Source organism: Aurantiacibacter xanthus, from assembly GCF_003584015.1.
Lineage (GTDB): Bacteria > Pseudomonadota > Alphaproteobacteria > Sphingomonadales > Sphingomonadaceae > Alteraurantiacibacter > Alteraurantiacibacter xanthus.
The window spans coordinates 1-57,671 of record NZ_QXFM01000095.1; the positions used below are offsets into that span (position 1 = coordinate 1).

At 65.6% G+C, this 57,671-nt stretch carries 46 protein-coding genes and 1 tRNA gene (1 of these 47 running past the window's edge); 28 read left to right on the forward strand and 19 right to left on the reverse strand.

What is annotated here, in order from left to right:
* The 4 genes from D2V17_RS10210 to D2V17_RS10225 all read left to right on the forward strand — a co-directional run.
* On the forward strand, positions 1-220 hold a 220-nt coding region (locus tag D2V17_RS10210; protein WP_147367346.1), incomplete at its 5' end, for an integrase core domain-containing protein.
* A 403-nt stretch (positions 221-623) separates the two neighbouring features.
* A complete protein-coding gene (locus tag D2V17_RS10215) occupies positions 624-1,634 on the forward strand; it encodes a helix-turn-helix transcriptional regulator (protein WP_220474100.1) in 1,011 nt (336 codons plus the stop codon).
* 102 nt (positions 1,635-1,736) lie between these two features.
* Positions 1,737-2,966: a serine hydrolase domain-containing protein gene (locus D2V17_RS10220; protein ID WP_119592878.1), complete on the forward strand. Its 1,230-nt coding sequence runs from the start codon at positions 1,737-1,739 to the stop codon at positions 2,964-2,966.
* A 185-nt stretch (positions 2,967-3,151) separates the two neighbouring features.
* Positions 3,152-5,437, forward strand: a complete 2,286-nt coding sequence (locus D2V17_RS10225) for a TonB-dependent receptor (RefSeq protein ID WP_119592879.1) — start codon at positions 3,152-3,154, stop codon at positions 5,435-5,437.
* A gap of 52 nt (positions 5,438-5,489) precedes the next feature.
* On the opposite strand, the gene hemA is transcribed toward D2V17_RS10225, so the two are convergent.
* Genes hemA through D2V17_RS10240 form a run of 3 tightly spaced genes read right to left on the reverse strand, consistent with a single transcriptional unit; the run spans position 5,490 to position 8,829 of the window.
* Positions 5,490-6,746: a 5-aminolevulinate synthase gene (gene hemA / locus D2V17_RS10230; RefSeq protein WP_119592880.1), complete on the reverse strand. Its 1,257-nt coding sequence runs from the start codon at positions 6,744-6,746 to the stop codon at positions 5,490-5,492.
* Complete coding sequence (pdxY, locus tag D2V17_RS10235) at positions 6,743-7,594, reverse strand: pyridoxal kinase (protein WP_119592881.1); 852 nt, start codon at positions 7,592-7,594, stop codon at positions 6,743-6,745. The genes hemA and pdxY overlap by 4 nt, the downstream gene beginning before the upstream one ends.
* Complete coding sequence (locus D2V17_RS10240) at positions 7,594-8,829, reverse strand: benzoate/H(+) symporter BenE family transporter (RefSeq protein ID WP_119592882.1); 1,236 nt, start codon at positions 8,827-8,829, stop codon at positions 7,594-7,596. Before D2V17_RS10240 ends, pdxY begins: the two co-directional genes overlap by 1 nt.
* A gap of 110 nt (positions 8,830-8,939) precedes the next feature.
* On the opposite strand from D2V17_RS10240, the gene pdxR (D2V17_RS10245) reads away from it, so the two are divergent.
* The 4 genes from pdxR (D2V17_RS10245) to D2V17_RS10260 all read left to right on the forward strand — a co-directional run bounded on the left by pdxR (D2V17_RS10245) (position 8,940) and on the right by D2V17_RS10260 (position 12,987).
* A complete protein-coding gene (gene pdxR / locus D2V17_RS10245) occupies positions 8,940-10,430 on the forward strand; it encodes a MocR-like pyridoxine biosynthesis transcription factor PdxR (protein WP_119592883.1) in 1,491 nt (496 codons plus the stop codon).
* Between the two features lie 147 nt (positions 10,431-10,577).
* Positions 10,578-11,882 (forward strand): serine hydroxymethyltransferase, encoded by a 1,305-nt coding sequence (gene glyA / locus D2V17_RS10250; RefSeq protein ID WP_119592884.1) that lies wholly within the window; start codon positions 10,578-10,580, stop codon positions 11,880-11,882.
* Positions 11,883-12,017: 135 nt separating this feature from the next.
* The gene (locus D2V17_RS10255; protein WP_191229150.1) at positions 12,018-12,254 is read left to right on the forward strand and encodes a thioredoxin family protein; all 237 of its coding nucleotides are present in this window, start codon (positions 12,018-12,020) and stop codon (positions 12,252-12,254) included.
* A 28-nt stretch (positions 12,255-12,282) separates the two neighbouring features.
* Complete coding sequence (locus tag D2V17_RS10260) at positions 12,283-12,987, forward strand: glutamine amidotransferase (RefSeq protein WP_119592885.1); 705 nt, start codon at positions 12,283-12,285, stop codon at positions 12,985-12,987.
* A 30-nt stretch (positions 12,988-13,017) separates the two neighbouring features.
* Here the strand turns inward: D2V17_RS10260 and D2V17_RS10265 are convergent, their stop codons facing one another.
* The 5 genes from D2V17_RS10265 to D2V17_RS10285 form a co-directional block, all read right to left on the reverse strand.
* The gene (locus D2V17_RS10265) at positions 13,018-13,716 is read right to left on the reverse strand and encodes a phosphatidylserine decarboxylase (RefSeq protein WP_119592886.1); all 699 of its coding nucleotides are present in this window, start codon (positions 13,714-13,716) and stop codon (positions 13,018-13,020) included.
* Positions 13,713-14,981, reverse strand: coding sequence for an aspartate aminotransferase family protein (locus D2V17_RS10270; RefSeq protein WP_119592887.1), 1,269 nt, complete (start codon positions 14,979-14,981; stop codon positions 13,713-13,715). Before D2V17_RS10270 ends, D2V17_RS10265 begins: the two co-directional genes overlap by 4 nt.
* A gap of 186 nt (positions 14,982-15,167) precedes the next feature.
* Complete coding sequence (gene pdxR, locus D2V17_RS10275) at positions 15,168-16,607, reverse strand: MocR-like pyridoxine biosynthesis transcription factor PdxR (protein WP_119592888.1); 1,440 nt, start codon at positions 16,605-16,607, stop codon at positions 15,168-15,170.
* A gap of 121 nt (positions 16,608-16,728) precedes the next feature.
* Positions 16,729-17,424 (reverse strand): MOSC domain-containing protein, encoded by a 696-nt coding sequence (locus tag D2V17_RS10280; RefSeq protein WP_119592889.1) that lies wholly within the window; start codon positions 17,422-17,424, stop codon positions 16,729-16,731.
* A 29-nt stretch (positions 17,425-17,453) separates the two neighbouring features.
* Positions 17,454-17,527: transfer RNA gene (locus tag D2V17_RS10285), tRNA-Cys, on the reverse strand.
* A gap of 182 nt (positions 17,528-17,709) precedes the next feature.
* Between D2V17_RS10285 and D2V17_RS10290 the strand changes: the two genes are divergently transcribed.
* The 6 genes from D2V17_RS10290 to cydX all read left to right on the forward strand — a co-directional run bounded on the left by D2V17_RS10290 (position 17,710) and on the right by cydX (position 25,343).
* Positions 17,710-18,900, forward strand: a complete 1,191-nt coding sequence (locus D2V17_RS10290; protein WP_220474101.1) for a phosphoserine transaminase — start codon at positions 17,710-17,712, stop codon at positions 18,898-18,900.
* Between the two features lie 152 nt (positions 18,901-19,052).
* The gene (gene cydD / locus D2V17_RS10295) at positions 19,053-20,744 is read left to right on the forward strand and encodes a thiol reductant ABC exporter subunit CydD (RefSeq protein WP_119592890.1); all 1,692 of its coding nucleotides are present in this window, start codon (positions 19,053-19,055) and stop codon (positions 20,742-20,744) included.
* Positions 20,741-22,429: an amino acid ABC transporter ATP-binding/permease protein gene (locus tag D2V17_RS10300; RefSeq protein WP_119592891.1), complete on the forward strand. Its 1,689-nt coding sequence runs from the start codon at positions 20,741-20,743 to the stop codon at positions 22,427-22,429. The genes cydD and D2V17_RS10300 overlap by 4 nt, the downstream gene beginning before the upstream one ends.
* 21 nt (positions 22,430-22,450) lie before the next feature.
* Entirely contained in the window at positions 22,451-24,028 is a 1,578-nt protein-coding gene (locus tag D2V17_RS10305; protein ID WP_119592892.1) for a cytochrome ubiquinol oxidase subunit I, read from the forward strand.
* 6 nt (positions 24,029-24,034) lie between these two features.
* The gene (gene cydB, locus D2V17_RS10310; RefSeq protein WP_119592893.1) at positions 24,035-25,189 is read left to right on the forward strand and encodes a cytochrome d ubiquinol oxidase subunit II; all 1,155 of its coding nucleotides are present in this window, start codon (positions 24,035-24,037) and stop codon (positions 25,187-25,189) included.
* A gap of 25 nt (positions 25,190-25,214) precedes the next feature.
* Complete coding sequence (gene cydX, locus D2V17_RS10315; RefSeq protein WP_119592894.1) at positions 25,215-25,343, forward strand: cytochrome bd-I oxidase subunit CydX; 129 nt, start codon at positions 25,215-25,217, stop codon at positions 25,341-25,343.
* A 70-nt stretch (positions 25,344-25,413) separates the two neighbouring features.
* Here the strand turns inward: cydX and D2V17_RS10320 are convergent, their stop codons facing one another.
* The 7 genes from D2V17_RS10320 to D2V17_RS10350 all read right to left on the reverse strand — a co-directional run bounded on the left by D2V17_RS10320 (position 25,414) and on the right by D2V17_RS10350 (position 34,026).
* On the reverse strand, positions 25,414-26,856 hold the full coding sequence (locus tag D2V17_RS10320) for an L-lactate permease (RefSeq protein ID WP_220474102.1): 1,443 nt from the start codon (positions 26,854-26,856) through the stop codon (positions 25,414-25,416).
* Between the two features lie 114 nt (positions 26,857-26,970).
* Positions 26,971-27,141 (reverse strand): hypothetical protein, encoded by a 171-nt coding sequence (locus D2V17_RS21350; RefSeq protein WP_191229151.1) that lies wholly within the window; start codon positions 27,139-27,141, stop codon positions 26,971-26,973.
* A 115-nt stretch (positions 27,142-27,256) separates the two neighbouring features.
* Positions 27,257-27,802 (reverse strand): GNAT family N-acetyltransferase, encoded by a 546-nt coding sequence (locus D2V17_RS10330; protein ID WP_119592896.1) that lies wholly within the window; start codon positions 27,800-27,802, stop codon positions 27,257-27,259.
* Between the two features lie 150 nt (positions 27,803-27,952).
* Positions 27,953-29,218, reverse strand: a complete 1,266-nt coding sequence (locus D2V17_RS10335) for a purple acid phosphatase family protein (RefSeq protein WP_119592936.1) — start codon at positions 29,216-29,218, stop codon at positions 27,953-27,955.
* Between the two features lie 11 nt (positions 29,219-29,229).
* Positions 29,230-32,457 (reverse strand): TonB-dependent receptor, encoded by a 3,228-nt coding sequence (locus D2V17_RS10340; RefSeq protein ID WP_119592897.1) that lies wholly within the window; start codon positions 32,455-32,457, stop codon positions 29,230-29,232.
* Positions 32,458-32,581: 124 nt separating this feature from the next.
* Positions 32,582-33,568: a FecR family protein gene (locus D2V17_RS10345; RefSeq protein WP_220474103.1), complete on the reverse strand. Its 987-nt coding sequence runs from the start codon at positions 33,566-33,568 to the stop codon at positions 32,582-32,584.
* Positions 33,565-34,026 (reverse strand): RNA polymerase sigma factor, encoded by a 462-nt coding sequence (locus D2V17_RS10350; protein ID WP_191229152.1) that lies wholly within the window; start codon positions 34,024-34,026, stop codon positions 33,565-33,567. Before D2V17_RS10350 ends, D2V17_RS10345 begins: the two co-directional genes overlap by 4 nt.
* A gap of 212 nt (positions 34,027-34,238) precedes the next feature.
* On the opposite strand from D2V17_RS10350, the gene D2V17_RS20965 reads away from it, so the two are divergent.
* The 7 genes from D2V17_RS20965 to D2V17_RS10385 all read left to right on the forward strand — a co-directional run bounded on the left by D2V17_RS20965 (position 34,239) and on the right by D2V17_RS10385 (position 43,419).
* On the forward strand, positions 34,239-34,508 hold the full coding sequence (locus D2V17_RS20965; RefSeq protein ID WP_147367349.1) for a hypothetical protein: 270 nt from the start codon (positions 34,239-34,241) through the stop codon (positions 34,506-34,508).
* A gap of 97 nt (positions 34,509-34,605) precedes the next feature.
* Positions 34,606-36,516 carry a TonB-dependent receptor plug domain-containing protein gene (locus D2V17_RS10360; RefSeq protein WP_119592901.1) on the forward strand — a complete coding sequence of 637 codons (1,911 nt, stop codon included), beginning with the start codon at positions 34,606-34,608 and terminating at the stop codon, positions 36,514-36,516.
* 17 nt (positions 36,517-36,533) lie between these two features.
* Complete coding sequence (locus D2V17_RS10365; RefSeq protein WP_119592902.1) at positions 36,534-37,724, forward strand: PepSY-associated TM helix domain-containing protein; 1,191 nt, start codon at positions 36,534-36,536, stop codon at positions 37,722-37,724.
* Positions 37,724-38,302 (forward strand): hypothetical protein, encoded by a 579-nt coding sequence (locus D2V17_RS10370; RefSeq protein ID WP_119592903.1) that lies wholly within the window; start codon positions 37,724-37,726, stop codon positions 38,300-38,302. Before D2V17_RS10365 ends, D2V17_RS10370 begins: the two co-directional genes overlap by 1 nt.
* Complete coding sequence (locus D2V17_RS10375; protein WP_147367351.1) at positions 38,299-38,919, forward strand: MotA/TolQ/ExbB proton channel family protein; 621 nt, start codon at positions 38,299-38,301, stop codon at positions 38,917-38,919. The genes D2V17_RS10370 and D2V17_RS10375 overlap by 4 nt, the downstream gene beginning before the upstream one ends.
* A complete protein-coding gene (locus tag D2V17_RS10380; protein WP_119592905.1) occupies positions 38,919-39,308 on the forward strand; it encodes a DUF2149 domain-containing protein in 390 nt (129 codons plus the stop codon). Before D2V17_RS10375 ends, D2V17_RS10380 begins: the two co-directional genes overlap by 1 nt.
* A complete protein-coding gene (locus D2V17_RS10385) occupies positions 39,292-43,419 on the forward strand; it encodes a cobaltochelatase subunit CobN (protein WP_119592906.1) in 4,128 nt (1,375 codons plus the stop codon). Before D2V17_RS10380 ends, D2V17_RS10385 begins: the two co-directional genes overlap by 17 nt.
* On the opposite strand, the gene D2V17_RS10390 is transcribed toward D2V17_RS10385, so the two are convergent.
* Positions 43,402-44,580 (reverse strand): hypothetical protein, encoded by a 1,179-nt coding sequence (locus D2V17_RS10390; protein ID WP_147367353.1) that lies wholly within the window; start codon positions 44,578-44,580, stop codon positions 43,402-43,404. The genes D2V17_RS10385 and D2V17_RS10390 overlap by 18 nt on opposite strands.
* A gap of 280 nt (positions 44,581-44,860) precedes the next feature.
* On the opposite strand from D2V17_RS10390, the gene D2V17_RS10395 reads away from it, so the two are divergent.
* Positions 44,861-46,438 (forward strand): tannase/feruloyl esterase family alpha/beta hydrolase, encoded by a 1,578-nt coding sequence (locus D2V17_RS10395; RefSeq protein ID WP_220474104.1) that lies wholly within the window; start codon positions 44,861-44,863, stop codon positions 46,436-46,438.
* A 66-nt stretch (positions 46,439-46,504) separates the two neighbouring features.
* Here the strand turns inward: D2V17_RS10395 and D2V17_RS10400 are convergent, their stop codons facing one another.
* Positions 46,505-47,407 carry an alpha/beta hydrolase gene (locus tag D2V17_RS10400; protein ID WP_245978665.1) on the reverse strand — a complete coding sequence of 301 codons (903 nt, stop codon included), beginning with the start codon at positions 47,405-47,407 and terminating at the stop codon, positions 46,505-46,507.
* Positions 47,408-47,443: 36 nt separating this feature from the next.
* Positions 47,444-48,742 (reverse strand): SGNH/GDSL hydrolase family protein, encoded by a 1,299-nt coding sequence (locus D2V17_RS10405; protein ID WP_119592909.1) that lies wholly within the window; start codon positions 48,740-48,742, stop codon positions 47,444-47,446.
* 107 nt (positions 48,743-48,849) lie between these two features.
* Between D2V17_RS10405 and D2V17_RS10410 the strand changes: the two genes are divergently transcribed.
* Entirely contained in the window at positions 48,850-49,764 is a 915-nt protein-coding gene (locus D2V17_RS10410; protein ID WP_191229154.1) for a GDSL-type esterase/lipase family protein, read from the forward strand.
* 4 nt (positions 49,765-49,768) lie between these two features.
* On the opposite strand, the gene D2V17_RS10415 is transcribed toward D2V17_RS10410, so the two are convergent.
* Positions 49,769-50,908 (reverse strand): LacI family DNA-binding transcriptional regulator, encoded by a 1,140-nt coding sequence (locus tag D2V17_RS10415; RefSeq protein ID WP_245978666.1) that lies wholly within the window; start codon positions 50,906-50,908, stop codon positions 49,769-49,771.
* A 57-nt stretch (positions 50,909-50,965) separates the two neighbouring features.
* Between D2V17_RS10415 and D2V17_RS10420 the strand changes: the two genes are divergently transcribed.
* The 5 genes from D2V17_RS10420 to D2V17_RS10440 all read left to right on the forward strand — a co-directional run.
* A complete protein-coding gene (locus D2V17_RS10420; RefSeq protein ID WP_220474105.1) occupies positions 50,966-52,348 on the forward strand; it encodes a neutral/alkaline non-lysosomal ceramidase N-terminal domain-containing protein in 1,383 nt (460 codons plus the stop codon).
* A complete protein-coding gene (locus D2V17_RS10425) occupies positions 52,345-53,427 on the forward strand; it encodes an alpha/beta hydrolase (RefSeq protein WP_119592912.1) in 1,083 nt (360 codons plus the stop codon). Before D2V17_RS10420 ends, D2V17_RS10425 begins: the two co-directional genes overlap by 4 nt.
* 3 nt (positions 53,428-53,430) lie before the next feature.
* Complete coding sequence (locus tag D2V17_RS10430) at positions 53,431-54,708, forward strand: MFS transporter (RefSeq protein ID WP_119592913.1); 1,278 nt, start codon at positions 53,431-53,433, stop codon at positions 54,706-54,708.
* On the forward strand, positions 54,705-55,868 hold the full coding sequence (locus D2V17_RS10435) for a glycoside hydrolase family 68 protein (RefSeq protein ID WP_245978667.1): 1,164 nt from the start codon (positions 54,705-54,707) through the stop codon (positions 55,866-55,868). The genes D2V17_RS10430 and D2V17_RS10435 overlap by 4 nt, the downstream gene beginning before the upstream one ends.
* A gap of 141 nt (positions 55,869-56,009) precedes the next feature.
* Positions 56,010-57,671, forward strand: the 5' portion of a protein-coding gene (locus tag D2V17_RS10440; protein ID WP_119592915.1) for a TonB-dependent receptor. 450 nt of this gene lie beyond the right edge of the window; 1,662 of the gene's 2,112 nt are visible here — the first part of the coding sequence; the start codon lies at positions 56,010-56,012; its stop codon lies beyond the right edge, outside the window.

The window sequence follows — 57,671 nt, forward strand, 5'->3', positions numbered from 1 at the left end:
CATCCTGCTGGAAAACTACTTCCTGCCCGGCGACCTCGAGGCCCGGATCGAGGCCTTCGTTGAGCACTACAACCACCAGCGTTACCACGAGAGCCTCAGCAACGTGACGCCCGCCGATGCCTACTTCGGCAGGGCACCGGCAATCATCAAACTGCGCGAAAGGATCAAGCGACAGACCATCGAACATCGGCGCTTGCAGCACCGCAAGTTCGCCGCCTAACATCAACCCCCTGACGAGGTCCGCACTCCGCTAATCTACGCCGCGAGTTGTGCCGAATGTTCTGACGACGGACATCATATTGAAGATATGTGATTAATCAAGTATATTGCAGCGGGCAAGGTATGGGCTGTCCCGGAGCCGGCGGAAAGCGAGCTGTCGCAGGCCCGGTCCGAGCGCCGTTACCCGCCTTGTATTTTTCGGATGCTGGTCGATAACACGCACCGTGGCTCTGCCTTGAGAACAAACACCGTGGCGAGCCGGCAACGAGAAAAGATCTCAACGGAGAGGATGGGAGATGATCGGATCGGATGCTCTGCTTGAGCTGTACAGCTGCCCGACTGAGCCGAAGCGATGGTGCTCGATACTTGACTGGGTGTGCAAGAAGGTTGGTGCCCGCAGCGCCGTGGTTCAGCGCTTTCACCGCGCCGATGGCATGCTGGAACAGACCTGGATCGTGCGCGATACGAAGTCGATCCGCGATGCGCAGCTGCACGATACGCTCGTCAATAACGCCTCCAATCCGCGGCTCAATCTGGGGGAGGTGCGGCTCTATCCGGCCAATGGCCTGATCCGCGACAGGGACATATTTCCCGCAGGCTCGCCTCACCTGCTCGAACTGCAGAAGCGATTGCGGGCGGCCGGCCTGGGGGAATCGCTAAGCGTGGATATCCATCGCGACGATCAGCAATCGGTGGCCTTCATTCTTCACCGTCATTCCGGCGATGCCCGCCCCTATACGCGTGAGGACGAGGAGTTCCTGCTCAACCTGCGGCCCCACGTGGGCAAGGCCGCCGAACTGAGCTGGGTCATCGACCGTCAGGCGGAAGAGATCCGGCAGATCGAGACCATCGCCGATGCGCTCCAGGTCGGGATCGTCCTGTGCGACGATGCAGGCCAGGTGCGCTGGGCGAACGAGTCGGCCGAGGAAGTCCTCAGCCGATCGTCCTGTCTTTCCGGTGAGGGCGGACGGTTGCGCGGTGGAAGTCTTGCGCAGGAGAAGGAGTTGCAGGCGCTGCTGCAGACGCAGCAGGGCGGCCTTGCCGAGACCCTCGTATTCGGGGCCGGGGATGAAGGCGAGCTTCATCTCGCCCGCATCCGCCTGACCAACTCGCGCGGCATGTCGGCCTTGCTCATCAGCGAGCCGCGCCGGTCTCTCACCCCGTCGATCAAGGATATCGCCGCGCTGTTGCAGCTGACGCAGGCCGAAGCCCGCGTAACGGCGGCCCTGTGCACCGGCAGCACGCTGAAGGAATATGCGCAGAGCCGCGGGATCAGCGAAGGCAGCGCGCGCAACCAGCTCAAGCAGGTGCTGTCGAAGACGGGTGCCAGACGGCAGACCGAGCTTGTTCTCCGCCTGTGCAGTTCGGTCCTTTTCCAGACGCGAACGCAGCCGGGCTCGCGGTTGCTTTCCTGAGAAAAGACCGGGTTGCCCGGTCCGCCTATCCCATTTGGGACTTCATTGTCCGCCGGTGGATGACCTAGCCTCTGCTGAGATCAAGGAGAGATAATCGTGAGAATGCAAAGAGCCCTTCTTTCGGCTGCGGCTGTGTTCACCCTCGGGGTGGCGCCGCTTACTGCTCTGGCACAACCCGTCCTGCCGCCGCAGGTCGCGAGCGGGGCGCATTCGGATGTGCCCGTCGCGGTTCAGGGACTGCGCTGGGCGATGAACGATGCGAACGTCAACAGCCTGACCTTCCGCAGCATGGATACGTTGTTCACCACCCGCTCGGTGCCGCGCTCTGGCCCGGTGTGGCAGCTGCCGCGCAACGATCACCAGCTCGATTTCACATACGATTTCCAGGGGCAGACCTACACGCCCGAGCAGTTCCTCGACCGCACCTTCACCAACGCCCTGCTGGTGATGAAGGACGGCAAGATCGTCTATGAGAACTATCTCAACAACAGCGACCCCTCGACCCGGTTCATGGGCTGGTCGATGACCAAGTCGCTGACATCGCTGCTGGTCGGGTTCGCGCTGGAAGAGGGGCGCATCCAGTCGCTCGACGATGCCATCGACAGCTATCTGCCCGAACTCAAGGGCTCCGGCTATGAGGGCGTGACGATCCGTCAGGTGCTGCAGATGCGCTCGGGCGTCGACTACGAGGAGCGCTACGATTTCGCCAATCCCGGCGTCGCGGCGACCAATCACATCAATGCCCTGGTCAAGAACACCGAGCGCTTTGTCACGCCCGCGCTGACGCTGAAGCGGCTGCACGCGCCGGGCGAGGTGTTCCAGTACAAGACCATCGACACGGCGGTGCTGGGGCTGCTGGTCGAGCGGGTCAGCGGGGGCAGCACGATTGCCTCCTACATGGCGCAGCGCCTGTGGGAGCCGCTGGGGGCCGAAAGCGACGGCTTCTTCATCATGGACGGCCCTCCGGGTGTGGGGCGCGAGTTCAACGGCGCGGGCTTCAATGCGACCCTGCGCGACTATGCCCGCGTGGGGCTGATGATGATGAACGGCGGACGGGCCAATGGCCGGCAGGTGGTGTCGCCCGAATGGGTCGCCCTGTCGACCGCGCCGACCGAAGCCGCGCCTGAGGGGCAGATGGGCTATGGCATGCAATGGTGGACCTTCGGTGACACCGCCTATGCCGCGCTCGGCTTGCAGGGGCAGTACATCTATGTCGACCCCGAGACACGGACCGTGGTGGTCAAGCTCAGCTATTTCCCGCCAGCCGATATGACTGCGTCCGACGAGACGGCGGCGTTCCTCGCGGCCGCTTCTGCCTGGACGCCGGACTGATCCGCACCGCCATTGACGATCCGATTGAGCCGGGCGGCAACGAGCAATCGTTGTCGCCCGGTTTGCTATGTGGGCTCCGGGTGAGCGGGCCCTTGGTGCGGGGCCTGCGAGCATATCCCATTTGGGACTTACGCGGCCCGTCATCGGGCCATTAGCTTCTTCGCGAATATGGGAGGAGAGAACTAATGGTCGAGTACAACAAGGTGGTCGCTGGGAAGCGTCGTTCGCTGGCAGGCCGCACCCGAAAACTGCTGTTGTCGGCAACGATGGCAGCCATCGTCTGCCCGGCAGCACATGTCAGCGCGCAGGAGGCAGGCAGCGCGCAGCAGATGCCAGCCGGGCAAGGGAGTTCGGCGGACGCCGCCAACCCGCTCGGCACTATCGTGGTGACGGCACAGCGCCGCAATGAGAACCTGCAGGACGTGCCGATCGCGGCAACGGTCTTCGGCGGCGCGCAGCTCGATTCCAAGGCGGTCGATACGGTGGCCGATCTGCAATTTTCCGCGCCTTCGCTGTCGATCACCGACGCGGGCGAGACGCAGTCCGTCAATATTCGCGGCATCGGCATTGCCGCCAATTCGCCGAATATTTCCAACGGTGTGGCGACCTATATCGATGGCCTGTTCCAGCCGCCGATCGTGACCGGCATTCCCTTTTACGACATCGCCAGCATCGAGGTTCTGCGCGGCCCGCAGGGAACGCTGGTGGGCAACAACTCGACCGGCGGCGCGATCTTCATCAACTCGGCCAACCCCACCACGCGGGGGATCGAAGGCTATGCCAAGGCCGGGCTGGGCAACTACGGGCTCTATGAAGGCGAAGGGGCGATCAACCTGCCGCTGACCGACACGCTCGCGGTGCGCGCCGCGGGCACCTATCGCAACCGGGATAGCTTCTATGAAGATATCGGCCCGTTCAAGAACGACGCCGGCAAGCTGGAGGAGATCGGCGCAAGGCTGGGCGCCATGTTCGAAACGGGCGGGTTCAGCGCTCTGCTCAAGCTGCAATGGCACGAACAGGATACGGGCGGCTATGCCTTCAGGCCTGCCCCGAACACCAACTTTGGCTCCTTTGCGCAAGGCGATATCCGCACTCTCAGCTACGACACCGATGTGTCCAAGGTGGAGCGGGCTTTCCTTGCGAGCCTGGAACTGCGCTACGAATTTGCCGGTGGGCTGACCCTGCGGTCATTGAGCGGCTACCAGTACAAGCGCAACGACTTTGTTTCGGATGCCGATGCGTCACAGGCGCCCCCGGCGGTGGGCGGCGGTCAGGTCACCGACTATTTCGCTGGCGAGCGGCAATACAGTCAGGAGATCAACCTGATCTCGCCCACCGCGGGTGCGTTCGACTGGATCATCGGCGGCTATTATCAGCGCAATGATATCATTGTTAATATTGATAATCTTGCGGCTCCCGGAACCTATGTGACGCCGAGGAACAACCGCGATATCATTGGGGTTTTCGCGCAGGGGAACTACGAGCTGACCGACAGCCTCGAGTTCCAGCTCGGCGCGCGCTACTCGCACTACAAGGCGAGCGGCACGGGCACGGTCGTGCTTGGCCGGGGCGTGCCCGGCTTCCCGCCCGAGGGGCTCGTCATCGCGGACCTGACGGGTCAGCACGATGATTCGATGATGACCGGCAAGGCCGCGCTCAACTGGACCGTGGCCGACGGGCACCTGATCTATGCCTTCGCCGCGCGCGGCTACAAGCCGGGCGGCTTCAACTGCCTCCCGAGCCCGCAATGCGACAGACCCGAGTTCGCCCCGGAAACGGTCATGAACTATGAACTCGGGTGGAAGGGCGCGCTGGCCGACCGGCGGATCAATGTCCAGCTCTCGGCGTTCTATAACGACTTCAGCAACCTGCAGTTCGACGTGATCGAGACCGCAACCGGAACGACCGGCGTTCGCAATGTCGGCAGCGCCACGATCAAGGGCTTCGAGGGGCAGATCCAGGGCCGCTTCGGCGGTTTCGGGTTCGACGCGGGCTTCGGCTATCTCGACACCGAGCTTTCGAGCCTCACCTTCGTCAACGCCCGCCTGCTGCCGCCGGGGCAGCTGGGGCCGCAGTGCGCGCCCGGTGTTGCATCCAATCCGCCCACCTGTTTCGACTACGACCCGTTCATCATCACCACCGGCGGCGGCGACAATCTCTATTCGCCCGAATGGACTTACAATTTCGGCGTCGAGTACGAGGCGCTCATCAGCGACCGGGCGTCGATCACGCCGCGCATCAACTATGGCTATCAGGGCTCTCGCTACAATTACCTGGCCTACGGACCGGGTGACCTGTTGGAATCGCGTGGCTTGCTGTCGGCGCTGGTGACGCTGCGGATCGATGACTGGACCATCGAGGCCTACGCCACCAACCTTACCGATAAGGAATATGTGGTCGGCCGCTCGGGCGACAACCTGTTTTACGGCGCGCCGCGTCAGTACGGGCTGCGCACGTCGATCCGGTTCTGAGCCGGCAGGACAGGGACCTCGGGCATCGCCGAGGTCCCTGTCTGCGCCCGGATTAACCTGCCAGTTCGGGCACAGCTTCGGGGCGGGCGCTGTCCATGATTTCACGCCAGCGCGGGAAGGCCTCGCGGGTGGCAATCAGCGCAGCGATCAGGGCGTCTTCGTCCTCGTCGGTGTGGAGCGGGGTGGGCGTGACGCGCAGACGCTCGGTTCCGCGCGGGACGGTCGGATAGTTGACCGGCTGGATGTAGATGCCGTGCTCGGTCATCAGGTGATCGGTGATCGCCTTCGCCAGTGCCGCATCGCCGATCATCACCGGCAGAATATGGCTTGGGCTGGGCAGCACGGGGATGGCGTTGGCGAGCAGCCGTTCCTTCAGCGAAGCCGCCCGTCGCGCCAGTGCCTGCCGGGCCGAACCGTCTTCCTTCAGGTGTCGCAGCGCCGCTCGGATTCCCGCGACCACGGACGGTGGCAGCGCCGTGCTGAAGATGAATCCCGGCGCGAAGCTGCGGACATAGTCGACCGCATCGTGGCTTCCGGCGATGTAGCCGCCGATTGCACCGAACCCCTTGCTGAGCGTGCCCTGAAACATGTCGATCCGGTCAAGCAGGCCATCACGCTCGGCAATGCCCGCGCCGCGCGCGCCGTAAAGGCCGACCGCGTGAACCTCGTCGACATAGGTGAAGGCGTTGTACTTCCCGGCAAGGTCGCAGATCGCTTCCATCGGGGCGAAATCGCCGTCCATCGAGTAGCAGCTCTCAAAGCATATCAGCTTGGGGCGATATTTGCACACGGATGCCAGCTTGCGTTCAAGGTCGCGCCAGTCGTTGTGGGCGAACACGCATTTGTCGGCGCCGGAGTGGCGGATACCCTCGATCATCGAGGCGTGGTTTAGCGCATCGGAGAAGATCATGCAGCCCGGCAGCAACCGGCCCAGCGTGGCGATCGCGGCATCGTTGGCGACATAGCCCGAGGTGAACAGCAAGGCCGATTGCTTGCGGTGCAGGTCAGCCAGCTCCTGCTCCAGCAGCACGTGTTCGTGGCTGGTGCCGGAGATGTTGCGCGTGCCGCCGGCGCCCGCGCCATACTGTTCCAGCGCCTCACGCGCGGCCCCGATCACCTCGGGATGGACGCCCATCGACAGATAGTCGTTCGAGCACCAGATCGTGACGCGCCGCCTGGTGCGGTGATCGAAGGCGTAGATGTCGCTCTCCGGCTCGCGCTCCAGATCGGCGAAGACGCGATAGCGCCCCTCGCGGTGCAACTGGGCAAGTTCGTTGGTGAAGAAATGCTGATAGTCGAAAAGGCTCATTGGATAGTCTCCGGCGGATTTGGCAAGAGCGCGTCGATGACGCTGGCGAGGCGCATTTCCTGTTCCCCTTTGGCGATCATCCGCGCGAGCACTTCGAGCAGCACCCCGGCGGCATCGCGGGCGGCGTCGACAAGCGAGAGTTCGCGCGCAAGGTTGGCGGTGAGCAGGCCGGTGAACAGATCGCCCGTCCCGACCGGAACGATCGGCAGGCGCGGGATGGTCAGGCGTCGGCGGCTGAGGCCTGTAAAGACGATGTTCTCCAGCGAACCCAGCGGCGTATCGGCGAGCGTGCAGCCGGTCACGACCACCTGTGCTCCGCGATGCGCCCGGATTTTCGCCACTGCCGCAGCCAGCTCGGCGATGGTCGAAGGCTTGCTGCCCGCGATCAGCCCCGCCTCGAACTGGTTGGGCGTGAGCACATCGGCCAGCGGCACCAGCCGGTCGAGCAGGCATTCCACCACATGGTCGGCCACGAACAGGCCGAGGTTGGTATCGCCCATCACCGGGTCGCAGATATAGACGATGTCGGGATTGATCCGCCGCGCCCGCTCGACAAAGGCGGCCACCACGTCTCCGTTGGCGCGTGAGCCGAGATAGCCCGAGACGATAAAGCTGCTCGTCTCGATCAGTCCGCGCTCCTCGACCCCGCGCAGCAGGTCGCCGACCAGCTCGGATTCGAGCACGCGCCCGCGCATGGTTTCGAAATGCGGGTTGTTGGAGAGCAGGGTCGTGGGCACCGCCGCCACGGTCAGCCCGCGCACCTGCATCGGCAGGACGGCGGAGCTGTTGCCGACGTGACCATGCACGACCTGGCTCTGGATGGAGATGACGGTGGTCGGCATCGTCATCACTCTGCCGCCACTTCGCGGGTTGCCAGCGCAGCAGGGGAGCGGCGCGGCAGCTGGCCGTTCAGCATGGCATAGGCAACCAGACCGATCACCAGCCCCCAGAAGGCTCCGCCGATGCCGAGCAGGGTGATGTTGGCCGCCGAGGCGAGGAAGGTGATCAGCGCGGCCTCGCGCGAGGCAGGCTCGGCCATGGCGCTGGCAAGGCTGCTGCCGATGGTGCCGAGCAGCGCAAGGCCTGCCAGAGTGGTGATGAAGGTCGCCGGAAAGGCCATGAACACCGCGGCCAGCGTCACGCCGAACACGCCGACCAGCACGTAGAAGACGCCTGCCGCTATCCCCGCGATCCAGCGCTTCGACGGGTCTTCGTGCGCCTCTCTGCCGGTGGCGATGGCTGCCGTGATAGCCGCGATGTTGAAGGCGTGCGAGCCGAACGGCGCCATGATGAGTGAGCCCAGCCCGGTCACGGTGACGATCGGGTTGGCGCTGGTGGTGAAGCCGTCGTTTCGCAGCACCAGAATGCCGGGCATGTACTGGCCGGTGAGGGTGATGAGAAACAGCGGCAGCGCCACGCTCAGCAGGGCGTTGAGGGTAAAGACCGGCATCGTGAAGACGGGCGCGGCAAGCTGCAACTGCAAGCCGGACAGATCGACCCGGTCCTGTGTCAGCAGGAAGGCGAACCCCAGCATGAGGATGCCGACCACCGCATAGCGGGCGGTAAACCGCTTCAGCGCCACATAGGCGACCACCAGCAGCCCGACCAGCGCCGGATCGACGCTCGCCCCGCCGAAAGCCCCGATTCCGAATTGCAACAGGATGCCGGCGAGCAGACCTGCTGCAATACCGGGCGGGATCAGCCGGATGACCTTCTCGAAACAGCCCGAAAGGCCGAGGAGGACGAACGCGAGGGCCGAGAGAATGTATGCCCCGACCGCCTCGGCATAGGAGGTTGTCGCCAGTGCGGTGACGAGGAATGCCGCCGCCGGGGTCGACCATGCGGTGATGATCGGCTCGCGGTAGCGCCAGCTCAGCAGGATCCCCGTCAGGCCGACACCGATGGAGACCGACCACACCCACGAGGCGGTGAATTCGGGGCTGAGGCCAGCCACCCGCGCGGCCTGAAACACCAGAATGAAGGTGCCGCCATAGTTGACGATCACCGAGATCAATCCGGCGACCACGGGATGCGCAAGATCCTTCAGCCCGATTGGCGAAGGTGGCGGCAAGCAACTGGGCATTGGTGTTCCGAGGCTCCTGAATCGCGGGGGGCGATCCCTTCTCTGGCTTGACTTCTAGTGGACAAATGGCCTGATAATACCGGCCATTTATCGGAAGAGGTGCAGACCATTTGTTCAAGCATTCGCAACTGGAGACGGTGAAGGCCTGGCTTGCGCACCCCGCGCATGCGGCGATGCCGCTCCACGCCCGCATTCAGCGCGCCATCCGGCAGTTGATCGTCGATGGTGCGCTTGGTCCCGGCAAGCCGCTACCGGCATCGCGGGCACTGGCGAAATCGCTCGGCGTTTCGCGCGACACCATCGAATCCGCCTATTCCCAGCTTCACGCCGAGGGTTTTATCGAGCGGCGCGTGGGCAGCGGCAGTTTCGTTGCGGAAAAGACCGATTTTACGCCCGGCCGTCGGCTGGCGCAGCGCGATACGCTGCTGCGCAATCAGGCCCCGAACCTCAGCAAGCGCGGTGCGGCGATGTTCCGCAACAGCGGCGTGCGCGAGATGCTGTCGCCGCGCCCCTTTGCCCATGGCGTGCCGGAGACGCGCAGCTTCCCGCTGCAATTGTGGGAACGGCTGGAGCGGCAAGTTCTGAAGGAGAAGGGGGCCCAGGCGCTGTTGCACACCGATCCGCAAGGGGCGGAACCCCTGCGCCGCGCCATTGCCGACTATGTGAACCTCGAACGCGGCGCGCGCGCGACCGCTGATCGGGTTGTCGTGCTGACCAGTTCGCAGCAGGCGATGGCACTGTGCGCGAATATGCTGCTCGATCCCGGCGAGCAGATATTCGTCGAAGACCCGGCCTATTACGGCGCGCGCAAGGCCTTCGATGCCGCGGGGCTCGGCTGCGTTCCAGTTCCGGTCGACCGGCAGGGTATCGTGGCCGAACGGATCATCGCCGATCCGCTCAGGGCCAAGGCCGTGTTCCTCACCCCCTCGCACCAGTTCCCCACCGGCGCGAGCCTGGCGCTCGATCGCCGCCTTGCCCTGATCGAATGGGCCGCGCGGCATCAGGCGTGGATCATCGAGGACGATTACGACAGCGAGTTCCACTATGCGGGCAAGCCCACCGCCTGTGTGCAGGGGCTCGATCCGCATGACCGGACCATCTATGTCGGCACCTTCACCAAGGCGCTCTTTCCCGGCCTGCGGATCGGGTATGTCGTATTGCCGCCGCAGCTGGTCAAACCTCTGACAGTGGCGCGCACCCTGCTCGACGGGCACACGGCCTCCATCGCGCAGTTGACGCTGGCCCGCTTTATCGAGGGCGGGCATTTCGGCGCGCATGTCCGGGCGATGCGCAGTATCTACGCACAGCGGCTTGAGGTTCTGACTGCGCTCGTTCGCCGGCATCTGGCCGACTTCGTCGAACCGCAGGTGCCCATCGGCGGCTTGCAGCTGCCCTGCCTGCTGACGGGCGGCCTTGAGGAGCGGACGGCGGTCGATGCGGCGCGGCGGGTGGGGGTCGAGCTTCTCGGCCTGTCGGCGCTGCACGCCGCGGGGGGCGGGAAGCCCGGCTTTCTGATGGGTTTTGCCGCCTATACCCCACACGAGATCGAGCAGGCCGTAAGCAAGCTGGCCACAGCCCTGCGCGCGGCCACCACCGCCTAGTCACCCATGGTGCCGGCATCGGATTGGTCTGCTCGCCTTGCGCAAAGTGGCGGGGAGTAACCTGCCACACCCATGGTAGGTGCCGCGCCACCCCCGGATGCGGAGTGCAGGGGGCATTCTTACGCTCAGCTCAAAGGGAGACTCGCGATGGGAACATCGGTCGCGGCGCAGACAGTGCACAAGGTGGAAAATGCAGGCGTGAGCGCTGCCAGCCTCGCCATCGCGGATGGCGTTGTCGCCGATGCCATCGCCAGCGAGAAGGAGCGCCAGCGCGAGTCCATCGAACTGATCGCATCGGAGAACTTCGTGAGCCAGGCCGTGCTTGAGGCACAGGGCTCGGTGCTCACCAACAAGTATGCCGAGGGCTATCCGCACCGCCGCTACTACGGTGGCTGCGCGAATGCCGATATCGTCGAAGACCTCGCGATTGAGCGGGTGAACGAGCTGTTCGGCAGCACCTATGCCAACGTCCAGACCCATTCGGGCAGTCAGGCCAACCAGTCGGTGTTTCTGGCATTGCTGACGCCGGGCGATACCATTCTCGGTCTCGACCTGCGGGCGGGCGGCCATCTCACCCACGGTGCTGCGGTGAACCTGTCGGGCCGATGGTTCAACGTGGTTGGCTATGGGGTGGACCCGCAAACCCATCTGATCGACATGGATCAGGTGGCCGAGCTGGCCCGGCTGCACCGGCCCAAACTGCTGATCGCCGGCGGTTCGGCCTATGCGCGGGTGATGGACTTTGCGCGCTTTCGCGAAATCGCCGACGAGGTGGGGGCAATCCTGCTGGTGGATATGGCCCACTTTGCCGGGCTGGTTGCCGGAGGCACCTATCCCTCGCCCGTTCCTCACGCGCATGTGATCAGTTCGACCACGCACAAGACCCTGCGCGGGCCGCGCGGCGGCTTCGTGCTGACCAACGACGCCGACATTGCGAAGAAGATCAACTCCGCCACTTTCCCCGGCTTGCAGGGTGGGCCGCTGATGCATGTCATTGCTGCCAAGGCGGTGGCTTTTGGCGAAGCGCTGCAACCCTCGTTTCGGACCTATGCCCGCGACGTGATCGACAATTGCCGGGTGCTGACGCAGGCATTGGCCGAGGGCGGCCTGAAGATCGTTTCGGGTGGCACCGACTGCCATCTCGCGGTGATCGATCTGCGCCCGCTCGGCGTGACCGGCAACGTTGCGGAAAAGGCGCTGGAAGCGGTCGGCATTACGCTCAACAAGAACGCGATCCCCAACGACCCGGAAAAGCCCATGGTCACATCGGGCATCCGGGTCGGTTCCGCCGCGGGCACGTCGCGCGGGTTCGGAGCCGGGGAATACCGGGAGATCGCCGCTCTCATTCTGCAGACGCTGCAAGCGGTGCGCGAAGACACGTTTGCGGCAGACCGGCAGGCGATCAACGCGAGCGTGCGCCAGCTCGTCGCGCGCTTCCCGCTGCCGTACTAGGCGGCGATGGCGCGGGCCACCATCCGGCCTGTCTGGCAAATGCGATCCGGTTCTCCCGAGGCAGGGCGGCGGTCAATACTCGGAGGATCGGCTGGTTTCGAGGAAATTGGCCGATCAATCAAAGGAGTATCGATCATGGTGGAAAAGGCCGTCTTTTATCACGCGGGCTGCGGTGTTTGCACCGATGCGGAAGAGCGCTTCGTCGAGGCGCTCGACCCCAACCGTTTCGCCGTGGAGAGCGTGCATCTGGGCGAGACCCCGGAGCGGGTGGGCGAGGCCCGCGCGGTGGGTGTCGAATCGGTGCCGGCGCTGGTGATCGACGGTGCGGTCTATCACATCAACCATGGTGCAGACCTGTCGGCACTGGGCTGATGCCGCGGCTGCAACCGGAGTACGCGCCATGCTGAAAGCGGCCGCAGTCATTCGGCATCTCCACTTTGAAGATCTCGGAACCCTTGAGGCCGTACTCACGGCCTCGGGGTATCGGGTCCACTATTACGATATCGGGGTGAGCGAGCTGTGGACGCTCGACCCCGAGAGCCCCGACCTGATGGTCGTGCTCGGCGGCCCGGTCGGGGTCTACGAGACCGAGGCCTATCCCTTCCTTGAAGAAGAGCGCCAGCTTCTCAAGCGCCGCCTTGCCCTGGGGCGGCCCACGCTGGGCATCTGCCTCGGCGCGCAGATGATCGCCCAGGTGCTCGGGGCGAAGGTTGCGCCGATGGGGCACAAGGAGATCGGCTTTTCTCCGCTTCTGCTGACCGGGGCGGGGCGGGCTGGTCCGCTGCGCCATCTGGAGGGCGTTCCGGTGCTCCATTGGCATGGCGACGCTTTCGCCATTCCCGGTGGCGCCGACAGTCTTGCTGCGACGGCACTGTGTGCCACACAGGGCTTTGCTTTCGGTCGCAACGTGCTTGGCTTGCAGTTCCATCCGGAAGTGAATGCCTGTGCCGGGATCGAGCGCTGGCTGGTCGGCCATGCTGCCGAAATCGCCGCCGCCGGGATCGATCCATGTGCTTTGCGGCGCGACGCGGCGGCGCATGGCCCGGCGCTGCGGGATGCAGCCCGCAAAATGCTCACCGAATGGCTGGAGGGGACGGTCTTCTGACCGCCCCCTTTTTGCCTGGGCTTTCCCGCCTCAGCTCGTCTTGTAGCGCCGGGTGCTCTTTCCCTCAGTCAGCCGGGCCAGCACCGTCTCGCCGACGATCGCAGTCTGCCCGACCGTGACGCAGAGCGGCGTGCCGAGGGGCAGATAGACATCGATCCGCGAGCCGAAGCGGATCAGGCCGAAGCGGTCGCCCACTTCGAGCCTATCGCCTTCGGCAACCCAATGCTCGATGCGCCGGGCGATCAGGCCTGCAATCTGCACGAAGACCACCAGACCATAGGGCGTTTCGATCGCGAGGGCATTGCGTTCGTTATGGTCGCTGGCCTTATCGAGATCGGCGCTGAAAAAGCGCCCCGGCGTATAGGCGATGGTCTTGATCCGGCCGCTCACCGGGGTGCGGTTCACGTGGCAATCGAAGATGCTCATGAACACCGAAACGCGCAGCATCGGCTCGGGGGGCAGGTTGAGTTCGCGCGGCGGCAGAACCTCGGCGATCATGCTGATGTGCCCCTCTGCCGGAGCCACCACGATCCCGTCTTCAACCGGCGTAGTGCGTGGCGGGTTGCGGAAGAAATAGCCGGCCCAGACCGTGACGATGGCTGCAATCCAGGCGAGCGAGACCGAAACGAGGCTCAGTCCGACCGTCGCCGCGAGACCGATCGCGATGAACGGATAACCCGCCTTGTGGATCGGAACGAGGCTGTTCCTGATCGATGAAGAGATGCTCACAGCCGGGCTCCCGCATTCGCGGGCAGCGCGCAAGGATCCACCGATAAGGCCGCGTTGGTCGATATCGGCTGTGCGCCGGGTTTCTCGCGCTGGCTTTCGCGACAGAGGTCGGCCGTCATTTCAATGCGCCGGATGGCGTCGCCGATCTCCTCGGGCAGAACGGTCAGGGGCGGGGCAAAGCGCACTACGTTCTCCCGCGCGGGCACCGCCAGCAGCCGATGTATGCGCAGCAGCTCGACGAGGGGCGCGGTCTCGCCGTGCAGTTGCAGCCCTTGCAGCAAGCCTGTGCCGCGCACCTCGGCGACGATATCGGGGTAGTCGTGTGCGATCCGGTGGAGCCCGTCGTGCAGCAGTTGCGCGGTCTCCAGCACCCGGTCGAGAAAGGCCTGATCGAGCACGATGTCGAGCACGGCGTTGCCTGCGCTCATCGCCAGCGGATTGCCGCCGAAGGTGGTGCCATGCGCGCCCGCGGTCATGCCGCTGGCGGCCTCGCGGGTGGCAAGGCACACGCCCATCGGAAAGCCGCCGCCAATGCCCTTGGCGAGGGTGGCGATGTCGGGCTCGATGCTGCTCCATTCATAGGCGAAGAACTTGCCGGTGCGGCCGACGCCCGACTGCACCTCATCGAAAATCAGCAGAATGCCGTGCTCGTCGCAGAGCGCGCGGAGGCGTTGCAGGGTTTCGGGCGCGAGGCAGTGCAAGCCGCCTTCGCCCTGAATCGGCTCAAGCAGGATCGCCGCCGTCTGCGGGGTGATCGCCGCCTCAAGCGCATCCCAGTCGCCCAACGGCACCTGATCGAAGCCATCGACGCGCGGGCCGAAGCCTTCGAGATAGGGCGCATATCCGGTGGCCGCGATCATGGCCAGCGACCGCCCGTGGAACGCTCCGGCAAAGGTCACGATGCGATAGCGTTCGGGCGAGCCCTTGGCCGAATGATAGCGCCGGGCCATCTTCACGGCGGCCTCGTTGGCCTCGCCGCCCGAATTGGCGAAGAAAGCGACATCGGCAAAGCAGGCGTCGGTCAGCCGGGTGGCCAGCCGCTCGCCATCGGGGATGCGCACGAGGTTGGAGGTGTGCCAGAGCTTGTCGAGCTGTGCCTTCACGGCGGCGACAAGGTGCGGGTGGTTGTGACCGAGCGAATTGACCGCAATGCCGGAGGCGAAGTCGAGATAGGCCTCGCCGTCCTCAGTGTAGAGCCATGATCCCTCTCCGCGTTCGAAGCAGAGGTCGATCCGCCGGAAGACCTTCAGCAGCGGATCAGGCATGAGCGTGCCGCGTCGTCTTGTGGGGTGTAGCTGGGTGGTGAAAATGGGGGGTGTCGGTCACAATGACGCTCTCCTGCAAATGCCGGAGTGTCTAGCGCTGGTGCGGACTGCCAATCAGGTGCGGATCGCAGATGTTATCTGGGCCGGATAGGATAGGGCCACGCGCTGTGGCGCCAGCCGATGTTCTCAGCGGGGCATGGCCCGCGTAAACAGGTCGATGGCGCGGGTCAGCTCCTTGTCGTCGAGGCTCGCGAACCCGAGCCGGAAGGCTTCAGCCGGCTTCACCGTCTCCAGATCGAACTGGATGCCCGGCATGACCGAAAGGCCGAGCTTGGCGGCATTGGCGGCCCATGTCTCGGCGCTCAGGCCGTCGGCGATGCGCAGCCATATTGCCAGCCCACCGGCGGGCAGAGCGAACTCGACATGGTCTGACAGCCGTTCGCGCAGCAGCTCGGCCATGAGGTCGCGCCGTGCGTGATAGACCCGGCGCGCCTTGCGGGCATGGCGTTTGATCGTCCCCTCCTCGATGAGGTCGGCCAGCGCATATTCGAGTGGCAGATCCCCCTGCCGGTCGAGCGCCTCGCGGCGGTCGGCCATCTGGGTGAGGATTTGCGGGGAAGCGACCGCGTAGCCAAGGCGAATGCCGGGCGCGAGCAGCTTGGACAGCGATCCGATGTAGATGATCGGCAGGTCGCTGTCGGCCCGTGCCGCCAGCGGCAGGATCGGGCGGCCATCGAAGCGGTATTCGTTGTCGTAGTCGTCCTCGATCACGACCAGGCCATAGCGGCGCGCGACTTCGAGCAGCCGCAGGCGCCGTGCGACGCCCATCGTCACGGTGGTGGGGTACTGATGGTGCGGGGTGACATAGACGGCGCGCAGGCGGCCATTGGCGCGGGCGATCTGCTCCAGCGCCTCGACATCGATCCCGCCCGCATCGACCGGCACGCCGACGACATCCGCACCCGCTGCGCGAAAGGCCGACCATGCGAGCGGATAGCCGGGCCGTTCAACCGCGATGAGCGAGCCGGGATCAGCCACCGTGGAGGCCGCCAGAAAGAGCGCCATCTGGCTGCCGCGCGTTACCAGAATTTCGGAAGCGGCGGCGGTCAGCCCGCGCTCGTCGCGCAGATATGACGATAGGGCATCGCGCAGCTTGCCGTTCCCGCGCGGGTCGCCGTAGCCGCCGCCCGAGGTGAAGGCGGTGCTGGCGAGCGCGCGGCGGAACGCCTGCGCAAAGGCGGTGGTCGGCACCAGCCGCACGTCGGGGGACCCGTCGGACAATCGCAGCAGCGACCGCTCCGGCGTGAGGGCAGGGTTGCTGGCTGGGGGCACCGGGCGTGTGGGCAGCCGGTGCAGCGCCATGTCGGGAAGATCGGTGGCGACGAAAGTGCCGCGCGAAGGCTCGGTTACAAGCCAGCCCTGCATCGCCAGCTCGTGATAGGCGGCATCGACCGTGTTGCGATTGAGCTTAAGGCTGCGCGATAGCGCCCGCGTACCGGGCAGGGGATCGCCCGGCTTCAGACGGCCCCGCTCGATCTCCTGCACGATGGTGCGCGCCAGCGCGAGGAACACCGGCTCGCGCGCCTGCGGACTGACTTCGATCGTGAGCGTGGTTCCCTTGCCCATCCGGCATGCTTTCCTGATATGCTGGACGCCATTTTGGTGGGCCAGACTTCGATGGCCAGACTAGGCGCGCCCTGTCGCCGGTGCAATCCGCCCGGCGGGCCGCATGGCCGCCTGCGCCGGGTCAGGCCGATGCGGGCGGCGTTTCGTTGAGGCGGCGCGACCAGTCTTCGACCTTGCGCGTTGCAAGCCGCTTTCTGGCATAGCCGCGCCAGCCTTCGGGCAGATGCTCAAGGTCGACCATCGCGGCCAGTTCGTCATGGTTCATCGTATCGATATAGAGCACGCGCCAGAGCCGCTGGATCGTCCATTCGGGCGAAAGGCGATCCACCAGTTCGAGCCCGTCACCCGGCTCGACATGGCCGGTTTCCAGCACCCGGTAATACCATCCGGTAAGACCCGACTTCTGGACCTGAATGGCCATGTCGGCGGCATCGAAGCGCGCATTGAGCTTCCAGCACGGCTGGCGTCCCTGACTGACCTGAATCACCGCCTCGCCAAGCCGGAAGGTATCGCCGATGGCGACATCCTGTTCGGTAAGGCCACGGGTCGACAGGTTCTCGCCGAAGGCACCGGGGCGGGTGAGCACGTCGCGCTCGCCAATCGCGGCTATCCAGTAGGGGTAGTGCTCATAGGCATAGTGGTGGACAGCTTTTTCGACGCCGCCATGATGCTTGCGATCGCCCTGAGCGTCGCCTGTGAAGCCCTCCGGTCCGAGGAAGAGGCGGCCTTGCACCGGGCTCTTGGCGATCCCGCTGGGCGCGGCGCGCAGACCGAGCGGCGCGATTGCCCCGACCAGAATTTCGTCGACTGGTATCATCTCGCGAGCCCTTAGCCATGGCAAACTGGTGGAGGCCGGACCTGGAATTGAACCAGGCTGCACGGACTTGCACTCCGCTGCGTAACCACTCCGCCATCCGGCCTCGTCGCCCCCAACTAGCGGCATATCCGGCTCTCGTTATCAGCCGGTTCAGCAATTGTGGGTGGGCCGGATGGACCACCGGCCCAGTGCGCTTGCCCAATCCGGCACTCCCGCAAGGCGCGGCGGCGATCATGGCTCGCGCGGCCGCACTTATCGCCGGTCTCGCTTTGTCAGGAAACCCCCGTGCCCATCGATCTGCCCAAACCGCAACGACGCCCCGAGCGCCCCTATTTCTCCTCCGGGCCATCGGCCAAGCGACCGGGCTGGGAGCCGCGCGCGCTGGCGGAGGCTACGGTCGGCCGCTCGCACCGCTCGGCCGCGGGCAAGAACAAGATCCGGCAGGTGCTTGACCTGACGCGCGAGGTGCTCGGCATTCCCGAGGACTATGGGATCGCGATTGTGCCGGGGTCGGATACCGGCGCGATGGAGATGGTGCTGTGGTCGATGCTCGGGCAGCGCGGGGTCGATGTGCTGTCGTGGGAGAGCTTCGGCGCCGAATGGCTGCACGATATCCTGCGCGAATTGCGGCTCGACGACGTTCGCAGCCTGACCGCGCCCTATGGCGCACTGCCTGTGCTTGCGGATGTCGATCCCGCGCGCGATACGGTCTTCACCTGGAACGGGACGACCTCGGGCGTGCGCGTGCCCGATGGCGACTGGATCGCCGACGACCGGGCGGGCCTCACCATCTGCGACGCCACTTCGGCGGCTTTCGGGATGGAGCTGCCCTGGCGCAAGCTCGATGTCGTGACCTGGTCATGGCAGAAGGTGCTGGGCGGGGAGGGCGCGCATGGCGTTGTGGTCATGAGCCCGCGCGCGGTCGAGCGCCTTGAAAGCTATGTTCCGCCGCGGCCGCTTCCGAAGCTGTTTCGCGTGGTCAGCAACGGCAAGGTCGCGCCCGGCTTTTTCGCGGGCGACACGCTCAACACGCCGTCGCTGCTGGTCATCGAGGACGCGATCGACGGTCTCTTGTGGGCGCAGTCGATCGGCGGTCTGGCGGAGCTGGTACGCCGCTGCGAGGCCAACCTCGCCAGTGTCGACGAGTGGGTCCGCCATACCGACTGGATCGAGTTCCTCGCGCAAGACCCGGCGACCCGGTCCTGCACTGCGATCTGCCTGCGCATTGCCGATCCCGCGATTGCGGCGCTTGGTGCGGAAGAACAGGCTGCTTTCGTGCGCACCATGGTGACGACGCTCGAACAGGAAGGCGTCGCCTATGACATTGCCTCCTATCGCGCCGCACCGCCCGGACTGCGGCTCTGGAGCGGAGCGACGGTTGAGAATGGCGACATGGTCGACGTGCTGCCCTGGCTCGACTGGGCCTTCCGCGATGCAATGGCAAAACAGGCGATCCGGCCCAGAGGACTTCTCTAACCCGGTTCTTAGTAGCCCTCCGGATGGGGGCTAATGAGCGAGCGACAGTTAGTCGCGAACTGTTGTTGGTGGTGCGCAGGGTGCGTGTGAGGTCTCTGTTTCCGTGGGGTCCTCGCCGCCATTTGCTTTGGCAAAGGGAAACACCGAGGCTGATGAAGAACCTGCGCACCAGCTTCCCCCGCAATGAGCGCGATGGGCGTGAGCGGGGCATCCCGCGCCTGGCCATTGCGCTGCAGACGGCGGCGTCGTTGCTGTGGATCGCGCAGGCGGCGCTGATCGCCATTGCGATTGGCACGATTGCCGATGACGCTGGTGCTCAGGCTGCGGCCTGGCCTGCTGCGGGGGTCTTCGCTCTCGGTCTGGTGCGCGCCGCGCTTGAGCGGGCGGGCACCACGCGCGCTTATGACGTTGCCCGCTCCTATCTCTCGGCTTTGCGCGCGCGCGCCGCTGTGGCCGTTGCCGGTCGCTCGCCGCTTGATATCACGCGCCCGTCGTCCGGGCTGGTTGCCAGCGTGCTGACCGAGCAGGCCTCTGCCATTGTGCCGTATCTGGCCCGGTTCGGGCCGCTCCGTTTCCGCGCCACCGTCGTGCCGGTGGCCATTCTTGCCATCGTTTTCGTCTTTTCGTGGGTAGCGGCGCTGGTGCTGCTGGTGGCCGCGCCCGTCATCCCGATCTTTATGGCGCTGATCGGCTGGCGGGCGAAAGCTGCCAGCGAAACGCAGCTCGAACGCGTGGGCGATATGAACGCCTTTCTGCTTGACCGGCTGCGCGGGCTTGCCACCATTCGGGCCTTCGGCGCGGTCAACCGCACGGCGGACAGCGTGCGCGCCAATGCCGAGGACTTGCGGATCTCGACGATGGCCGTGCTGCGCATCGCCTTCCTCTCCTCTGCGGTGCTGGAGCTGTTCGCCTCGCTGGGGGTGGCGCTGGTCGCGGTCTATGTCGGTTTTCACTACCTTGGCGAGCTGAACTTCGGAGCCTGGGGCGAAAAGCTCACGCTGGCGCAGGGCCTGTTCATCCTGCTGCTGGCTCCCGCCTTTTTCGAACCGCTGCGCGATCTGTCGTCGGTCTGGCATGACCGCGCGGCAGGCGAGGCCAGTCTCGAGGCGCTGGAACGCCTCGCCGTTCCCGGCCCGGCGATTGTCGGTGCGCTGGAAAGCGTGGCCGCCTCGGAGGAAGGGCCGCTTTCGGTCGAGGTCGTAGATCTCGCCTTTCGCCACGCCGGAACTCGCCATCCTGTGCTTGACGGCCTGAACCTCTCCATCCGTGCCGGCGAACACGTTGCCTTCATGGCCCCGAGCGGCAGCGGCAAGTCGACCTTTCTGGCCCTTCTCGCCGGGCTGGCCGAGCCGCATGCCGGCGCGATCCTGCTTGGCGGCGAGCCGATGGACGAGGCCAATGCCGCGCGCCTGCGCGCCCGCATCGGCTGGCTTGGCCAGCCGCCGCACATTTTCTCAGGCACGCTGGCCAGCAACATTGCGCTGGGACGGCCAGCTCTGGGCCGCAAGGAGATCGACCACGCCGCGATGCTGGCGCAGATCGGTCCGCTGGCGGCACGGCGCGGCGGCGCTCCCATTGGCGAGGGCGGGGCGGGGCTGTCGGGTGGTGAGGCGCTGCGTCTCGCATTGGCGCGCGCGGCGGCGGGATCACGGCCCGGCCTCATTCTGGTCGACGAGCCGACCGCCCATCTCGACCGCGCAACCGCTCACGAGATCACCGAACGGCTGCTTGCACTGGCGCAGGAAAGCACGCTGATCGTTGCCACGCACGATCCGACGCTCGCTGCGCGCGTGGACCGCATCATCGCCTGCCCCACCGGTGCGCTCGCACAGGTGCCGGCATGACCGGGCGCGCCAACCTGCTGCCGATTGTCGCTCTGGTCAGGGCGAGCGACCGGCGGGCGCTCCTGCGGGGCGTGGTGCTGTCGCTCACCACTGCGCTGGCCGGGATCGCGCTGCTGGGGTTGTCGGGCTGGTTCATTGCCGCCACCGCTCTGGCGGGGGCGACGGTGGCGAGCGCGCTGGCCTTCGATGTGTTCATGCCCTCGGCAAGCATCCGCTTGCTGGCGATCGACCGCACCGCCTCGCGCTATGGGGAGAGGCTCGCTACCCACGATGCCACTTTGCGTGTGCTGGCGGGGCTGCGCGAACGCCTGTTCCGCGGTTTTGCCCAGCCCGATGCGGCCCATGGCCTTGCCGCCAACCCGTCGCGGCGTCTGTTCCGGCTGACAATCGATATCGACGCGCTCGATTCCCTGTACTTGCGTGTGATCGCTCCCTTGTGTGCCGCAGTCGGCGCGGCACTGGCTGTCGCTCTTGCCCTTGCCTTTGTTCATCCGCTGCTTGGGCTTGCTGTCGGCGGCGCGCTGCTGGCCGGTGGGCTCGGCATTCCCTTGTGGGCGGCGAAGCGTGCGCGCACCGCGGCTCGCCGGCGGGGGCACGGGCTTGAGATCCTTCGCTCGCGCACGATAGATCTGGTGCGCGGACAGGCCGACCTTGCCGTTGCCAATCGCCTAGGCGCGCAGGTGCGGGCGCTGGCAGCCGCCGATACGCGTGTCGGCGAAGCCGACCGGGCGCTCAACCGCACCGAGGCCGATACCGGCTTTGGTTTCGGCATCGTCTCGGCGGCCCTTCTGGCAGGCACATTGCTGGCGGCGGCATGCCTTGCCGAGGCTCAGGCAATCGGCGCGCCGATTGCGGCCTTCGCCGTGCTGCTCGTGCTCGCCGCCTTCGAGCCGTTCGCACTTCTGCGGCGGGGCGCTATCGAATTGGGCGGCACCCTTCAGGCGGCATCCCGGCTCGGGCCGCGTCTGCAAAGACCGGCTCACCAAAACGCGCCCGCGCTCACGCGGGAGGGTTTTCCGGTTGGCCTCGACAATGTCGATGTCCTCTATCCGGGCGCGGCCACGCCGGTCCTCTCGCGAATATCGTTATCCGTCCGAGCGGGCGAGCGCATTGCGCTGGTCGGGCCGAGCGGGGCGGGCAAGTCCACGCTTCTGGCACTGCTGGCGGGCGAGCTGGCAGCCACCAGCGGCCAAGTCCGCACCTCGCAATTCGCGCTGCTTACCCAGCGCACCGAGCTGTTCCGCGACACGCTGCGCGGAAATCTCGCGGTCGCGCGCGCCGATGCGTCCGACACCGAAATGCTGGATGTGCTGGCGGCGGCGGGCCTGTCCGATCATGTCACTGCTCTGCCCGAGGGGCTATGCACCATGCTCGGCGAGGGCGGGGCGGGGCTTTCGGCGGGGCAGGCACGGCGGCTTGCCCTCGCGCGGCTGCTGCTGCGCGCCGCACCGCTGTGGCTGCTCGATGAGCCGACCGAGGGCCTCGATGGCGACACCGCGCGCGACCTGCTTGCGCGCCTGCATCAGCGCGCAGCCGGACGCACGCTGGTTATCGCCACCCACACCCGCCGCGAGGCCGCTCTGGCCGACCGCATCATCGTGCTGCGCGACGGCCGCATCGGCGCCGATCTCGCGCGCGGCAGCATGGCATTCGATACTCAGCTCAAGGCGCTGAGACCCGATTGATATGACCTACCGGAGCCAGTCATGGACCTAAATATCGTCGACTTGTCGCGGCTGCAGTTCGCCATCACGGTGCTGTACCATTTCCTGTTCGTGCCGCTCACCATCGGCCTGTCGGTGCTGATCGCGAGCATGGAGACGGTCTATGTCATGACCGGGCGCGAGATCTGGCGGCAGATGACCAAGTTCTGGGGCGTGCTGTTCGGCATCAACTTCGTGCTCGGCGCGGCCACCGGCATCGTGATGGAATTCCAGTTCGGCATGAACTGGAGCTATTACAGCCACTACGTCGGTGACATCTTCGGCGCGCCGTTGGCGATCGAGGGGTTGATGGCCTTCTTCCTTGAGGCAACCTTCGTCGGGCTGTTTTTCTTCGGCTGGGACAAGCTGTCGAAGCTCGGGCACCTCGCCGCGACCTGGGCGGTGGCGCTCGGCTCCAACTTCTCGGCGCTGTGGATTCTGATTGCCAACGGCTGGATGCAGAACCCCGTCGGCGCGGTGTTCAATCCGCAGACCATGCGGATGGAGGTGGAAGACTTCGCCGCGGTCGTGTTCAACCCGGTGGCGCAGGCCAAGTTCGTCCACACGGTTTCAGCCGGGTACGTCGTGGCGTCGATCTTCGTGCTGGGGGTCTCGGCCTGGTATCTGCTCAAGGGGCGGCATACCGCGCTCGCCAAACGTTCCATGACCGTGGCCGCCTCGTTCGGCCTCGCGTCATCGCTTTCGGTGGTCGTGCTCGGCGACGAGAGCGGCTACCTCTCCACCGAGCACCAGAAGATGAAACTCGCCGCGATCGAGGCGATGTGGCACACCGAACCGGCTCCCGCCGCTTTCACCCTCGTCGGACTGCCCGACAACACCGAGCGCAAGACGCATTACGCCGTCCATATCCCCTGGGTGATGGGCGTGATCGGGACGCGCTCGCTGACCAGTGAAATTCCCGGCATTCACGATCTGGTCGACCTCGCCGAAACGCGCATCAGGCAAGGGATCGTCGCCTTCGATGCGCTGCAAGCGATCCGCAAGGCGGGGAGCAGCGAGGCGATCCCGAGCGATGCCGCCGCCGCCTTCGAGGATACCGGCCACTACCTCGGCTATGCGCTGCTGCTCAGGCCCTATCTTGACGATCCACGCGAGGCCAGTGACGCGCAGATCAGGCAGGCGGCCTGGGACACGGTGCCGCATGTCCCGACGCTGTTCTGGGCTTTCCGCACCATGGTCGGGCTCGGGTTCTTCTTCATCGTCCTGACCGCGACCTTCGTCTACCTGTCGGCACGACACCGGCTCGACCGGCATCGCTGGCTGCTGAAGGTTGCCGTCGGTGCGATCCCGCTGCCGTGGATCGCCGCAGAGTGCGGGTGGATCGTGGCCGAGGTCGGTCGTCAGCCCTGGGTTATCGAGGGCGTGTTGCCGACCGCTGCCGCCGTGTCCGATCTCGGCGCGGCGACCGTGCTCTCGACCATTGCCGGCTTCACCGTCATCTACACGATCCTCTTCATTATCGAGACGAAGCTGATGCTCGCCGCGATCCGCAAGGGACCGGAAAAGGACAATTCCCCCAACCAGAAGCTCGTCCCCGACGCGCTCGCACCCGCGGAGTGATCCGGCATGATCCTGCACCAACTCATCGATTATGAAACCCTGCGCCTGATCTGGTGGCTGCTGCTGGGCGTCCTGCTGATCGGCTTTGCGGTGATGGACGGGTTCGACCTCGGCACGCAGATCCTGCTGCCCTTCGTCGCCAGCGACGACCTTGATCGCCGCGTGGTGATCAATGCTGTCGGCCCCGTGTGGGAGGGCAATCAGGTCTGGCTCATTGTGGGTGGGGGCGCGATTTTCGCGGCATGGCCGCCGCTTTATGCGGTGTCGTTCTCGGGCTTTTATCTGGCGATGTTCGCGGTGCTGGCCGCGCTGATCCTGCGCCCGGTCGGGTTCAAGTACCGCTCCAAGCGCGACAGCCAGCGCTGGCGCAGTGGCTGGGACTGGGCGCTGTTTGTCGGCGGCATCGTTCCGGCGCTGATTTTCGGCGTGGCGGTGGGCAATGTGCTGCAGGGCGTTCCGTTCCATCTCGATCAGGATCTGCGCATTTTCTACGATGGCACCACGCTGGTCGAACTGCTCAATCCGTTTGCGCTGCTGTGCGGGGCGCTGTCGGTTGCGATGCTGACCATGCACGGAGCCTCATGGCTGATCCTCAGGACCAGCCGAGCGGTCGCCTGGCGCGCGCGCCGCCTCGGGACTTTCGCGGCGCTTGCCACTTTCGCCCTGTTTGCTCTGGGCGGGGTGTGGGTCAGCGACGTCGACGGGTTCCGCTTCGCTTCGCAGATCGTCACCGATGCGCCGTCCAACCCGTTGACGAAGGTGGTCGAACAGGGCCCCGGCTTCTGGTTTGCGAACTATGCCGCCTATCCCTGGATGATGGCCGCCCCTGTGCTCGGCTTCGCCGGAACGCTGTTCATGCTGCTGTTCTGCTTCCTGCGCCGGGAGGTGCTGACGCTCCTGGCGAGCGGGCTTTCGGTGCTTGGAATCATTGCCACGGTTGGCCTCGCGATGTTCCCGTTCATTCTTCCCTCCTCGGTCGATCCGCGTTCGAGCCTCACGGTGTGGGATGCCTCCTCCAGCCACCTGACGCTGTTCGTCATGCTGGTTGCGACGGGGATCTTGCTGCCGCTGATCGTGCTCTACACCACCTGGGTTTACCGCGTTCTGTGGGGGAAGGTGGATGCGAAGCAGATCAGCAGCGGCGACGGCCACGCATACTGAAAGCAGAGATTTTAGGAGAACAACGATGTGGTATTTCGCCTGGCTGCTTGGCTTTCCGCTGGCCGCCGCTTTCGCCGTCCTCAACGCCATGTGGTACGAACTGATGGCCAGGGAAGACGACGCAGAGCCGGTTCAGCCCGCCAAACCGGCCTAGCAACGAATCAAAAAGCCCCAGGGGTGCAGAGAGATGCCCCTGGGGTTTTTGCATGCGGATCGGGTGACCTTCAGATGATCTTCAGCGCGATCAGCAGCGAACCGATGAGGGTTACCACCACGGTCGCGATGCCAAACGGGAACATCGTGCGATAGGCCTCCCGTTCGCGCCCCGGTGTCCCGGCCATGCCGCACACGATCGACATCCGAACCGGCGAGATCATGTTGAGCGACTGCGCGGCCGCCTGCTGTAGCGCGACCACGGCTTTCACATTCAGCCCGGTGCTGATGGCGAGATTGACCTGAGACGACATGAACAGCCCGTTGGCCGCGTTGCCGCTGTTGGCGAGCGCGCCGAAAATCGCCGAAAGCTGCGGGGTGAGGACGACTGCCCATGCCCCGAGCGCCGAGGCCATGCCCGTGGCCAGACCCTCGGCGACACCCGAGCCGGTAAGTAGCTCGGCCATCATCGCAAAGGTCATGACGGTGACGATGGCCAGCCGTCCTGTCTTCCATGCCGACCTGATCTCCGCGCCGAAAATCGCCGCGTCTCCGCGCAGCAGGCCGGTCAGCACAGCGCCGACGATCAGCCAGGTGCCCGCGTGGAACAACGGCGACCAGGCGGGCAGCCCTGCGAACGGCGCGATGCGGATCGCCTGTTCGAGGACATGGGTGAGAGGGGCAAACAGCCTTGTCGCCACCAGCCACCCGATCAGCACCACGAACGGCATCATCCGCTGCACGGAGCGGGCAAGGGTGCGGCGGTCGGGCCGCTCATCGACGAGATAGCGCAGCACGATGATCGGTCCATAGGATGCGAGCATCGCCGTCTCCGGCCCCAGCACGGCAGTGGCGGCAACGACGCTGACGAGGCAGAGGCCAAGCCATGCGGCCTCGCTCGCGCATTCGCGCGGGTCGGCGGCAATGCCGACCTTGTCGGCCATGCGCCAGTAGAGCGGCAGCCACAGGATATTGAACACGACCAGAAACAGGCTGGCGTTGACGGCCAGCGTTGTGGGATCGGCGCGCGCGAGTGCTGCCGCGATGATGGAACTGCTACCCATGCCTCCCCACAGGATCATGGTCTGGCTGAGCAGCGCGAAACAAATGAGGTAGACAGGCGGCAGGTCGAGCCGCCGGATCAGCACGATCGTGCCGATGATGCCGATGCCAAATCCGGTGGCGGACTCTGCAAATGGGCCGATGAGGAAGCAGGCCGAAAACAGCAGCCTCCGCCGCGCGCGCGGATCGCCGGGGCCGCCGTCGACCGGCATGGCGGCGTTGCCGGGGCGGATTGCCATCTGCCAGAACAGGAGCCCGCCCAGAATGTAGGGCAGCACGTTCCAGCCGATCCAGATCCCGCGCAGCAGCGAGACAGCCGCATGTGCGGCCAGAAACTCGTGCGGTGCGCTGCTGAGCGTTACAACAAGCGCAACCAGAAGCCCGACGAAGGAAGCTGCCAGCGTCCCCAGTCGCCCGCTTGCGATCAGGGTAATGATCGCGAGGGCAGGCATTGCCCAGACAAGATAGATCAACGGTCTGACCCCCGGCTGGTGAACGTGGTGGTGCGGATGCCGTTCGGTGAGGGCTGGGCGTGCCAGCGGTCGTCGCACCCTTTGGGGGACCGGTTAGAAGGCGGGGCAGGAGATGGGAGGGCCGGTTAACAAGGACAGCGCAGGCCGGTGCTTTGCCGTGCGCTTTTCCGAGAGCAGGCCGGTCTTGTCCCCGCACCAGCGCGCCGTTTTCGCCTGCGTGCGCACGAAGTCGAACACCTCCGGGGCGGTCAGAAGAGCGTTCACACCGCCACGCGCCAGGCCGGGCTCGGCTCGGCGGAGACCATGCGGCGGGTGTTCCTGCGCCGGTTGGGTGTGGGGCCGAGGGAGTGGCAGCAGCGGTTTTACGAGGGCGGCTAGGCTAGGCCTTCGCACCCGGCCATTCTGCACGCAGCAGGCCGTAGATCAGCAGGTCGCACAGGCCCTTGTGGGTCACTTCGTGTTGCCGCAGGCAGCCCTCGCGGGTGAACCCGAGCCGCTCAACCACCCGCACCGAGGCGAGGTTCTCGCCGTCGAGTTCGGCATAGACCTTGCGGTAGGGGCCCTCTGCAAACAGATGGTCGATCAGGCCGCTCATACACTCGGTCGCCACACCGTGCCCCTGATATTCGGCAACGGTGATATAGCCCAGTTCCAGTACGCCCTCGTCAAGCCCCGGATAGGCGACGTAGCGTCCGGCCAGCGTGCCGTCTGCCTTGTCGATGGCAACCCATGTCCTGCCGGGCCATTCCGGGTCGGTCAGCCAGTCCGCCAGTTCTTCCACCGAGGTGAAATGCGGCCGCGACAGATATCGGCATTGGGTTTCGTCCGCCAGCGTCGCGAATAGGGCGGCGGCATCCGAACGCTCCAGAGCCCGCATTGTAAAGCGCTGCGTACTGAAGCTCGGGGTGGGGAGAGGGGATGGCATCTGACTATTCCTGTATCGACCGTCGACTGCGCGAACCTTGTCCGCGGCGCTCCTATCTGCTGACTGGCCGAAAACAGCAACGGCACCGCTACGCCGCTGGCGAAGCGATGCCGTTGCAAACGGGCACCCGAAGGGCGGGCCGTTGCCGCGTCAGTCCTTGTGCAGATCCAACGTATCGAGCAGCGCGCCGGTTGCGTCGTAGGCGCGATAGGCGAGGTCGGCGCCGTCGATGTCGATCACCTGATAGGCCTGCGTGCGCGAGGCCGTCTTGCGCGCCCAGGCGAGATTGCCGACTTCGTACATTTTCGGCCCGGCCACCGAGACGACATAGGTCGCCCCCGCATCGTCCGCGCTCGGACCGTCCGGGCCGACCGCGCCGCGGGCGTAGCCATGATCGTGCCCTTGCAGCACGAGATCGACACCGTACTTGTCGATCAGCGGCTTGAGCGCATCGCGCACCTTCGGATTGTCGCGATCCGGGTCGCTCGAATAGAGCGGGAAGTGCAGGAAGATCACCGTCCAGCGGTTGGGGTTGTTGCTGAGCAGGCCATCGAGCCAGGCGACCGTCGCGGTGCGCTCGGTTTCGTTGCGGTCAAGCTGCGGTGCGTCGACCGAGATCAGGCGCAGGCCCTGATAGTCGGTGTACCAGTGCGTTTCGAGCGCCTCGGGCACCGAGGCGGGGCCGTTCTCGGGCAAGGTGAACTGCCGCCGCCACTGGCCGGTGAGCGACGATCCGGCGCGGGCGCTTTCATCCCGCACATATTCGTGATTGCCCGGCGTGGGCATTTGCGGGGTCTGGGCATAGAGGAACCCGCCAGCGGCAAACCACTCGCCCCATTCGCGATCCGAGCTGTGGCGGTTGATGAGGTCGCCCGCGTGGATGGTGAAGGCCGCGTCGCCTGCCGTGCGGAAGGCCATGCGCAGCGTGCGCGAGGCTTCCGACAGCACCTGGTTCTGCATGTCGCCCATGTAGATGAACCGGAACGGCCTGGCCTCGGCGGCGGCGGTGCGGAACTGGAACCATTCGGACCAGTGCGTCCCGTCGCCCACCCGGTAGGCATAGACGGTGTCGGGTTCGAGCCCGGTCAGTACGGCGGAGTGGTAGGCGGCGGAAAAGGCCGGATCTTCCTGCACCGCGAAGGTGGCGTCGTCGGTGATGGCCTCCTGTGTTTCGGGGTTCTGCACGAAGTCGGGCCCGGCCGTGGCGCGTGCATATTGCACAATACCGGCAAGGCCCGGTGCGCTGCGCCAGGTGATCGCCATTTCGTGCGCCGTGTCGGCGGTGAGGTTGAGGATAATGCGCTCGGGCTGCACCGTTGCGGGCGCAAGCGCCGGGGCGGGCGCGTCCTGCGCCGCCACGGGGGCGGCGCAGGTTGCAAGAAGGGCGGCGGCGAAGAGGGCTTTGCGAATGCTCATGATCACTTCCATCAGAAGATCAGGTTGAAGCCGAGCGAGATCGTCCGCCCGTTCTTGATATAGGCGCGGCTGGCCCCTTCGCTGCTCGACACGGTCTGCCAGTAGGTGTGCGAGTCGAACAGATTCTGCACCTGCACCTGCACCGACGACTTCTTCAGGAAGCTGCGGCGGAAGGTCAGGTCGACGAAGCTGTAGGCCTGCTCGTAGGGGTCGTTGCCGAAGTCGTTGATGCCGGCCATGAACCGCGACTGATAGTTCCACGCGCCGTAGACTTCCCAGCCATTGCGCTCCCAGAACAGCTGGAGGTTGGCGATGGTCTCGGGCGTCTCCATCAGCGGCAGGGTATAGCCATCCGGGTGCCACGAGAGCCCCGTGGCCGCCTTCGAGCGTTGCAGCGTGACGTTGCCGCCAATGCCCAGCGAGCCGAACACGCCGGGCAGCCAGTGCAGCAGTTGCTGGCCGCTGATTTCCACGCCGTAGACCTCGGCCCACTTGCCGTTGTTGGGCATGGTGATGGCGACGCCTTCCGGGTTCACGTTCACGCCCGCCGTGCCGTGGCGGATGTTGCTGGAGGACGAGCGGAACAGGAAGTTCTCGATATCCTTGTAGAACACCGCAATCGAGTAGGCCCCGGTGGTGCCGTTGTAGCGTTCGAGCGAGATATCGAAGTTGGTCGAACGCAGCGGCTTGAGGTCGGGATTGCCCATCTCGATGCCGGTCAGGATCCACTCGCTGGTGGGGTTCTGCACACCGTTGCCATCGGGATCGCGGTCGTAGGAGTACTCGCGGGCCGAGCTCATGCGGGCGATGTCGGGCCGGGCAAAGCTGGTCCAGATCGCCGCGCGCAGCTTGGTCTTGCGGTCGATGTCGTAGTTGACGTGGACCGAGGGCAGCCAGTTGGTGAAGCTGGTGCGGTCGCGGGTATAGCGTTCGCCGTTGACCGGGTCGGTGTTCCAGGCGTCGATGGTGTTGCGCGTGTTCTCCATGCGCACACCGGCGATGATCTGCGCGCGCCCGACATAGGCGGTGCCCATCAGGTAGCCCGAGATCACCCGCTCCTCGAAGGTGAAGCTGTCCTCGTCGGAGATTTCGGCCTGCGACGGGTCGACCGCGAAGCCATCGAACAGGCTGCTGTCGCCATTCTCGGCGCGTTGCAGCTCGGCCATCATGGCATCGTTGTCGAGCGTGGTGCCAAGGCGATAGTCGCCGGTATAGGCCCCGCCGAACAGGCTGGTAATCTCTTCGCCGTAGAGGTCGGAGAAGTCGGCCAGCGTGCCATCGGCGTTGAGGTCGAGGAACGAGCCTTCATAGGTGCGGCGGCGCGAGTTGTAGTACTTGGCGCCGGTGCGGATCGTGTCGAGGAAGCCCGAGCCGATCTCCCATTCGAGGTTGGCCTGGCCCTGCCACAGCTTCTCGCTCGAACCGCCGATCTCGCCTTCGAGGCCGCTGAAGTTGTATTCGGCCGGGTCCTGCACGCCCGCAAGTCCGGCCGGGTTCAGCAGCCACTTGGGGAAACGCGCATCTTCGGCGGCCGAGAACAGCACGCCGCGATTGCCGCGCCAGCCATACTTGTCGCTGCGGAACTCCAGTTCGTAGCCATCGTCGAGGTTGTCCTCTGACTGCGAGTAGGACACGTCGTAGTCGATCGTCACCGCGTTGAAGCGCGAGACGCCGCCGATGTTGGCCGAGGCGAGGCTGCCGGTTTCGTTCTTGCCTTCCCAGAACCGGCGCAGGCGGAAGCCAGCCGGGTCCCAGGTGCCCGACTTGCCGACCAGACTATAGGTCGAACGGGATGAGCGGTCGGCATCGGTGATGCGGCCATCCTTGTCGCGGTCGACGATCTGGGCGGTGGTGTAGCCATAGATCCGGCCCAGCGTATCGTCGAAGCCGACCACATTGTCATCCGGCTGAAGCAGGCTCGTATCGTCGCGGTTGACCTGCGAGAGGCGGGCCGAATTGCGGCTGGTGTCGTTGCGGAAGTTCAGGCGGTTGAGAAACTCGGTCTTGCGGAACCGGTTATACTGCCCGCGCAGGTGGAGGTCATGGTTGTCCGAGCGGAAATCGAGGCTCGAATTGACGCCCCAGCGCTCGACTTCGGTTTCACCGAAGCCCAGGTTCATCCCGCGCAGCACGAAACGGTTGGGGTCCCAGCCCAGCGTCTCGCTGTCGGCATACCAGGTGTCGGGCTGGTTATCGCCGTCGACCCCGTTGCGCTCGAACCGCGACTGGCGGCGGCTCCAGCTGCCCGAAACGAACAGGCCGAGCTGATCCGAGAACTGGCGCGAGGCTGCGCCCGAGAACTGACCGCTGAGCGGGGTGTCGTACTTGTCGAGCATGCTGGCCTCGCCCGACAGGCGCAGATAGGTCGGGTCCTGATCGAAGGCGGTGGGGGTGGAGATATCGACCGAGCCGCCCAGCGCGTCGCCGTCGCGGTCGGGGGTGAGGGTCTTGAAGACGGTGATTTCCTTGATCCCGTCCGGCGGCAGGACCGAGAGGCGCACGCCGCGATAGAACACATCGTCGCGCGAGCCGGCGCCTCCAAGGCGCACGCCGTTGATCGAATAGTTGTTCAGCTCGGTCGAGAGGCCGCGCACGGTGATGCGGTCGCCTTCGCCGGTGGTGGCATCGCGCACCGCGTTGACGCCGGGCAGGCGGGCGAGCGCTTCGGAAACGTTGTTCGCGGGCAGATCGCCCATGTCATCGGCACTGACGGTGTCGGAAATGACATCGGAATCGCGCTTCTTGCCGAGCGAGGCCTGTACGGCTTCGAGATAGCCGGTCACGATGATCTCGTTGTGCTCGCCCGGTTCGACGGTCTGCTGCGGGCTCGGCGCGGTGCGGGTCGGTGCCGAACGGGCCGGAGCAGCGGCAGCGGACCGGGTCGCCCGTGCCGGGGCGGGGGCGGGATCGGCGAGCGAAACGATGATGGTGCGGCCCTGACGGCGGGTTGCGACACCTGCGCCCGCCACGATGCGAGCCAGCGCCGTTTCAGCCGTCAGCCGGCCCGAAATCGCGCGGCTGGTGCGGCCACGCAGCACGTCGGACGAGGCGGCGACCTGAATGCCGGTGACGCGCGAATATTCGCGCAGCGCGCTCGCCAGATCCTGCGACGGGATCGCGAAGCTGAAAGCACTTTCCCCCGAGGCGTAGGCCGGAGTCGAAACCATGGTGAGCGGAATGATGGCGCACGAAAGTGCAAGCGCCGTGAGATTGGCGCGACCGGTTTTTGAGCGAAGCATTTTGTCCCTGTCCTTGTGCTTGAAAGCATCGGGATGACGGCGGGAAATATAAAAACCCGACAAAAAATTTTTGTTACATTTCAGTGAAATTATTGCAGGTTTTCGACGCGGTCATGGTCTGTGCTCAAGAGCGTGAGACAAGCAGCTGATCGCCATCGTCTTGCCAGCGCAGGCCGTAGATCAGAGCGAGCGTGTCGAGCACTTCGCGCGGGTGATCGAGCTGGAACCGCCCCGAGATCCGCAGCGCGCCAAGGCCGGGGTCGGTGAGCACGATCGGGCTGTCCGCGCTGCGGTTCACCTGCTCGACCAGATCGTCGAGCGCGGTGTCCTGCGCGTCGAACCAGCCATCGATCCAGCCCGGTCCGTCGCCTTCCACATCGTCGAGGCTGCGCATGTGCGAGCCCATGATGGCGACCCCGACTCCGGCCGGAACGCGCCATTCGCCATTGCCCGCCTCGACATTGACGAGCCCGCGATAGACGCGAACCTCGCGCTCGCCATGATCGCGCAGGTTGATGTCGAAAGCGGTTCCGAGCACCGACACGCTGGCGCTGCCGGTATCGACGGTAAAGCTGCGGAGCGGTTCGTGGGCGACATCGAAATAGGTCTGCCCGCGCGCCATCGTCACCTTGCGCGACCATGGGGTGATGCGCACCGACAGCTGGGTCCCGCCGCTCAGGTGCAGCTGCGAGCCGTCGGCCAGTTCCACGATCCGGTCCTCGCCGCGGGGCGCGGAATAGGTGGTGACGGGGGCGAGCGCACCCTGTGCGATGAGCGCGGCAGGCACGAGCACGATAGCGGCCAGCGCCGCCAGCCGCGCAAGGCGCTTGAGCGACCCGAGCGGCCCGCGCCCGGTCTGTTCGGCAAAGCCGGGCAGGTCGAGCTGGCCCTCGTCGTTGTCGTTGTGCGGCACGCCCGCTGTGAGCGCGCGGGCAAGGCCATCGGCGTTCCACACCGAGGCCAGACGCGCATAGCTTTCCAGGTGGCGGGGATCTTCGCTAATCCAGCGGTCGAACTCCGCTGCGATCTCGCTATCCAGCACCGGGCGGCTCATTCTCTCGATCCAACTGGCTGCCTGGTTATCGAGATCTGCCGTATCTCGCAGTCTCATCCGTCCCATCCCGGCCGGTCTATGCCAGCCTTTTCCATTGCGCGGCGCAGGTCGATCAGGCCGCGTGTGATGTGTTTTTCCACCGCCTTCGGGCTGAGCGACAGATCCTCGCCAATGGCCTGGCAGCTTTCCTGACCCAGCCGGCGGCGGACCAGCACCTCGCGCCGCAGCCGGGGCATGCGGTTGAGACAGCGCTGGAACACCTCGACCGCGCGGCGCGAATCCATCACCCGGTCAAGCGAGGGGGTATCGCCCTGGATTTCCGGATCGGGCGCGAGGCCGTGGCGGCTGTCCCAGCGATGGCGGTCGATCAGCAGGTTGTCGGCAATGCGGAAACCCAGTGCGAACAGGCTGACGATCTCCTTTTCGCGGCTGATTGCGATCAGCCGGGCGAGCGTTTCCTGCGCAATGTCCTCGGCGATATCTATCCGCGCACCCTGCGCACGCAGATAGCGCACGAGCCCGGACTGGACTTCGGCCCAATCCGGAATGCGTGCAGGCTCGCCCTTGGCGAGTGGTCTGGTCTCGTTACGCGGCAGAAATCGCCCCCGATATGATCGGCCCGAAGGCTGCCGCTAGCCGCGTTTCATGACAGTTCGGCGACGATTGGAGGAGGCTGGCGCGCCAGCGGGGCGGACGCCTCTGCTTCAGGGTTTCGAAATGGGCGCTGATGGCCGCGCGTCCCCGATCGTCGGGCACTGCCACCAGCATCTGCGTGCCGGGGATATCGGCGCCCGATAGGGAGATCCTGAACGTCAAGGTCGATCTCACCATCGTCGATGGCGCGGTGCTGGTCGATCGCAGGCAGGCGCTTTCCTCTCGTTGGAAACATGATATTCGGCGGCTACGTAACGCGCATGTAACGGCGGCTGTTGCCGTAAATAACTTACCTCTGCCCCTGTCTTCCGGCCATGAGAGCGCGAGAGAGAGGGCATTCTGACAGCTTTGGTACTTGCGTTGGCGCTGGAGTGCTGGCGCTAGGCGCCTGCGGGTTGAAATCCTTCTCCGCCAGGTACTGAAACAGAAAAAGAGTTGTCATGAGGAAGTCCTTCACCCTTGCGCCGCTGTGCGCCTTTTCCCTGCTGCTGCCTGCTACGGCACAGGCCAGCGAGGATGTCGGCGCAGCCCCCGACCAGAACGACGAGCGCATCGTCGTCACTGCGAACCGCACGCCGGTTTCGCTCGATCAGGTCGGTCAGAGTGTGACCGTGCTGACCGAGGCGCAGATCGAGGCCAGCCAGAAGATCGGCGTGACCGAGCTGATCGCGCTGACCCCCGGCGTGCAGTTCCGCCGCAACGGCGGGCCGGGCACGGTGACTTCGGTGTTCATCCGCGGGGCCGACAGCGGCCAGACGCTGATCCTCTACGACGGCGTGCGCCTGCACGACCCGTCGAGCACCGACGGCGGCGCGACGCTCAGCGATGTCACCACCAGCGGCCTGGGCCGGATCGAGATCCTGCGCGGCACCCAGTCGGTGCTCTACGGCAGTCAGGCCATCGGCGGCGTGATCAACATCATCTCGAAGCAGCCGAGCGAGCCGTTCGAAGCCCGGTTCCAGGCCGAAGCGGGCGAGCTGAACAGCTATCTCGTCAACGGTTCGGTGGGCGGCAAGAGCGGCGGGCTGACCTGGAATGCCGGTGCCAGCCATTCGACCTCGGACGGCGTCTCGGCCTTTGCCGCGGGCACCGAGCGCGACGGCTACAAGAACAGCTCGCTCAATGGCCGGATCGGTTATGCCTTTTCCGACGATGTCTCGCTCGACCTGCGCACCTATTATGCGGAAGGGGATGTCGAATATGACAGCTTCAACGGCGACGGCGCCAACCGCGGGCTGAACGATAGCTGGGCCAGCTATGCCGGGGTCAACTTCCGCCTGTTCGACCGGCTCTCCAACCGCGTTTCCTATGGCCGCACCGAGATCAACCGGATCAACCTCGACGAGACCAATCCGATCAAGCCGGTGCAGACCTTCGACGGCCATGGACGCAGCGACCGGTTCGAATATCAGGGCACCTTCGACCTGGCGGCGGGTAGCTTCGTGGTCTTCGGCGTCGAATATGCAGAAAACGAGTTCGACGGTTCCTCGGCGACGGTCAGCGTGGGCGACAACACGCTGGGCTTTTACGGCAATGTCACGGTCGAGCCGGTCAAGGGGCTGACGCTTACCGGCGGCCTGCGTCATGAGGACCACAGCAACTTCGGCGGGGCCACGGTGGGCGCGGCATCGGTTGCCTATACGCCCAACGATGGCGAGACCGTGTTGCGCGCCAGCTATTCGGAAGGGTTCAAGGCTCCCGGCCTGTTCCAGCTCTATGCCCCCGGCTACGGCACGCCCGATCTTCGGCCCGAAGAGTCCAAGAGCTGGGAAGTGGGCGGTGAGCAGATGTTCGGCGATTTGTTCCGGCTCTCGGCGGTCTATTTCAACCGTGAGACCGAGAACCTCGTCTCCTATGTCGGTTGCGGTGCGATCCCCGATAATCCGCGCTGCGCCTCCGATCCCAACCTCTACGGCATTTACGCCAATCAGGGACTGGTCGATGCCGAGGGTGTCGAGCTGGGGGCTGGGCTTGAGCTGGGCGGCCTCAGCCTCTCGGCCAACTATACCTATCTCGATGCGCAGTACGCCACCCCGGGCGATCCCAACAAGGGCAAGCAGCTGACCCGCCGGGCGAAGGACACCTTCAACGCCACCGCCAGCTATACCGCGCCGTTCGGACTGAACCTCGCGACCACGGTGAGCGTGGTGGGCGACCACTTCAACGATGCGGCCAACACCGTGGTGGTGCCCGGCTACACCACGGTCGACCTGCGTACATCTTACCCGATCAACGATGCGGTCGAGATCTATGCCCGCGTCGAAAACCTGTTCGACGAGGACTACCAGACCATACTCAACTACGGCGCGATGCCGCGGATGATCTACGGCGGGGTGCGGGTGCGGCTGTGAAGCGGCTCGCTCGCTAGATGCGCAAGGCCCTGTTGATCGCGCACCGGTGGACCGGGGTGATCGTCGCTCTGGCGGTGATCATCACCGGGCTCACCGGGGCGATCATTCCCTATCAGGACCAGATCCGTTCGCTGGTGGCGGGCGAGGTATGGGACGCTGCGCCGCCCGAGCCGGGCGCGCGCGTCCTGTCCGGGCTGGAGCTGAAGCGCATCGTCGAGGCGGAAACGGGCGGCGAGGTTGGCTTTATCCAGCTCGTGCCCGCCTCGGATCATGCCCATTCGGTCTTCGTCAGCGCCCCAAGCGGCGAACCCCCGCTGCCGTTTCGGCAGTTCTTTCTCGACCCCTACACCGGCGAGATCCGCGCGCGGGTGAACTTCGCCGAGCTTGCAGACGGCCCGATCAATATCGCCCCGTTCCTCGTCTCGCTGCATTACAGCCTTGCCGCCGGACAGACCGGACGACTGCTGCTTGGTGTGGCGGCGCTGGCGTGGCTGCTGCTGTCGCTGGCGGGGCTGGTGCTGACTTTCCCGCGCAAGGGCCCGCGCAAGGGAAGCCCGACCTTCTGGCGCGACTGGGCGGGGGCATGGCGCTTGCGGCGCAAGGGCGCGCGCAAGGTGCGCCTGTACGACTTTCATCGCGCGACCGGCCTGTGGCTGCTGCCGTTCACCGTGGTCTTCACCTGGTCGGCGGTCGCCTTCAACCTCGATGCGGTGCATCAGCCGGTGCAGGCGATGCTGGGCGGGAAGGGGCTGTTCGCGCCGGTCGACAATCCCGCCCCCGATCCGGGCGCGGCGATGTCTGCCGAGCAGGCCGAACAGGTCGGCGCGCGGCTGATGCGCGAGCAGGCCGAGGCGCGCGGCTTCACCATTCGCGGGCCCGAGGCGCTGAGCTTCCGGCCCTATGCCCATGTCATTGGCTACTACGCGCGCACCAGCCTCGATGGGCCGACCGGGAACGGTTCGACCGCGGTATGGTTCGATCAGGCTTCGGGGCGGCTCATCGCGTTCCGCCATCCCTATGGCGAGACCTCCGCCGATACTTTCGATAAGGTGCTGCGGCTGCTGCACACCGGCGAGATGTTCGGCGGGGTCTACAAGCTGGCGATCAGCCTGTTCGGCCTGCTGATTTCGGCGACGACCATTGCGGGCGTGGTGATGTGGTTGAAGAGCAAGCGGCGGCCTGCGCGCAGTCGGAGAGAGGTCCGGTGATGCTTCCCTATACCATCCCGCTGATCTGGCTGCTCGCCCTGCTGGCGGCAGCGATCCATCTGCGCGACGGCGGGCGCACGGTTCGCTCGGCGCTGTGGGCAGCGGCAGGCTTTGCGCTGGTGCTGCCCGCTGCGCTGTGGCTCGCGCCGCAGCCGAACTGGATCGCGGTGCTGGTCACGATCGGGGCGATGGCGCGCCTGATCGCCGGTGGCGGCAAACGAAGCGGGCCGTTGCTGGCGGGGATCAGCGCCGGACTGGCTGCCTCCCTTGTCGCGGCGGCAGGGATTGAGCCGTGGCCGGCAGCGATGGTGACCTTCGCTGCCTTGCTGGCGGCCTTCGGCTTGCAGTCCGGCTCAGCCAGGGCCAGCCCGCGTGACGAGCATCTGCTGGTGGGCGTGGCCCTGATGCTGCCGGTGGTCGGCCTTTCGGGCGATCTCATATACGGCTGGCAAGCAGCTGGAATGCTGGGGGAAGGTGCCAAGGCTGCCGGTGCATTGGAGCCGCCGGTCTGGGCGCTGGCAATTGTGGGGCTGGCCATTGTGGCCGGACTGGTGAGAGGATTGTGGGCAAGCCGATGAATTTTGGAGACGTGCTGGAACAGGGCCTGTTCGCCCTCGGTCAGGTGTTGCGCCTGCCGGTGTTCATCCTGCTGTGGATCTGCGTGGCGGCAACGCTGTTCTATGCGGCGAGCTATCTCGTGGTCGCCGTCAGGCGCCGCAAGCAGCGCGCCGGGTTCGATATCAAGCAGTGGCTGCAACAGGACCGGGTGCTCGATGCCGATCCCGCGCGCCGGGCCGAGCTTCCCGGCAGCCTGGGCGCGATGCTGGTCGATATTCAGGCGCTCGATGCCCATCAGGCATTGCACCATGGCGGGCTCGAAAACGTGGTCGCCGAATATGAGGAGAAGCTGCGCCACGGTCTCGACGGGCCGCGCGCGCTGGTGAAGATCGGGCCCAGCCTCGGCCTGATCGGCACGCTGATCCCGATGGGCACCTCGCTTGCGGCCATGGCGGGCGGCAACCTCGGCGCGATGGCGGGGCAGATGGTGGTGGCCTTCACCAGCACGATCATCGGACTTGCCACCGGCACGGTCGCCTATGGCCTCGTGGCGCTGCGGCAGGGCTGGGTCAGCGCCTCGATCCGCGAGCAGCGCTATCTCGCCGAAGTCGCCGCCGCCGAGCTGGAGAACCGCTGATGGGCCGCTTCATCAAGCTTGCCGCCCCCGATGAGCCCGCCGAGGAAGATCCGCTGGCGGGCGTCGCCAACCTGTTCGACGCTTCGATCGTGTTCATCGTCGGGCTGATGATCACGTTGTTCTCGGTCTACAACATGGGCGATCTGATGAGCGGCGAGGGCACCGTCACCATGATCAAGACCGACGCAAACGGGATGCAGGAGATCGTGGTCAAGGAAGGTGAGACGATCACCGCTTACAAAGTCACCGGCGAGGAAGGCTCGGGCGACGGCGAGCGGCTCGGCTCGGCCTACCGGCTCGCGAACGGCCAGATCATCTACGTGCCCGACGGCGAAACCCCTGAGGCGGAAAACCCCGAGACGGCGGCAGGCAGTGAGCAGGCTCCTTAAGTCCTTCTTCCTGCTGTGGGCGCTGCTGGCCCTGCCCGCCGCGCTGGCCGCGCAGGACGAGCCGGAGGTGATCCGGCTCGGCTACCTGTTTTCGGATGGGCAGACACCGGGCACCGTCGCCGCGCTGCGCGCGCTGTTCGCGGAGCGGCCGGACCTCAGGGACCGGATCGAAGTGCGCATTCTCACCGAAAGCTCGTTTTCCGACACCGATGCCGCTGCCTTCCGGCAGAACGACGTGCTGGTGTTCGACGTCATGAACCAGCAGATGCTCGATCAGTTCGACGAGCAGAACAAGGCCGACCTGCTGGCCGAAACGGGCCGCGTTCTCGGGGTGGGCGTGGGGCTTCAGGGCGAGGGGCACTACACCGAACTGGGCGTCGAATGGGATGCCCGCGCACGGGCCTACTGGGAGCATGGCGGGCTCTCGAACCAGCTCGGCCTGCTCAAGCTCGCCTTGCAGCGCGCGGGGGTCGAGGGGCTGGAGCTGCCCGAGCCGCAGCTCTCGCTCGATTTTGGCTACTACTATCCCGATGGCGGCACGGGCCGCGTGTTTGCCGACTGGGATGCCTTCCAGCAATGGCGGGCCGAGCACGGCAAGCTGAAGCAAGGCGCGCCGCGGGTGGCGATCGGCTTCTTCAAGGCGAACTACTATTCCGGCGACATGGTGCTGATCGACGCGCTGATAGCCGAGGTCGAGGCGCGAGGGGCCGAGGCGGTGCCGATCTTCGGCTATCCCGGCGCCGTGGCCTTCCGCGAACTGCTCGGCACGGGTGACACTGCGCGCGCCGATGTCGGGCTGGGGCTGTCGTTCCAGTTCAACGATGCCGAGGCGGCAAAGCTGCTTGAAGAGGTCGGCATTCCGGTCATCAACCTCATCAGCCTCTATGGCCGCAGCGAGGAGGACTGGCGCAATTCGCCGACCGGGCTTTCGGCCTTCGAGGGCACCTTCAACCTCGCCTCGCCCGAGCTGGCAGGCACCGTTGCGCCCACGGTGGTGGGCACGAAGGAGCGGGTGAACGATCCGGCGACCGGGCTGACCTCGGTCGTCACCAGACCTATCGCCGAGCGGGTCGACATGGCGGTGCGCCGTGCGCTCAACTACGCCGACCTCTCCCGCACCGCCAATGCGGATAAGCGCCTGGCGATCATGTACTACAGCTACCCGCCGGGCCGGGCGGGCATCGCCGCAAGCTATCTCAACGTGGCGGAATCGCTTGAACGGATTATGCAGCGCCTGTCCGAGGAAGGCTACGACATCGGCGGCGAACCCCCGAGCGCCGAGGCGATCCTCGCCGACATCACCAGCCGCGCACGCAACGTGGGCAGCGATGCGCCGGGTGAACTGGCCGAGCTGATCGCGCTGGGCGGCGCGCAGCGGGTGCCGCTGGCGCAGTATCGGGCCTGGCTCGATGCGCTCGATCCGTCACTGCGCGAAAAGATGCTGGCCGACTGGGGCGATCCGGCCGACAGCATGCTGATGACCGAGCATCGCGGCGAGGAGGTCAACCTGATCGTCCCCGCGCTCGAATACGGCAATATCCGCCTGATGCCGCAGCCTTCGCGCGCCTGGGGCGAAGACCTCGAAATGCTCTACCACGCGCAGAACCTCGCGCCGAGCCACCAGTATCTCGCCGCCTATGCCTGGGTGCGCGAGACATTCGATGCCCATGCTGTGGTCCATGTCGGCACCCACGGCACGCTCGAATGGCTCGACGGGCGCGATGCGGGGCTTGGCCCCGACGATGCTCCCGATGCCATGATCGGCGATCTGCCCGACGCCTATATCTACAACGTCGACGTGGTCGGCGAAGGGCTGGTCGCGCGGCGGCGCGGGATGGCGACGCTGGTCGATCACATGGTGCCGCCCTTCGTGCGCGGCGGCCTCACCGAAGACCTCGCCCGCCTGAGCGAGCTGATGAACGACCACATCCAGAACGAGAGCAAGAACCCCGAACTGGCCGCGATCTACGCCCGGCAGGCGCGCGATCTGGCGGTGGAGCTGGGCATCGCCAAGGATCTCGATCTCGATCCGGCATCATCGTGGTCCGACGAGGAACTGCACCGGGTGGAGGATTACATGATCGCGCTGCGCGGCCAGATCATTCCCTATGGCCTCCACGCCTTCGGCCGCACCCCTGCGCCCGAGGCGGTGGACAGCACGGTGGAAGCGATCCTCAGCATCGACCGCTCGGCACTGCCCGAGGCGGTGAACCTGCTCGGCGAGGAGATGGAGCAGCGCATTCTCGCCTCGGGCCCGCGCGAGCTGGACGGGCTGATGCTGGCGCTTGGCGGGCGGTTCGTGCCCGCAGGCAAGGGCGGTGAGCCGGTGCGCAACCCCGACAGCTATCCCACCGGCGCGAACTTCTACGGCATCGACCCCGACAAGATCCCCAAGCCCGCCGCCTGGGAGATGGGCAGCACGCTCGCGCAGCAGATGCTTGACGATCACGTCGCGAAGCACGGACGCTACCCGGAGAAAATCTCGTTCGTGATCTGGGGCGACGAGACAATGCGCCACGAGGGCGTGCTCGAAAGCCAGATCTTCTACATGCTGGGGACGCGGCCCGTGTGGGATGCGCGCGGGCGGGTGGTGGACGTGAAAGTGATCCCGCGCGAGGAGCTGGGCCGACCGCGCGTCGATATCGTGATCGCCTCGACCGCTTCGGGCCTGTTCGGCGGGCTGACCCGGCTGATGGACAAGGCGGTGCAGGCGGTGCGCGTGCTCGACGAGCCCGACAACCAGATCCGCCAGCACTATATCGAGATCAAGCAGGCGCTGATCGCCAGCGGCGTGCCCGAGGCCGAGGCCGACCAGATGGCGGGCGTGCGTATCTTCGACGAGCCGCCCGGCACCTTCAACCTCAACACCTCCGACATCGTCGCCACCAGCGGATCGTGGGACAGCGACGCCGGCTTCGCCAACGAATATATCCGCAAGATGGGCCACGCCTATGGCAACGGTTACTGGGGCCAGCCGATGCCCGATGTGTTTGCGCTGAACCTCTCGGGCACTGAGAAGGTCGTCCACTCGAACTCGACCATGCTCTATGGCACGCTCGATAACGACGACATGTATATGTACATGGGGGGGCTCTCCTCGGCGATCCGCAGCATCGACGGGGCCGACCCCGAACTGGTCATCACCGACACCCGCGATCCGGGCAATCCGGCGATGATCGGGCTTGAACAGTTCATTGGCCGCGAGTTCCGCTCGCGCTACGTCAACCCGAAGTGGATCGAGGGGATGCAGGCCGAGGGCTATGCCGGGGCCGGGGCGATGCGCGAATTCGTCGAATATCTGTGGGGCTGGGAGGCGACCACCACCGAAATCATTGACGATTCGATGTGGAACCAGACCTACGAAACCTATGTGCTCGACCGCCAGAACCTCGGCATGAAGCAGTGGTTCGACGCAAATTCGCCCTATGCCTATCAGGACATCACCGCACGAATGATCGAGACGATCCGCAAGGACTACTGGAACGCCGATGAGGAGACCCGCGCGACGCTGGTGCGCGAATATCTGGAGAACGTGGCCGAGCACGGGGTGAACTGCACGGCGGTGTCCTGCGGCAACGGGCGGATGCTCGAATATGTCTATGCCGAGGCGGAGCGGACGGGCCTTCCGGCCGATCTGATCGCGCGCACCAAGGGGGCCTTCGAGACCGCCATGGGCCGCACGATCAGCGAGGCCGCCCGCGAGTTGGAGGCCTTTGTCGCCAGCAACGATGCGCGTGCCGAAGCCGAACGGGCCGAGCGGCGCGAACTGGTCTCGCGCCTGCCGTCCTCCACGCGGCCGAACGACGCAGCGCGCGAGGCAAGGGGGGAAGGCACCGAGCCGGTGAGGGCACCCACGTCGCGCGCTGCATCGGGCGGGCCGACTGCCCCGCCTGCAACGGGCGATGCAGCCCCCGCCGGGCAACCTGCGCTGACCGGTCAACTCATGTCGGAGGAGATCACAAGGCGCGAAATTCCATTGCTGAAGGAGCCTGTGGTTGCGGCGATTTCGCTGCGTGATCTTGCCGGGGCTCTGGCGCTGTTCCTGATCGTGTTGCTTGGCTGGCAGTTCACCGATCGGCGGCGTGGCCGAGGCTCACTCGCTTCTGCCTGATAGCGCGAAATGCGCGGTTGAACTGGTGACAGTGTCGTGGCCGCCACCTTCGGTCATCACGTAGTCGTTCCATGCGAGGAGAAACCCCTCGCGATAGGCGCGGATGGCGGGGACCGAGGAGTTTTCCGCGCTCTGGCTGAGGTTGCGCGGCGGCGAGAGCGGCTTGCCCTTGCTGTCGAAGGTCTGCAGGAAAATATCGCGCTGGCCGTTGTCATCGTCGCTCCAGGCAAGACCGAGCCTCGGGCCATTCCAGGTGAGATAGGCGCCGATGGACTGGGCTGGCCCATGGGTGATGCGTCGGGCCTCGCTTATCGGCGAAAGCTCGCCATCGCGCAGCGCGAACAGCTGGAGGTAGACTTCCTGATTGCCGTCGCGCTCATCGAACCAGGTCAGTGCAGCCGTGCCATCGGGCCCGAATTGCAGGTCGGGGTACAGCGAGGCGTGGCCATCGGGCGGCGTCAGCGTGATGGCTTTGGCGTCGTCGCCCTCGACCATGGCCAGCCGCGCTTCGTCGCTGCCGTCATCGAGCGCAGCATCGTAGATGACGAAGAACCGTTCGCCCAGCACCGCGGCATTGAGGTTCCACGTATCGTGATCGGCGCGGGCAATCTGCCGGGGCGCGCCAAGCGGGCGTCCATCGACGCCGAACCGTCGATGCATGACGCGCATCGCCCCCGTATCGTCCTGCGAGAGCCACGCGACATGCAGGGCTTCGCCCATGTGGCGCACCACCGGATTTTTCGCCTTGCCGCCATCCTGCAACGGGACGAGCCATTGCCGGGTGCCCGAAAGGTCAAGCCCGGCCAACCAGGCCTGAAGGCGTCCGCTCTCCCGGTCGCGGCCATACCAGGCGACCACCAGCCCGCCATCCACGGCGATCAGATCAGGCTCGTAGGCGTCAAATCCCGGTGGGCTGATCCGCCTTGGAGAGCCGTCGGGCCGACCAGCCGGATCGAGCGCCTGCAGGTAAATTGCGGCCTCGTCTCCGCGCCCGCCGTGCCAGGCGGCGAAGGCGGCGGGGTCGGCATTGGCAAGGCTCAGTTCGTGTGCGCGTGGCGCTGTTTCCTCACCTCCCTGACAGCTGGCGAGCAGGGCCAGAGCGCCGATGCTCGCCAGGGTTTGCGATGGGACGGCGAGCGTGAGGATAGTCCGCAATTGCATGGCCGGAAACTAGCCCAACGTGGGGTACAAGTCATGCAATCCCGCGTCAGGTGGCAGCGCGGGGATGCAGGCTGGTTTGACTGGTTTTGTCCCCACACCCTCGCTGAACGAGTTGGAGGACTTGAACCGCCGACACCCTTTGATGCTTTTCTATAATAACGATGTCTGTACATATGATTCACCGCGATCGAAGGGCAAAACAAGGGGTGAGGATCGGATGACCATGCGTGTCTGGCTGGGGCTTGGAGCTATGGCCGCAACTGGGTTTGCCGCTGTCCCATTGCTCGGAGCATCGGAGGATGCCCGCGCGGACGAGCGGATCGCTGCGAGCGAGACGATGGCACGGTGTACGGCGCTCGCCGATGCCGCTGCGGATGGTCTTGCTTTTTCCGCTGCCGAACTCGTCTCCGCAGGCCCCGGACCGGCGGCTCCCGGCGCGGATCCCGCGCAACTGCCCGAGCATTGCCTCGTTCGCGGCACAATCGACCGGCGCGTCGGCGTGGGCGAGCGCGAGTTCGGGATCGGCTTCGAGATGCGCCTGCCAAGCGACTGGAACGGCCGGTTCCTGTTTCAGGGTGGGGCGGGCCTCGATGGGCAGGTCATGCCTGCCGTCGGCACTGTCGCCAATTCCGCCAAGCCATCGGCGCTGGCGCGCGGCTTCGCGGTGGTCTCCACCGACAGCGGGCATACCGGCTCGATTATCGACGCAAGCTTCGGCCTCGATCAGCAAGCGCGGGTGGACTACGCCTACAACGCGCTCGACAAGGTGACCGCGCAGGCCAAGCGGCTGGTGCATGCCTATTACGGCGCGACGCCCGACTATTCTTACTTCCTCGGCTGTTCGAACGGCGGGCGACAGGCGCTGGTTGCCTCGCAGCGTTTGCCGCTCGAATTCGACGGGATCGTGGCGGGCGATCCGGCCATGAGCTTCTCGCGCATCGCGCTGGGCGAAGTGTGGAACATGCAAGTGCTGGCCCGCATCGCCCCGCGCGACGAGGCAGGCCGCCCGATCTATGCCCGCGCCTTCAGCGAGGCCGATCTCGGCCTAGTGCGGAGCCGGGTGCTCGCGCAGTGCGATGCGCTCGACGGGCTGGCCGACGGCATGATCAACGACTGGCAGGGCTGCGCCTTCCACCCGCGCGAACTGACCTGCACCGGCGCAAAGACCGCGCAATGCCTGAGCGCCGATCAGGTCGGCGTGCTGCACGATCTGATGCAGGGGCCGATGACCAGCGCCGGAAAGCATGTCTACGGCCCGTTCACTTACGACACCGGTATTGCCTCGGGCGCATGGCGCGGGATGCGGCTCGGCACCTCGCAGACGGGCGAACCCAATTCTGCGGATTCCACCCTCGGCCTCGGCCAGTTCCGCTATTTGCAGCTGACCCCGCCTGAGCCGGAATGGAACCCGCTCACGCCCTATAGCGTCGATGCCATGCTAGATCGGCTGCGCTATCAGGGCGGCATCGGCGATGGCGACAGCCCGTTCCTTTCCACCTTTGTGCGGCGCGGCAAGATGATCGTCTACAACGGCCTGTCGGACCAAGGCATGTCTACGCCCCACATCGCCCGCTGGTACGACGCCATGGTCGCTGCCACCGGCGAGGCGGCGCGCGATTCCGTCCGGCTGTTCGCCGTGCCGGGAATGCTCCACTGCGGCGGCGGCGAGGCGACCGATACGTTCGAGATGCTCGATGCCATCACCGACTGGGTCGAGCGCGGGCAAGCGCCCAACCGCGTGATCGCCACGGGCAAGACCATGCCCGGCATCTCGCGCCCGCTGTGCCCCTATCCGCAGGTGGCGCGCTACGAAGGCGGCGACCCGGAGCTCGCCGCCAGCTTCTCCTGCCGCAGCTAAAGCGGGATGACATAGCATCGACCTGCAAAGCCCTTCCCCTTGGGGAAGGGAGCAAGGTGTTAGCCTCTAGAAGCCCTTGCTTTCGTAGTCCCAGCCCGGAACGAGGCACAGGCGGCAGTTCGCGCCGACGAAGGTCCGCCCCGCGGCCTCGTCGCCGCGCAGGCGCCAGTCGAGCCAGTCGACCGAGATACTGGCCGCCGCGCCGCCATAAGGTTCGCCGAAGGTGCCGCCGTGGCCAACCGGCAGGTTGACGATGGCGGCGGGCACGTGGTCGATCCGGCGGTAGTCGTCCATGCCGTTGGCATAGGCGATGTCCTCCTCGCCGCCCTGCACATAGAGGATCGGGTGGGTGAGCTTTGCGAGATGCGCCTTCTCCAGCATCATGCCGGGAATGCGCGGATCGCCATCGGCGAGAATGCCGGTGTTGTTGCCGATCACGGTCTGGACGCGCGGATCGGTGCCGACTTCGAGCGCCTGAATGCCGCCACAGCTATGCCCCGCCGCAGCCACGGCAGACAGATCGAGCAGTCCGCGATATTTGCTGCTCGCCATGCCGTTTTGCGCGAAGGCCCAGTCGATCCCGTCGATCATGTCCTGCGCGGTGGTGGGCTGGGTGGGGAGTTCGCCCTCCTTGCGCGGCGGGCGGGCCTGCGCGCGCCGCTCGGCCTCTTCGGGTTCGTAGCCCGAGGCGATCACCAGATAGCCGTGGCTGGCGATCTCCAGCAGGTGCGCGGCGTGCGGGGCCGGGTTGTCGCTGCAAGCGCCGTTGCCCCACACCAGCACCCCGAGCGGCTGCGCGGTGGGGCGCGGCAAGGTGGCGGGACGGAAGATGACATGGCCGGGCAGTGACGGGTCGACCTCGCTGATCGCAGCATAGGGGCCGCTGCCGCCGTGTTCCCCGTTATGCGCCGCTGCCCCCGCCGCGATCAATGCCAGTGCCGAGCCAAGCAAAACCGTCGATCTGCGCATTCCTCACCACCCTTCGATTCTTACCCTGGAGAATCATTACTCCGACTTGAAGATAGCAAGATCGACGGCCTGCGCCATGGCCGCGTTACCGGCATCGTTGGGGTGGACGTGGTCGCCGGGGTCGAACGCGGGGTTGATCCGGAGCGGATCGGCCGGGTCGCGGGTGGCGGCGTCGAAGTCGATCACGGCATCGAAGCGACCGCTGGTGCGGATCCAGTGGTTGATCTCGGCGCGCATCGCTTCGCCTTCCTCGCTGTAGAAGAACAGGCCCTTGGTCGGCATCACTGTCCCACCGGCGATCTTGAGGCCATGCAGGTGCGCGCGGGTGACAAGCTGGTCGAGCCCGGCGATGATCTCGGGCGCGGTAGCGGCCTGCGTGGCGGGCATTCCGGGCATGATCGACATGTTGATGTCGTTGATCGCCTCCAGCACGATCACCCAGCGCGCGCCGGGGCGGCTGAGCACGTCATCGGTGAAGCGCACAAGGGCGGCATCGCCAGCGCCTGCTCGCAGCACGCGATTGCCCGAAATGCCGGTGTTGATGACCGACCAGCCTTCGAAGCCGGGGGTGGCCTGAAGCCGCTCGGCCAGCAGGTCGGGCCAGCTCTGGTAGGCGCCGGGCGTGGTGGCATAGCCTTCGGTGATCGAATCCCCGAAGGCTATGATCGCCCCGCCGTCCTGCGCGTCGGCATCGACGGCAAGCCCGCGCAGCCAGAAGTACGATGAGGCAATTTGCGGATCGGGAAGCGACGTGCTTGCCACAAGGTTGCCTTGCGCGATGTAGGTCGGCGCGAGGCCGATCTCATCGACGGTTTCGGTGGGCGTGGTGTCGGGCAGATAGATCGAGACCGCCAGCTCTGTGAGCGGCGGAACGGGCAGGTCAACGGGATCGCTCACCATGCGGGTGCCGGGTTGGAGGACGATCTCGTCCGCGCTGCCGAAGGTCACGACCCGGTCGGTGCTTTCATCGATCTGGCCGTCGCTTCCGGCGATGGCGACATGGACCGCGCCGAGACGCACTGGCTGTGCTCCGTTGCGGTTGGCGAATTCGAGCCGCAGGCGTTCGCCGCCAATAGTGGTGCGCAGGGTCATGCGCACGGTCTGGTTATCGAGCGTTGCGGGATAGGGCAGGCGCGGATTGGGCGGCGGAGGCGCGTCTTTCGGCGGCGCGGGTGGCGGGCCGGGGGGCGGCCCGTCACCGAAAGGCGAGGGCGGGGGCGGCTGCAACGGCAGGGCCGTGCCCCAGCTTTCCACCCAGCGCTCGGCTTCGGTGGCATGGAGCGGTGCGCCGAGCAGGGCCAGCACAAGCAAGGTGATAAAGCGCACGTGTCTCATTCGTCTCTCCCAGTGGCGATGGTCTAGCCAAGCCGAGCAGGGGCTGCAAACGATTGCTCAAAGCTGGCGATTGTCTATGTTCGCATCGTCTGATGCGGGAGGATGGCATGACGATCTGGGTTCTGGCGACAATGGCTGCGGGGGCGATGATGGCTCTGGCAGGGGCGGCAGTGGCGCAGGACGTTGCGCCAACGCAGGCCTTGGGGCGGACCTTCGACGCGGTGAACGGCACCGCGATCCAGTGCCCCTTGCCGCAGCCTCGCCCGCAGGAGGTGCTCGACCGGCAGTTCGAAACGCGCCCGCAGGATCTCGACGCGCTGTCCGAGCAGGCCGCCGCCTTCTTCTCCGGCGACAGCGAAGTGGCCATGGCCTTCCGCGCCCGGCAGGCCGAGCAGTTTGCCACCGACTGGCCGTTCCGCTGCCGCTACCGCGACGCCAATGCCGATCTGGCCGAGCGCAATGTCAGGCCGCGCGTGGTGTTCATGGGTGATTCGATCACCGAGGGCTGGGTCGAGGCGGACCCTTCGTTCTTCGCCGACAACGGCTATGTCGGGCGCGGGATCAGCGGCCAGAGCAGCCCGCAGATGCTGGCGCGCTTCTGGCAGGACGTGGTCGCGCTGAAGCCGCAGGCCGTGCATATCCTGGCGGGTACCAACGATATCGGTGGGGCGACCGGGGCGATCACCGAAGACGAATATCTCGGCACGATCGCCTCGATGATCGCCATTGCCCAGGCGAACGACATTGCGGTGATCCTCGCCGCCATGCCGCCGATGTCGCGCCTGTTGCCGCGGCCCGAGTTCGATACGCGGCCCGTGGTGCCTGCGCTGAATGCCCGGCTTGCCCTGCTGGCCGAGGAAAAGGGCGTGATCTTCGTGGATTACTTCACGCCGTTGAAAGCGCCCGATAATGCGTTCGACCCGGCCTATGCCAACGATGGCGTGCATCCGACGCGGGCAGGCTACGCCGTGATGGAGCCGCTGGCGCAAGCTGCGATAACAGCGGCGCTGGCGCAGGACTGATCGGTCAGTCGCAGGTCGTGCTGCCCCGCGTCACGATCTGCGGCTTCAGCATCACCGTTTCCACGCTCTTTCCGGCGATCTTGCGGAACAGCAGGTCGACCAGCGCATCGGCCCCGGCCTCCAGATCCTGCCGGATCGAGCTGAGCGCGGGCACGGTGCGGCGGGCGATTTCGAGATCGTCGAACCCGATCACCTTCACATCTTTCGGCACTGCGCGGCGGCGGTCGAGCAGCGCTTGTAGCGCGGTCATGGCGATGGTGTCGGAGGTGGCGAAGATGCCATCCACCTTGTCGGCCATGTCGAGGAAGCCGGAAATGTCTTCCAGCGCCTGTTCGGGCACGAAGTGGACGGGCAGGGTGGTGCCCACCGCGCCGTTGCCCTTGTCGCGCAAGGCGTCGCGAAAACCTTCGAGGCGTTGCTCGATCTCGGGCACCGAGGGGTCGCCGAAGAAGGCCAGCTTGCGGCAGCCGAGCGACAGCAGGTGTTCGGTCGCCATCCGCCCGCCGAGGCGGTTGTCGCTGCCGACCGAGCAATAGATCTGCTCGTCCAGCGCCGCGCCCCAGACCACCAGCGGATCGTAATAGCGCGCCACCGAATTGATGACATCGGACTGATTCGACTGGCCGATGATGATCATCCCGTCGACTCGCCCGCTGTCGACCTGCCGCGAGAGCCACTCCGGATCGTGCGGCACGACCTTGCTCAGCAGCAGGTCATAGCCGCGCTCGGCAATGCGGTCGGCGATCAGGGCCAGCAGGCGCATGAAGAACGGGTCGGAGAAATGCTGCGTCTTCTCGTGGCCGAGGGGAACGACCACGCCGATCGTCCCGGTGCGGCCCATGCGCAGGTTGCGTGCCGTGTTGCTGGGGCGGAAGTCGTACTGATGGGCAAGCGCGCGGATTTTTTCGCGCGTTGCCGAGGAGATATTGCCCGTTCCTGCCAGCGCGCGCGACACGGTTGCCGCCGAGACTCCGGCGATCCTGGCAAGATCCTGAATGTTCTGCGGCTTCTGCGCCTTGGCGGCGGCGGCCTTCTTGCTGCCGGACGACTTCTCCGCCCCGCCAACCTTTTTCACGCCCTTGCCACCCATCACCTGACCCTTCGAATACCGGCCCGACCATAGCGGACTTGCCCAAGTGAGCAATGCACAGTAAGAAGAGTGCAATCGATTGCAAAAGTCGACCCAACGGGAGGAGACACGATGCTGAATTTCAGGCGCTCTGCCGCATATGTCATCGCCAGCCGCATGCTGGCATTTGTTGCACTGGTGTTTCTCCCCTTGTCTTCGGCTTCGGCGGAAGGTGTTTCCGGCCAGCTGCGTGCAGGTGCGGCGCGGGTGGACGTGACGCCTGCCGCAGACGATCTGCCGCCCGGATCGCAAGGCGTGCTCGATCCGCTCTATGCCCGCGCCATCGTGGTCGATAACGGCCATGAGCGTGCGGCCATGCTGACGGTCGATGCAGGTGCGCTCCTCACTCCGCTGTGGGAAGAACTTCGCCTGCGCGCCGAGCGCGAGCTCGATATTCCGCGCGAGAACTTTCTCCTCACCGCCACCCACACGCATAGCGCGCCGTTCGTCCGCAACGACGGCTTTGCCGACAAGGTGTTCGAAGCGCTGCGACAGGCGAGCGGGAAGCTTCAGCCCGCGCGCATCGCCTTCGGCACGGGCAAATCGTGGATCAACGTCAACCGCAACATCATCAATCCGGAAAATCGCCGCTGGTGGGAAGGCCCGAACTACGACGGCCCGTCTGACAAGACCGTCGCCGTCATGCGGGTGGAGTCGCTGGATGGCGCGCCCATCGCAGTCTATTACAACTATGCCGTGCATCCGGTGGTGACCGGCAACCTCGACATGATCAGCGCCGACATTCCCGGTGCCACGTCCAACTATCTCGAAGCCTCGATGGGCGGCGATGCGGTGGCGCTGTGGTCGAGCGGCGCCTCGGGCGACCAGAACCCGATCTTCTTCAACCAGACCTATGACCTGCGCGAAATCCGCATTGCCGACTATGCCGCGCGCGGCGAGGATATCTCGAACGCCATGCCGCCGGGCGGGATGGGCCTCGATCGCAGCAATCCGCGTGTGCAACTGCTGCTCGACCAGCAGAAGCAGGTGAACGCCGCGCTCGGCCTGATGCTGGCGGAAGAGGTGCTCCATGTGATGCGCTCCAGCCTGCAACGGCCGCAGGAGGACATGGTGATCGCTGGCGGTTTGCAGACCGCGACCTGTCCGGGCCGGCGGCGGCTCGACAGCGGGCGCGCGGGCTATGCCGGCACCTATGAGGATGCCGATCCGATCGACCTTCAGCTCTCCATGCTGCGGCTGGGCGATGTCTATATCGGCGGTGTCGATGCCGAACTGTTCACCGTGATCGCGCAGCGCTTCAAGAGCGAGTCGCCCCACGCCAACACGATGCTGGCGACGCTGACCAACGGCGTGGCGCAGTCGGGCTATATCCCCAACGATGCCGCCTATGGGCAGTACACCTTCGAAGTGGTCTCCTCGCGTCTCCAGCCAGGCTGCGCCGAGAGCGCGATCGTCGACGGGCTGACCGATCTGATCGCACAGGTCGAAAAGTGAGCAAGCTGCGACGCCTTGGCGCGGTCGGTCTGGCCGCTCTGGTCGGCCTGTCCGCGCCTGCGATGGCGCAGGGTGACGACCGGATTTCCGAAAACGGCACCGTGCGCCTCGACGGGGTGGAGGTGCCGCTGTCGAGCTTCCTCAGCGAAGAGGGACGCGAATATCTGCGCCACCTCATCGTCGATAAGCCCTTCGGCAATGCCGTGCCCGATATCGCCGAGGAGCGTCTGCGGCAGGACGGCATCATGGCCGCCTTCCTCAAGCCGATGCGTGAGCGTTACGCGGTCGATATCCACGAGGATCGCATCGGCGGGGTGGTGGTCGATGTCGTCACTCCGGCCGAGGGCATCGCGCCGGAAAATGCCGACCGCCTGCTGATCAACGTCCACGGCGGCGGGTTCACCACCGGCGGGCGTTCGGCCTCGCTGGTGGAATCGGTGCCGCTGGCGGCGCTGATGAAGATCAAGGTCGTCTCGATCGACTACCGCATGGCGCCCGAATACCAGTTTCCCGCCGCGAGCGAGGATGTGGTGGCGGTCTATCGCGAGCTGCTCAAGAGCTACGATGCGACGAAGATCGGCCTTTATGGCTGCTCGGCTGGTGGTGTGCTGGCGGCGCAGTCGGTGGCGTGGTTCCAGGCGCATGAGCTGCCTGCACCCGCTGCACTCGGGGTGTTCTGCGCCTCGCTCGGCGGCTATTTCGGCGGCGACGCGACGATGACCGCCGGTGCGCTCAACGGCTATCTGCCGCCACTCGATCCGCCGCCTGCGGCCAATGGGCCACCGCCCGTGCCGGGCTATCTCGACGAGGCCGATTCGTCCGACCCGCTGGTCTATCCGTTGTCCTCCGACACGGTGATGGCGCAGTTTCCGCCCACGCTGTTCATCAGCGGCACGCGCTCGTTCGAATTCTCCGCCGCGCTCAATTCGCACAACGCGCTGGCGCGGGTCGGGGTGGAATCGCAGCTCCACGGTTGGGACGCGATGTTCCACGGCTTCATCTACAATTCCGACCTGCCCGAAGCACGAGAGGCCTACGATATCATGGTCCACTTCTTCCAGACTCACCTGGCCGACTGAGCGATGACACAGCCCCGCCAATCCGTTGCCGCTCACGGCAGCCCGCTGCTGCTCAAGCTGCTGGTGTTCAGCATGTTCGCGATGTTCGCGATGACGACCGACTCTGTCGGCACGGTGATCCCCGAGGTGATCCGCGAGTTCGAACTCGGCCTCACGGCGGGCGGCTCGTTCCAGTATGCGACCATGTCGGGCATCGCGATTTCGGCCATCGGACTGGGCTTTCTGGCCGACCGGATCGGTCGCAAGACCACGATCCTGCTCGGGCTGGTGATGTTCGGGCTCGGCTCGGCGCTGTTTGCGGCGGGGCATGACTTCCTGTTCTTCACCACGCTGCTGTTCATTTCGGGGCTTGGCATCGGGATCTTCAAGGCGGGCGCGCTGGCGCTGATCGGCGACCTGTCGAAGTCGACCACCGACCATGCCCGCACGATGAACCTGATCGAGGGTTTCTTCGGGGTCGGTGCCATCGTCGGTCCGGCCATTGTCGCCTACCTGTTGCAGGTGGGGGCGAGCTGGAAGTGGGTCTATCTGGTCGCGGCGATCATGTGCGGCTTGCTGATCCTCGGCACGGTCTTCGCCCGGTTTCCGCAGCCAATCCGCACCAATGAGGAGCCGACGCGCGCCACCGACGCGATCCGGCTCGTGGGCGATCCTGCTGCAATCTTCTTCAGCCTTGCGCTGATGGCCTATGTCGCGGCGGAGGCGGCGATCTACGTCTGGGTGCCGACCTACCTTGCCGGTTACGAGGGCTCGTGGCTGGCGCTGGCGGGCTATTCGGTGTCGATCTTCTTCGTGCTGCGCGCGGCGGGCCGCTTCCTTGGCGTGTGGCTGTTGGGGCGCTTCAGCTGGCCCCTGGTGCTGCTCACCTGTAGCGGCGCGATGACACTGCTGTTCTGGGTCGCCGTATCGGGCGGGATGGATGCTGCGGTCTTCGCCTTGCCGGCGACGGGCCTGTTCATGTCGGTGCTGTACCCCACGATCAATTCGACCGGGATCAGCTGTTTCGACAAGGGACATCACGGCTCGATTGCCGGACTGCTGCTGTTCTTCACCTGCGTCAGCGCGGTCTTTGCTCCCATGGCGATGGGCGCGTTGGGCGATGTGATGGGCGACAGCCGCTATGCCATCGTGCTGGGCGCGATCTTTTCCACCCTGCTGGTAGCGCTGTGCCTGTGGAACGCGCTGCGCCAGCCTTTCCGTGAACGACTGGAGGCAAGAAATTCCGCCGATTACCGTGATGCCGAACTGCGCTCGGCCGAAGCCGAGGTGACGATTCCATGAGCACTGCACACATGACATGCGCCGACACCGGACTTGGCGGGAATGGCCCTGCCCGGTGGACGCCGCCGCAATCGGGCGCGTTCGAGGCGCCGACCTCTTCGGTCATCCCGCTGATCGCTGCCGACGATTTCGCGCCCGTTGACGAGGATCTGGGCATCTGGGACGCTTGGCCAATTCAGGACCCGGCGGGCTATCCTGCCGTGCTGGCCGATGGCGGCACCTTGTGGATGGCGCTGGGCGCACCGCATTTCGACGATCCCGACAAGCGCCATCACCATGCGCGTATTCACCTGCTGCTCAAGCGAGACGGGGGCTGGACGCACCTCGGTCCGGCGATGCCCGACGGGTTTTCGCCCGGCAGCCGCGAGTGGTCGGGCTCTGCCGTGCTCGATGCCGAGAGCGGCATGGTCACGCTGTACTTCACTGCCACCGGACGGCGCGGGGAGGGTGAACCGACCTTCCTTCAGCGGATGTTCCGCGCGCGCGCCACGCTGGTGCAGGGCGAGGCACCGCGCCTCACCGACTGGCGCGATCTCGACGAAGTGATCGTGCGCGATCCGGCGCACTACATGGCGAGCGAGAGCGGAACCGGCACCATCGGCACGATCAAGGCGTTCCGCGACCCGGCCTATTTCCTCGATCCGAAGGGCGGGAAGAGCCACCTGCTGTTCGCTGCTTCGGCTGCCGATGCGGGGTCGGACTACAACGGCGTGGTCGGCATCTCGACGGCGGACGATGCGAGCCTCGATGCCTGGCGCATCGGCGCGCCGATCGTCACTGCCTGCGGACTCAACAACGAGCTGGAGAGGCCGCATGTGATCCATCACGGCGCCTTCTACTATCTGTTCTGGTCGACCCAGCGCCACGTCTTCAACCCGGACGGCGTGACCGGGCCGACCGGCCTTTATGGCATGGTGTCGGACAATCTGCTGTCGGGCTGGCGTCCGCTTAATGGCACGGGCCTTGTCTTCGCCAACCCGCCTGAAGCGGCGGCGCAGGCTTATAGCTGGCTGGTGATGCCCGATCTGCGTGTGATCAGCTTCGTCGACAACTGGGGGGCGGATCGCGCGCCGGACGCACCGCGCCGGTTCGGGGGCACCTTTGCGCCTGATCTGAGGCTTGTTCTCGAAGACGATCAGGCGCGCCTGATACCGTCCTAAGCGGCGGCAATACTGAGGGAGTTAGGCAATCGCCTGCGGATGCAATCGATTGTCTAAGTTTAGTGAGGAAGACGTGAAATGATTGACGGTGAAATTTTGGATTGCCGCAAGACGCAATCGATTGACTTGGGGAGAGTCGTGATGGGTATCGGACGGTTTTTGGGTGCTGGCAGCGCAATGGCGCTCGCCATGGCCAGTGCAACGGTGCAGGCGCAGTCCACCGATGGGGCGGGCAGTTCCGGCTCGCGTGATGAGAGCGACATGATCGTCGTCACCGCGTCGAAGACCGGCGCGCAGAACATTCAGGACGTGCCGCTGGCGATCCAGGTGTTCAACGGCGAAGCGCTGAAGGAGCGCAACATCTCCAACATCGGCGATCTCGTGTCCGCCGTCCCCGGCGCGCAGGAAGGTTTCCGCCAGTCGAACGGTGCGCGCTTCTACAACCTGCGCGGCAGCGTGACGCAGAACGGGGATTCGCCGATCGGCTATTACCTCGACGATACGCCCTTCGTGGTGACCAACTTCGGCATCGCCCCGCCGGTGCGCTTCCTCGATATGGAGCGCGTCGAAGTTCTGCGCGGGCCGCAGGGCACGCTTTACGGGCAGGGCTCGTCGGGCGGTGTGTTCATCTTCCACACCCGCGATCCGAACCTCAACGGCGTCGATGTCGCCTTCGAGGCGGAGGCGTCGCACACCCGCGGTGCCGATCAGCTGAACTACGGCTTTGCCGGGGCGCTGTCGCTGCCGCTGATCGAGAACAAGCTGGCCGTGCGCGTCAGCGGCGGTTTCTCGCGCGATGCGGGCTATGCCGATGCCTATTTCGGCGAGTTCGACGGCACGCCGGATCAGACCAACGTCAACGAAGCGCGCAACGACGATCTGCGCATCGTGGCGCTGGCGCGCCCGACGGACAATCTGGAGCTGCGCGCGCAGTACTGGCGCTTCCGTCCGCGGCAGGATTTCACCGGCTTCACGTCGTCGGTCGATCCGGTGTACTATGAGAACACCGCCGGACAGGACAGCTTCTCGAACGGCGACTTCAAGCTGCTGAGCTTCACCGCCACGCTCGATCTCGACGCGTTCACCATCACCAGCGCGACCAGCAATCTGGAAGGCGAGTTCGGCATCAACATCCCGATTTCGCCCGAGGGCTTCTTCTCCAGCCAGTTCATGCCCGAGATGTTCGCGCAGGAACTGCGGATCAATTCCAACGGCGCAGGCCCGCTGCACTGGCTGGTCGGCGGTTCCTATCAGAACGGCAGCGGCCCGCAGGTCAATGCTTTGCAGATCCCGCCCTTCGTCGACATCAATGCCGATAACGACACCAAGACCGAAAACTGGGCGCTGTTCGGCGAGGTCAGCTACGAGCTGTTCGACGGCAAGCTGATCCCGCTGGCGGGCATCCGCACTTACCATGATGACCGCACGTTCAAGGACGGCGACGGCACAGTTCCGACCAAGGCGAACAAGGAAACCTGGCGCCTGAACCTCACCTATATTCCCACCGACAGCCTGACGATGTTCGTCTCGGCCTCGACCGGCTTCCGCCCCGGCATCGTGCAGTCGCGCGTGCAGGTGCAGTCGCTCGAAGCGGCGGGTGTCCCGGCTTCGGTGGCGCTCGAACCGGAAAGCTCCACCAACTACGAGTACGGGCTCAAGTGGCGCTCGCCCGACAATAACCTCAATGTGGGGCTTAACCTGTACTGGCTCGAATATACCAACCTGCAAACTTCCGTGACCGGCGGGATTCAGGGCGTGGACGGCTTCGCCAACTTCGGCGATGCGACCACCAAGGGTATCGAC

Excerpts from the sequence above, each read along its gene's own strand:
- D2V17_RS10220 (WP_119592878.1), top strand. The coding sequence starts at position 1,737 with ATGCAAAGAGCCCTTCTTTCGGCTGCGGCTGTGTTCACCCTCGGGGTG.
- D2V17_RS10225 (WP_119592879.1), top strand. The coding sequence starts at position 3,152 with ATGGTCGAGTACAACAAGGTGGTCGCTGGGAAGCGTCGTTCGCTGGCA.
- hemA (WP_119592880.1), bottom strand. The coding sequence starts at position 6,746 with ATGAGCCTTTTCGACTATCAGCATTTCTTCACCAACGAACTTGCCCAG.
- pdxY (WP_119592881.1), bottom strand. The coding sequence starts at position 7,594 with ATGACGATGCCGACCACCGTCATCTCCATCCAGAGCCAGGTCGTGCAT.
- D2V17_RS10240 (WP_119592882.1), bottom strand. The coding sequence starts at position 8,829 with ATGCCCAGTTGCTTGCCGCCACCTTCGCCAATCGGGCTGAAGGATCTT.
- glyA (WP_119592884.1), top strand. The coding sequence starts at position 10,578 with ATGGGAACATCGGTCGCGGCGCAGACAGTGCACAAGGTGGAAAATGCA.
- D2V17_RS10255 (WP_191229150.1), top strand. The coding sequence starts at position 12,018 with ATGGTGGAAAAGGCCGTCTTTTATCACGCGGGCTGCGGTGTTTGCACC.
- D2V17_RS10260 (WP_119592885.1), top strand. The coding sequence starts at position 12,283 with ATGCTGAAAGCGGCCGCAGTCATTCGGCATCTCCACTTTGAAGATCTC.
- D2V17_RS10270 (WP_119592887.1), bottom strand. The coding sequence starts at position 14,981 with ATGCCTGATCCGCTGCTGAAGGTCTTCCGGCGGATCGACCTCTGCTTC.
- pdxR (WP_119592888.1), bottom strand. The coding sequence starts at position 16,607 with ATGGGCAAGGGAACCACGCTCACGATCGAAGTCAGTCCGCAGGCGCGC.
- D2V17_RS10280 (WP_119592889.1), bottom strand. The coding sequence starts at position 17,424 with ATGATACCAGTCGACGAAATTCTGGTCGGGGCAATCGCGCCGCTCGGT.
- cydD (WP_119592890.1), top strand. The coding sequence starts at position 19,053 with ATGAAGAACCTGCGCACCAGCTTCCCCCGCAATGAGCGCGATGGGCGT.
- D2V17_RS10300 (WP_119592891.1), top strand. The coding sequence starts at position 20,741 with ATGACCGGGCGCGCCAACCTGCTGCCGATTGTCGCTCTGGTCAGGGCG.
- D2V17_RS10305 (WP_119592892.1), top strand. The coding sequence starts at position 22,451 with ATGGACCTAAATATCGTCGACTTGTCGCGGCTGCAGTTCGCCATCACG.
- cydB (WP_119592893.1), top strand. The coding sequence starts at position 24,035 with ATGATCCTGCACCAACTCATCGATTATGAAACCCTGCGCCTGATCTGG.
- cydX (WP_119592894.1), top strand. The coding sequence starts at position 25,215 with ATGTGGTATTTCGCCTGGCTGCTTGGCTTTCCGCTGGCCGCCGCTTTC.
- D2V17_RS10320 (WP_220474102.1), bottom strand. The coding sequence starts at position 26,856 with ATGCCTGCCCTCGCGATCATTACCCTGATCGCAAGCGGGCGACTGGGG.
- D2V17_RS10330 (WP_119592896.1), bottom strand. The coding sequence starts at position 27,802 with ATGCCATCCCCTCTCCCCACCCCGAGCTTCAGTACGCAGCGCTTTACA.
- D2V17_RS10335 (WP_119592936.1), bottom strand. The coding sequence starts at position 29,218 with ATGAGCATTCGCAAAGCCCTCTTCGCCGCCGCCCTTCTTGCAACCTGC.
- D2V17_RS10340 (WP_119592897.1), bottom strand. The coding sequence starts at position 32,457 with ATGCTTCGCTCAAAAACCGGTCGCGCCAATCTCACGGCGCTTGCACTT.
- D2V17_RS10345 (WP_220474103.1), bottom strand. The coding sequence starts at position 33,568 with ATGAGACTGCGAGATACGGCAGATCTCGATAACCAGGCAGCCAGTTGG.
- D2V17_RS20965 (WP_147367349.1), top strand. The coding sequence starts at position 34,239 with ATGGCCGCGCGTCCCCGATCGTCGGGCACTGCCACCAGCATCTGCGTG.
- D2V17_RS10360 (WP_119592901.1), top strand. The coding sequence starts at position 34,606 with ATGAGGAAGTCCTTCACCCTTGCGCCGCTGTGCGCCTTTTCCCTGCTG.
- D2V17_RS10365 (WP_119592902.1), top strand. The coding sequence starts at position 36,534 with ATGCGCAAGGCCCTGTTGATCGCGCACCGGTGGACCGGGGTGATCGTC.
- D2V17_RS10370 (WP_119592903.1), top strand. The coding sequence starts at position 37,724 with ATGCTTCCCTATACCATCCCGCTGATCTGGCTGCTCGCCCTGCTGGCG.
- D2V17_RS10375 (WP_147367351.1), top strand. The coding sequence starts at position 38,299 with ATGAATTTTGGAGACGTGCTGGAACAGGGCCTGTTCGCCCTCGGTCAG.
- D2V17_RS10380 (WP_119592905.1), top strand. The coding sequence starts at position 38,919 with ATGGGCCGCTTCATCAAGCTTGCCGCCCCCGATGAGCCCGCCGAGGAA.
- D2V17_RS10390 (WP_147367353.1), bottom strand. The coding sequence starts at position 44,580 with ATGCAATTGCGGACTATCCTCACGCTCGCCGTCCCATCGCAAACCCTG.
- D2V17_RS10400 (WP_245978665.1), bottom strand. The coding sequence starts at position 47,407 with ATGCGCAGATCGACGGTTTTGCTTGGCTCGGCACTGGCATTGATCGCG.
- D2V17_RS10405 (WP_119592909.1), bottom strand. The coding sequence starts at position 48,742 with ATGAGACACGTGCGCTTTATCACCTTGCTTGTGCTGGCCCTGCTCGGC.
- D2V17_RS10410 (WP_191229154.1), top strand. The coding sequence starts at position 48,850 with ATGACGATCTGGGTTCTGGCGACAATGGCTGCGGGGGCGATGATGGCT.
- D2V17_RS10420 (WP_220474105.1), top strand. The coding sequence starts at position 50,966 with ATGCTGAATTTCAGGCGCTCTGCCGCATATGTCATCGCCAGCCGCATG.
- D2V17_RS10430 (WP_119592913.1), top strand. The coding sequence starts at position 53,431 with ATGACACAGCCCCGCCAATCCGTTGCCGCTCACGGCAGCCCGCTGCTG.
- D2V17_RS10435 (WP_245978667.1), top strand. The coding sequence starts at position 54,705 with ATGAGCACTGCACACATGACATGCGCCGACACCGGACTTGGCGGGAAT.